This window comes from Shewanella sp. DNRA4 (assembly GCF_012843185.1).
GTDB lineage: Bacteria > Pseudomonadota > Gammaproteobacteria > Enterobacterales > Shewanellaceae > Shewanella > Shewanella xiamenensis.
This window is the reverse complement of record NZ_JABAIP010000002.1, coordinates 173,014-230,684: the sequence shown is the minus strand read 5'-3', so window position 1 is coordinate 230,684 and position 57,671 is coordinate 173,014. Positions and strand designations below refer to the sequence as shown.

Below are 57,671 nucleotides of genomic sequence, written 5' to 3'. Positions count from 1 at the left end.
CGTTATAATGAAGCCGATTTTAGCAGCGCTATCATGGGCATAGTGCATGAAACTGGTCACGCCCGTTATGAACAGGGCTTACCGAAACCATGGCGTGGTCAGCCCGCAGGACTGGCTCGTTCCATGGGCGTCCATGAGAGCCAAAGCTTATTTTGTGAAATGCAGCTCGGTGCCAATCCCGCGTTTTTACGGCAATTGCAGCCACTGATTAAACAGCACTTCGGCTGCGATTTCAGCGCCCAAGACTTGGCAAGACACTACACCCGCGTCAATCCAGGGCTTATCCGCGTCGATGCCGATGAAGTCACCTATCCTTGCCATATTTTATTACGCTTTGAAGCCGAAAAAGCCTTTATCGACGGTAGCTTGAGTGTGGATGACCTACCCGACTTTTGGTCAAGCCAGATGCAACAACTGCTCGGGATCAATACCGATGGTAACTATCGCGATGGGTGTATGCAGGATATCCATTGGGCAGTCGGTGAACTTGGCTATTTCCCTAGCTATACCCTAGGCGCCATGTATGCTGCTCAGTGCCGTTTTGCAATGGAGCGAAGTTTAGGCCCTATTGAAAACCTTATCGATAACGGTCAGTTATCCCAAGTATTTGACTGGCTTGGCAAGCATATTTGGTCCAAAGGCTCATTACTGACAACGGATGAACTCATCATTCAAGCCACGGGCGAGCCGTTAAACAGTCAATATCTGGCTAAGCATTTAACTCAACGCTATTTGGGCTAAATGCAATAGCGCTAGGTCATAAAGCGTTGGCAATAACACTCTAGCGCTTAGTTGGCGCAATCGCATCACTATCGGAGTTTCAAAGCTTTTGCTGCGATTTGGGTATATAATCCCGGACTTATTTATTCAAACTGCTTTTGGACGGAAAAAGGTCGACCATGTTACTGCGTGCAATCACCCCACAGGATTGGGATGCTATTTTACAGATCCAGGAGGAATGTTATTCTCAACTGGATCCTGAACCCCTGCATGTATTGCAAAGCAAGTGGCACGTATCACCTCAATCCTGTTTTGTATTTGAGGTAAATGACACAGTGGTGGGCTATTGTCTTGCTCATCCTTGGACCACCAATATGCCTCCCGCACTTTATGAGCCAATCACCCATTTACCTAAGGCCGATACTTTGTATCTGCACGATATTGCGATATCGGCAAAGGCTCAAGGTTTAGGCGCGGGGTCTAAAGCCTTAATGCGTCTAAAGCAGCTTGCCGATCGCTTTAACTTGAGCTCCCTCTCCTTAGTGGCAGTGCAAGGCGCTGATAGCTATTGGCGCAAAATGGGCTTTAAACCTAAAGCCATAGAGAAATGCCTTAGTAGCTACACTGATGATGCCATGTACATGATTTATAAACTTAATCATCGAGAAGAATGATGAATCCAACCCTGACGACTATCGGTTTACTCTGTCTTAGCAATATTTTTATGACCTTTGCTTGGTACGGACATTTAAAGTCCTTAGGCTCAAAGCCTTGGATTATCGCTGCCTTGGTCAGTTGGGGCATCGCCCTGTTTGAATACCTACTGCAAGTGCCGGCTAACCGTATCGGCTACACAGTGATGAATGTCGGACAATTAAAAATCCTACAGGAAGTCATTACCTTAAGCTTGTTTGTGCCCTTCGCCTACTTCTACATGAAGGAACCACTGAAACTCGATTATCTCTGGGCGGGTCTGTGCATCCTCGGTGCGGTGTATTTTATTTTTAGAAGCGAATTTAATTAATTTCAGAACCATTTCAGGACTTATTTCAGGAGATATCCATGGCGCGTCAAGTGACTTACACCTTCAAAGGTGAGACGAAAACCATTGCCTTTAGTTATGCTAAACACCACGATTTATACGAGGCCGTAGCGGAGGCCGAAGGTATAGACTTAACCAAGTTTCTGGCGATGGAGCAACAAATTGCCATGACCTCACGCAAAGGCGCCAAGGCTGAAAAAGATTATCGCAAAGTCGAATTTGCTCGCTTTGGGTTTAGCAATATCCACTTTGTACGTGATGAAGAACCCGAAGCCTAAACCTTATCGTCATTTATCCATTTAGAATTAGGATCGCCGATGTTAAATGCTGAACATGCCAACTTTCCCCGCGCCGGATTCTTTCGCCGCCTAGGGGCAATGATCTATGACCTACTGCTAGCGGTAGCCGTATATATGTTTTCGGGCGCTATTGGCTTTGGTATTTTTTTTGGACTCACAGCCTCTGGCCTCGTTAGCATGAATGGCTTTGAGCATGTGTCCGACGCCCTCAATGGCACACCGATTTACCATGGGATTTATCAACTTTGGTTAGCGCTCTGTGTAGGCACTTTCTATGCGCTATTTTGGAGTAAGGGCGGCCAAACCCTAGGGATGCGCGCCTGGCGCCTTAAGATCCAGCACCCAAACGGCCAAAATCTAAGCCTTATCACCGCTTACGCTCGCATTGTGTGGTCATTACTTGGTATTGGTAATCTGTGGGTGCTGATCAACGACGATAAACTCGCACTGCAGGATATGATGACCCGTTCTGAAGTAGTTGTGTTATCCAAAGAAGCTAACCAAATGCGTAATTGGCATGGCGCTTAAATTTAGCAGTTAAATCTCACTGTTAGTCGCTTATAAAATTGTCCCAATAAAAAACGACGCCATGGCGTCGTTTTTTTATTACCCGCGTTTATCACCGCCGGATAAAGTAAAAGGCAATACCCGTAAATAGTAGACTTGGCGCCATCGCCCCGACATACGCAGGTAGTTCATAAACAATACTCATGGGGCCAAATATCTCATTACTGATATAAAAACTAAATCCAGCAACCACACCGAGTAACACCCGCGCCCCCATAGTCACTGTCCGCAACGGTCCAAATACAAAGGATAACGCCACCAGCATCATCACCCCTACGGTAACAGGCTGCATCACCTTGCGCCAAAGGGCTAATTCGTAACGACTTGGGTCTTGGCTATTGCTATTAAGATACTCTAAGTATCCCATTAAGCCGCGTATCGATAAAGCCTCAGGCTTAACAGATACCACACTGAGCTTGTCAGGCGTTAAACTTGAGCGCCAAATATCTTCATCTAAATGCTCAAGTTTCACTTCGTCATAGCTTAAATCGGTACGCTTAACATCCGAGAGATGCCAGCTGTCTTTACTGAACAATGCACTTTTAGCATGCACGACATTGGTGAGCTTTAACTCACTGTTAAACTTATATAAAGTGATATTATTGAGCTTATCGATATCCGCAACTTCACCAATATTCACGAACAAATCACCATCCTTTGCCCAAATACCTCGGTGAGATTTAATCAAACTGCCACCGGAGAGCTTGATGGCCTGAAGTTCATTAGCCTTTTGCTCCGCAATTGGGGCGCCCCACTCACCCAATGCCATTACCATCAGCATCAGCGGCACGGCAGTTTTCATCGCTGAAAGGGTTATCTGCAAACGCGACATGCCCGATGCTTGCATGACGACAAGCTCCGAATTAGAGGCTAACATCCCCATACCGATCAAGGCACCTAACAGCACGGCCATCGGAAAAAACATTTCAATATCGCGGGGCACAAGGAATAGCACATAAATCCCCGCGTCCATCATAGTGTAAGTGCCGCGGCCCACTAAGCGCAGTTGGTCTACCCACTTAATAATGCCCGACAAACCTGTCAGCACCAGTAAACATAACGCCGAGGTGCTTAATAAAACTCGGGCGATATAAAGGTCTAAAATCTTCATGCAGCCACCTTTTTACGCGCCATTGCCGCTGATAAACGGGCAAATAGGGGCCTGTCTTTACCGAGCAGTAAAATCCCCATTATCAGTGCCGACAAATGGATCCACCACATGCCTAAATACTGAGGAATAACGCCATCTTGCAGCGCTTTACGACCCGCAACCATCAGACCAAAATAACCTAGGTACAAGAGAACAGCGGGGAGCATTTTGGCGAACTTGCCTTGTCGCACATTGACCCGAGCCAAAGGTACTGCAATTAAGGTCATAATAGGAATCGCCAACGGAATTGCTAGACGCCAATGAAACTCAGCAACGGCTTCAGAACCTTCTACTTTCATCAAGTCTGCCAGCGGTAAAGCTGAAAGTTTACGGCGACGTTCATCAACCTGTTGTTCTTTGATTTGCATCTTATAGCCACCAAATTCAATCATTTGGTAGTCTTTTTGTTGTGGGCTGCCCTGATAACGCACCCCATCATTGAGTTGTAACTGCTGTGAGCCATTTTGATCTTCATTAACGCGCCCCCCCTTGGCAACAACGACGTTAGTCAAGCCAATTTCGTCATTTGGATCGGGGAGTTGGGCCACAAATACTTTTTCAAGCTCATTATCCTTGCCAATGCGTTCGACAAACAGTACCGCACGGCCATTGGGGCTGGCCTGAAAACGCCCTTGCACGAGCGCGGCAAGGCCTGCTTCAGATTGTGCTTTCTCCAGCACTTGGTTTTGTTGCTCCTCCGCCCAAGGCGCAACATAAAGGGATAAATACCCAGTAAACAACATGTTAATAACGGCGAGAATCAAAGTAACTCGGGTAACATACCATTCACTCACACCAACACCGTGCAGAATGACCATTTCATTCTCGGCATACATGCGACCATGGGCCATTAATATCCCAAGGAATAAGCTTAAAGGTAAAACCAGAACAACCAGATAGGGTAAATTAAGGCCTATCAAGGTGGCAATGAGAGAAGCGGGAAATTCACCGTCTGAGGCGTCGGCTAATATGCGCACGAAATGCTGGCTAATAAAAATAGTTAACAGTACAAAAAGTACCGCAATTTGCGCCTTTAAAACTTCTCGAATAAGGTATCTAAATACAATCACAGGTAGGATCCGGTCTCTAAACTTATCTTTTTGCTGGTAACAGACTAACTTTCATGTAAACTGTTTACTTTTGGTAGTTTTCTGACCAACTTCAGGGGTTCCTGGCTTACATTAAATGTCACGGCTTTTTCACAAAAACGTGACTCAAGTGCCGAGAATAAATCACCTTTGGAGTAATAACTTAGGCCCTTTTCGGGACAAGCAGACATTATCCAATAAATATAAAAATTTGTCTTTAAGAATCTAGGAGTGCTCATGGAGTTTAGCGTAAAGAGCGGTAGCCCCGAAAAACAACGCTCAGCCTGCATCGTTGTCGGTGTTTATGAACCCCGCCGTCTATCCGGTATCGCCGAGCAATTAGACAAGATTAGCGAAGGTTATATCAGTAATCTACTGCGTCGCGGCGATTTAGAAGGTAAGCCTGGGCAGATGTTATTACTGCACCACGTTCCTAATGTATTGAGTGAACGAGTGCTGTTAGTCGGTTGCGGCAAAGAACGAGAACTAGACGAGCGCCAGTACAAGCAGATCATCACTAAAACCATCAACACCTTAAATGAAACCGGTTCAATGGAAGCGGTATGCTTCTTAACCGAGTTACACGTTAAAGGTCGCGATACCTATTGGAAAGTTCGCCAAGCGGTCGAAACCACCAATAGCAGTTTATACAGCTTTGATGCGCTCAAAACCCGTAAAGGTGAGACCCGTCGTCCGCTGCGTAAATTAGTATTTAATGTGCCAACACGTCGCGAATTAACCTTAGGTGAACGCGCGATTGAGCACGGCATGGCCGTTTCTGCTGGTATGCATTTATGCCGCGATGTGGCTAACATGCCGCCAAATATCTGTAATCCAGCCTATTTAGCCTCTCAAGCTCGCCAATTGGCCGAAGTCCACGAAAATCTACATGTATCAACTGTAGGTGAAGAGCAAATGGCGAAACTCGGCATGAACTCTTACCTTGCCGTAGGTCGCGCCAGCGCCAATGAATCCATTATGACAGTGATGGAATACAAAGGTGCCGTCGACAGCACGGAAAAACCTATCGTATTGATTGGTAAAGGCTTGACTTTCGATTCAGGCGGTATTTCATTAAAACCGGGCGAAGCCATGGATGAAATGAAATACGACATGGGTGGCGCAGCAGGTGTTATCGGCACCATGAAAGCCATTTGTGAAATGAAGCTGCCTATCAACGTCGTCGGTATTCTCGCTGGTTGTGAAAACATGCCATCGGGCAACGCTTACCGCCCAGGTGACATTTTAACCACCATGTCAGGGCAAACTGTTGAAGTTCTGAACACCGACGCCGAAGGCCGTCTGGTATTGTGTGACGTGTTAACCTATGTTGAACGTTTCGATCCTGAATTAGTGATTGACACAGCTACGCTCACTGGCGCCTGCGTGATTGCCTTAGGTAAACATGCATCGGGTCTGTTCTCATCACATAATCCACTTGCGCACGAGCTACTCAATGCAGGTGAGCAGAGTGGTGACCGCGCATGGCGTATGCCACTGTGGGATGAGTACCAAGATATGCTCGATAGCCCATTTGCCGATATGACCAACTTAGGTGGTCGTCCAGCGGGCGCGATTACTGCGGCTTGTTTCCTCTCGCGTTTCGCGAAAAAGTACAACTGGGCTCACCTAGATGTCGCAGGTACGGCGTGGAACAGCGGTGCCAATAAAGGTTCAACCGGCCGCCCAGTACCGATTTTGACTCAGTTCCTGATCAACCGTGCTGGCGTCGAATTAGGCGAATAATCCCTAACAAGACCAAAAGGCGAAGAAACATTTCTTCGCCTTTTTTATGCCGCAAAGAAAGCGAAATGCCACTGAGACTAATGCGATTAACTATCTGTTCATTCAATTTGATTGCGTGAGAAGAGTTAACAACAACCTCGATGTGAAAGAATACTGCTATTGAATATTTTTTGATTGACAGCCACGCCCTCGCCCTTTAGTTTTAGTCCCTATGAAAACAAATACCTTAGCGTTTTTTACTTTCTTTTTTACACCCCCACTCTAGGAGGCGGATTTACTGTGTAAAAACGAAAGTAAAAATCCAAAGCCTCCCACTGGGAGGCTTTTTCGTCTTAAACGCTTGAGAATCCGGCGGCAAATGAGGTCAGAATGCAAAAACCACAGCCTTTAAATCACACTCGAGAGCAAATAACCCAGCTCGACAATGAGCTTCTCTCGTTACTCGCCGAACGTCGCCGCTTAAGTCTTGAAGTGGCCCGCAGTAAAGAAGTGGATGTGAGACCCATTCGTGACACCCAAAGGGAAAAAGAACTGCTGGCAAGATTAGTGACGGCAGGGCGAGAAAAAGGCTTAGACGCGCATTATGTTATCTCGCTGTATCAAAGCATTATCGAAGACTCGGTACTGAATCAACAGGCTTATCTTCACGGCCGCGCTAACCCTGAAACGCAAAAACAACAATACTGTATCGCCTACCTTGGCGCCCGCGGCTCCTACTCTTACCTTGCCGCGTCTCGCTATTGCCAACGTCGTCAGGTTGAGATGCTCGACTTAGGCTGCCAAAGTTTCGATGAGATAGTCCAAGCCGTTGAGTCAGGTCACGCCGACTATGGCTTTTTGCCGATAGAAAACACTTCGTCCGGCTCAATCAACGAAGTGTATGACGTACTGCAACATACCAGTCTTTCCATCGTGGGCGAAACCACCATTGAAGTAAGCCATTGCCTATTGGGCAAACCGGGCAGCAAACTGAGCGATATCAAAACTGTTTATGCTCACCCACAGCCCATCAGTCAGTGCAGCCGCTATCTTAGCCAGCACAAAGGCTTAAGACTGGAATATTGCTCAAGTAGCGCCGAAGCCATGGAGAAGGTCAACCAGTCTACCGACAATAGCGCCGCTGCGATTGGTAGCACAGAAGGTGGCGCGCTGTACCAACTCGAGTCAATTGAGTCTGGACTTGCCAATCAAAAGATTAACCAAAGCCGCTTTATTGTTGTAGCACGAAAAGCCGTAGCCGTACCGGAGCAATTGCCCGCAAAAACCACCCTGATTATGGCCACAGGCCAAAAGGCGGGTGCGTTGGTTGAAGCCCTATTGGTGCTCAAGGCGCATCAACTGAATATGAGCAAACTCGAATCTCGCCCTATTCCTGGCACACCGTGGGAAGAAATGTTCTATCTGGATATCGATGCCAATATTTCCAGCGAAGCCATGCAGCAAGGGCTCAAACAGCTCGAGAGGATCACGCGGTTTATCAAAGTATTGGGGTGTTACCCCTGCGAAACCGTAAAACCGACACAACTCAGCAATAGCCAATTGTTGATTGAACCTAATACCTCTAAAGCCGAAGTATTCAGTGAAGTAAGCACTAAGTCATCTCCCTATCGTTACACTAAGGCTTATAAGGCGCAGGCGAGTGAAATTCACTGCGGCCCCTTTACCATTGGCGCAGGCCATCTTGGTACTATTGCCAAGATAACTCTGAGCAAAAGCCTGCTGTTAGAGTCGTCACCAGCCGTCTTATCCGCCTTTGAGCGCAGAGTGAAACAGCTAAAAGAAGCGGGTTTCCAAGCGGTGATTTTAGACGGATGCCACTCGCTCGCCTCAGCAGAAGCCATCATCCCTAAGCTGCGCCAAACCCTGCATCAGTATGATTTGCTTTGTGTTATTGCCATCGAACAGGCGACGAATATGCCGTTGGCGACAGGCCATGCTGATATGTTGTTCTTAACGGGCAAACAAATGTTTAATCAGGCCTTGCTGACTCAGGCAGGCACCTTGCCAATCCCGCTATTCCTCGAACGTAACGATATGGCAAGCTATGAGGAGTTTATGGCGGCAACGGAGACGATTTTAAGCCAAGGTAACCAACAGCTTATCCTATGTGACTCGGGCATTCGTACCTATAACAATGCCAACTTACCCACTTTGGATTTAGCAAGCCTCATCCAAATCAAGGCCAACAGTCATCTCCCTATAGTGATTAATCCTTGTTATGCCATCAGTGAAGATGCGCTGCTACTGCAAACCCAAGGGATTAAACAGCTCAAAGCCGATGGTCTTGTGCTGAATTGCTCCCTCGAAGAAGATAAAGCACATGACGCATTGGCGCTGATGGCCGAGGTCGTTAGGGAGTTATATCGCTAATTTGAGCGTATAAGGATACAAAGGAACATACAGCCACGAATATCGTGGCTGTCTTGTTTAGGGCTTTTAGGATTTTAGGCCTCAAGCTTAAACGCAGCAGGGCTAGGTTCGCTCAGGCGCAATCTGGCTATTGGTATCTGTTGCCACCGCATTACTGCGGCGAATTAACCCCGTCATACTCGAGCCCTGTACTAGGATTGAAAACACCACCACGGCATAGGTCATCACGAGCAGTAGCTCTCGCAGCTCGACACCGCTTTGTGAATCGATAATAACGCCCTCGGGTAAACTCATCGCCATGGCCAAGGCTAAACCGCCTCTGAGCCCACCCCAGATAAGTATCGACTCGGCATAGGGATTGTAAGACTTAACCAACCTAAATCCGATATACGGCAAATATACACTCACCGCCCGCGCCGTTAACACCAATGGAATAGCCACTAACATAAACCACCATAATGGCGCCTTAAAGGTGACGAGCAGGAGTAATAATCCCAGCAGAAGGAACAGCAACGCATTAAAGAAGGACTCTATCAGTGACCAAAAAGTATAGAGTTTTACCCGCTCATGGCGCACAAAATATTTAGGCACGCTGTAGTTGCCGATAATCATCCCCGCACTCACCATCGCCAGAGGCCCCGACACCCCTAATACTTCGGCGATAACATAACCCGCCGTCGGGATCAGTAAAGTCACCAGCATTAATTGGGTTTCTTCCTCACAGTAGCGAAAGAAATGGTGCAACAATACGCCCAGCACTGCGCCATAAACGATGCCCCCGAGCGCCTCTTGAACAAACAATAACGAGATTTGCGTGAAGGTCAGCGGCTCAGTTGAAAAGGCTAGATGGGAGATGGCCACAAAAATCACCAGCCCAATGCCATCGTTAAAGAGCGACTCCCCTTCCACCTGAATCGCAATATCTTCGGGCGCGCCCATCTTCTTCAAAATGGCTAATACAGCAATCGGATCTGTGGGTGAAATTAAGGCGCCAAAGAGCAAACAATGGCTTAAGGCCAAGGGCAATCCCAACATGGGAGCTATGTAGTAAAGCAAACCACCGACGATAAAAGTCGAGAGCAAGGTACTGACAAAGGCAAGGATGAGGATTTCCCATTTCTGATGCCTTAAGATTTTTAAGCGGATCTGTAATGCCCCAGCAAACAAGAGAAAACCTAACATGCCATTGAGCAATAAGGCTTGAAAGTCGAGTTTCTCCAGCCCTGCCACAAAGTAACCATAAACATTACCGCCAAGGGCTTTTCCGCCCAGTAATAGCAACAGACTCATGCCCAAGGCTAATGCGGTAATGGCGACGGTTTCTTGCAGCTTATGCAAACGCGAGGATGCCACTGAGGTGACTAAGGCTAACGCACAGAGAATACACAGAATTTGATAACTAGTCATAAGAGTCTCTAATCACCCTAAGATGAAGAGACTCTAGCACAAGTTTTAGACTTCTAAACCATCCAATAGACTTAACCAGCCTTTAATTATCCGATGACAAAACCAAATAATACCAAAGAGATAAATCGAAAGACTAAGCCAAGTAATCGGCAAGCAATAACCTAATATTAAGAGTCCTAAAAAAATCATATTGGAATGGCGTTGCCAACGCAGGTGCGAAGCTAGCACCGCATTGCCTTGAAAGTGTCGCTGAGACAAGTTAATAAACAAGCTCAGCAGCACAGGAAGCAGTAACAACGGAAAGCCGGACATTAAGGCGTAAAGTAAATGGCCTAAGCTGTGATCTTCAATTTTTGCGGCATAAGTGGTTGTCGTTGTCATTGAGAGACTCCAGCCGGACGATGGGACTGGGCGTGAACTCCGCCCTTGTCTTTAACCTTACGTTCTCAGCGATATAATCGCAACTACGCTACCAAAATATTTCCGTTAAGGATGGCTCAAACAACTCAATATTAGCCCAACGACAGCGTTACATCCGACTTAAGCTTAGTTGAACAGGCTAACACATATCCGGCTTCGATATCAGCTGGCGTCAATGTCATACTACTAGTTGACTCAGTCTCCCCTTCGAGCACTTGGCATTTACACGCGCCGCACACGCCCGATCGGCAAGCCGCAATAATCGGTAAACCTTCAGCTTCAATCCCCTCAAGTAACGTTTGCTCTGCCGTTAAGGCCCGCTTTTTATCCCCAATAGATAACATAAAGCTTGCGCTGGCATTAACTTGATTTGCTGATTGCATTTCAGCTTGCTTGACTCGGCTTTGCGCTTCTTTCACTGCAGTAGCAAAACTCTCGTGATACAGCTTACTCATATTAAAGTTAAGCTCAGTCAGAATCATTTTCACGGCCTGCATATAAGGCTCTGGCCCGCACAAAAATACGGTTCGCTCGGCAAAATCAGGCACTAAATCTCGTAGATTATTGGCAGTTAAACGGCCGATATCGTGTAATGTTTCCTCAGTATGCCAAACCGTATCAGTGGTGACATTCTCCACAATATAACGCAGTTTAAAATCTCGATGGCGCGTAGCCATGGTCTCTAATGAAGTTTTAAAAATAATATCGGCTTGAGTTCGTGCGCTATGTACAAAAGCGATGTCGGCATTCATTTGGGTATCGGTTAAATAGCGCGACATCGAATACATAGGTGTAATACCGCAACCTGCGCTCAAAAAGAGGTATTTTTGGGCTGAAATATCAAACAGATTGAACTGCCCTGTTGGCGGCAGGACTCGTACCATTTGTCCAGGCTGTAGATGATCAATCAGATAATTCGATACGAGTCCTCCCTCAACTCGCTTAATGGTCACCATTAACGAGTAAGGTCGGGACGGCGTCGAAGATAGGGTATAACTGCGGCAAGCCTGTTCACCGTTGATGTCTAGCACTAAGGTCATAAATTGACCCGGCTTATAATCAAACTTCATCGGCTCACCCGCTTGAAAGCGAAAACTCACCACATCAGCGGTTTCGTTCCAACGTTCCACACACACTAACTGACTGAAACTGTCTTGACGCGCAGGCGTGGAGGATAAAGTGATATCGGGTAGAGTATTGATATTCATAATCTTTGTATCCATAACACTGCGGCCTTATCGTCAAGCCGCAGTGATTCTATGCTATCAATCGACCTAGGCTACGTTTAGCATGGTCTTAAGATCGGCTTCCACTGTGGTGGTATTACGCAAGCCAAATTTCTCTTCCAAAATCTTGGCTAAGTTTGCAGTTAAAAATGCCGGTGGCGTTGGGCCAGTACGGATATTTTTCACCCCAAGCGACAATAGCGTCAGCAGCACGACAATAGCTTTTTGCTCAAACCATGAAAGCACGAGGTTCAATGGTAATTCATTGATATCGCATTCAAAGATTTGTGATAGCGCGATAGCCAACTGAATAGCCGAATAGGCATCGTTACATTGGCCAATGTCGAGTAAGCGCGGAATACCGTTGATATCGCCAAATTCCAACTTGTTGAATTTGTACTTACCACAACCTAAGGTTAGGATAACGGAATCCTTTGGCGCCGATTTCGCTAAATCGGTGAAATAACTCCGCTCCGACTTATCACCATCACAGCCACCAACTAAGAAGAAGTGTTTGATAGAACCGTTTTTCACATTTTCAACTACTGTTGGGGCGGCAGCCATTAAGGCATTACGGGCAAAACCGATAGTGATATTGTGTGGGATTTCATCGTAGTGGAAGCCATCGAGCGCTAGCGCCTTTTCAATCACTACTGAAAAATCATCGCCAGTCACATGGGTCACACCAGGCCAGCCTACGATGCTACGAGTAAAGATACGGTCGCTATATTGGCCCACATTCGGGTCAACAATACAGTTAGATGTCATCACCACAGCGCCAGGGAAGTTGGCAAATTCTTTTTGCTGGTTCTGCCATGCACTACCATAGTTACCCACTAAATGGGGGTATTTTTTAAAGGCTGGGTATGCAAGTGCGGGCAGCATTTCGCCATGGGTATAAACATGAATGCCTTTACCCGCCGTTTGCTCGAGGATAAGCTCTAAGTCCTTCATATCATGGCCAGAAACCAGAATTGCTTTGCCTTTTACCGGTTTAGTGTTGACGACCGTCGGTTCAGGATGACCGAAGGCTTCGGTCTCGCCCGCATCAAGCAAAGCCATAATGCGGTAGTTTAATTGGCCAATTTCCATCGCAGTGGAGAATAATTTATCTGCATCAACACTCGGTTCACCGAGAAACGCCATGATCTCATGGAAATCCGCAGCAATCTCAGCATCGGTTTTACCTAGTACACGCGCATGCTCCATATAAGCGGCCGCACCTTTAAGGCCGTATAAACAGAGTAATCTAAGTCCTAAAATATCTTCATGAATGTGATTTTTGTCTTTATTTAGCGACGCGATAGGTGCTTGAGACAGCATTTCAAGCTTGCTTGTGCCTAACACTAACTGCGCGACTGGCGGCATCTGCTCTGCCGTTTTCCCACTCTTTTCACAAGCGGCTTCATAGGCTGTTTTTAGATTTTCACGGTGTGTTGCAGCTTGCTGTACATAAGCAATGATCCGCTCATCATCGAAGTTGACGTTGGTTAAGGTTGAGAAAAAAGCTTTAGGAACAAAAGTATCGACTTCAGAATCTACAATGCCTAACTCGCGCGCTTTTACCGCAAAAACGGAAACACCCTGCAACATGTAGATTAATAAGTCTTGCAGATCGGAGGTTGCCGCTAATTTGCCACACATACCTTGGGAATAACTACAACCATTGCCAGCGGGTGTACGAATGGTTTGCTCACACTGAATACAGAACATGGATAGACTCCTAATTTAAATTCATGCTTTATTTATGCATGTTTAAAATTAGTCTACCTAAACCGAAAATAAGCGACAGTGTTTTCTTACCTTGAATGCCAAATCTTAGAGAGCGATCACCTTAAGCAGTTGCTAATTTACACAATAAAAGTGACTCAAAACCCATAAAAAATGCCCATCAAAGATGGGCATTTTTTATGGCTAACTCATTCATTATCAGTTCGTTTTCATATCACTTACCGATTGCAGCATCATGCGGCTTTCGCGCTGAAACTGCGGCGCAAAATCACCAAACCACTTAGCAACCGTTTGGAACTGGTTGATAAACGCTTCCCTATCGCCCCGCTTTAATAGCTCTAATGCCTCGCGATAGTTATCCAAATAATCGCCAATCGCATGCTGGCTGTCCTGTTGGGCAAAAATAATATCGGCATAAAGCTCTGGGCTTTGGGCAAACAAGCGCCCTACCATGGCGAGCTCTAAGCGATAGATGGGCGAGCTAAATTGCAGCAGAGTTTCGATATCTGCTTCTTCTTTGCAAAGGTTTAAGCCATACACAAAGGTTGAGAAGTGGCGCATCGCCTGTACCAACTGCATCGCATTATCGTGGCGTTCAGGCTCGGCTTCGACAATTCGCGCGCCCCAAATCGTAATTTGCTCGAGTAACCATTGGTATTTATCCGCTTCGCGTCCATGACACACCACCACAACCTGCTTAGCTAAACTGCCGACATCTGGGCCAAACATAGGATGAAAGCCAACAACGGGTCCCTTGTGGGCAGCTAACATGGCATTCATCGGTTCAGTCTTGATAGAGGTTAAGTCGGCTAAAATACAGTCCTGTGGTAATTGGGTTAGTTTTGCACGGATAAGGTCGCAGGTGATGGCGATAGGTACAGTTACCAGTACCAATCCGGCATCAGCAAATAAGGTTTCCGCTTGCTGCCAGTCGTCTTTATCAAGCACTTTGACCTGGTAACCCGAGAGCGACAGCATCTGTTGAAACAGTCCACCAAGCTGGCCTTTCCCGCCCACAATCACAACTGAACCTAGGTCATTTTTCACTTGCTTAAAGCCAACATCCTTCTCATTGAGATAGGACTCACGCATCAAGCGGCGCAAAATATCTTCAATCAGTTGCGGCGCAATACCCATGGTTTTGGCTTCTTCGCGGCGTTTTGCCAGCATTGCAGCTTCACGTTGCGGCGCATAAATCGGCAGGCCTGCGGCATGCTTAACTGTGCCCACCTGCGCGACTAAATCTAGCCGTTTACGCAGTAAATGCAGCAATTGCTGGTCGACGCCGTCGATAAGGCCGCGAAGGTGTTCTAATTCAGTTGTGGTTTTTTCGTTCATGTTATCGGTCCACTACCCACCTAAAAGGAAGGTGTTTAAACGTTAGGCACTTAAGATTTGCTCTCAAGCATTGGCCACTTTGAGCATATCAAAACGCGTTGGCAATACCGAAGATAACTTCGATGCGCCCGCACGTAAAACGCTTTCGGTTTTTTCCCAATTAATACAGGAGTCTGTCACAGAAACCCCGTAGGCCAATTCGCTTAATGGTTTATCACAACTTTGATTACCTTCGTTTAAATGACTTTCTAGCATTACGCCAATAATGGACTTATTGCCGTTGTAGATCTGGGCAAATACATCTTCACACACAGGGACTTGCCTGGTGTAATCCTTAGAGGAATTGCCATGACTGCAATCGATAATAAGGCGAGCATTGAGTTTGGCCTTATGTAGCTGCGCTTCACATTCAGCCACACTGGCCGCATCGTAGTTTGGTGTTACGCCGCCGCGCAGGATCACATGCCCATCGGGGTTTCCCGCCGTTTGCAACAGAGCGACTTGACCCTGTTGGTTAATCCCCATAAATCTGTGGCTGCTGGCCGCCGATTTAAGGGCATTAATTGCCACATCGAGCTTTCCATCTGTACCATTTTTAAAGCCAACGGGCATAGACAAACCCGACGCCATTTCCCTGTGGGTTTGCGATTCAGTCGTGCGAGCACCAATGGCCGACCAAGTCACTAGCTCCGAAATATATTGCGGACTGATAGGATCGAGCGCTTCGGTGGCGACGGGCAGCTCAAGCTCGGCGAGCCAAATCATCAGCTCACGCGCCATCTTTAAGCCTTTTTCGACATCGAAGGATTCATCCATATCGGGGTCGTTAATCATCCCCTTCCAACCCACTGTGGTACGTGGCTTCTCAAAGTAGACTCGCATTAAGATGTAGAACTCATCGCTGAGTTCATCGTGTAACTTTTTAAGCTTTAAAGCGTATTCCTTGGCGGCATCGATATCATGGATAGAACAAGGTCCTGTGACGATAAGCACGCGGTGATCGCGCTTATGGACAATATCCGCCACGGTTTTGCGTGCATTGAGGATATAACGATACGCGTGCTCAGAGAGTGGCAGAGTCGCTTTTAGCTCCTGCGGTGTAATAAGGACTTTCTCTGAACTGATGTGTACGTTATTGATCGTATCCTGTTGCATGCTTACCACCTAAAACTGAAGTCATATCCCCAGGTTATCAGGAGTCTGGATCTCAAACCGCTGCGGGGAAGAATTAAATAGCCGAGGCTATCATGTAATATTGTAATGATACGCCATTACAACAGGCGACCAATATGCCTATTAATTGGCAGAAGATCAAGGAAGAATTTAACAAATTCGGCATTTATACCAATCGCATTAGGGCGTGTTGACGTTTCGAGATTAGATTTTGTTCGTTCTGGCAAGCATGTGCTCGCGAAACGAGGAATAATGTGTAGTTATTCTACTCAAATGACGAGCGGCTCTTATAACAATGCAAAGGCTTGAAGGCACAGTGGTTCTCTGTCGAAAGCCTTAAACGTACGCGAAATCACTAAAATGGCAAACGTCAGCCAACAAAAAACCGCCACTAGGGCGGTTTTCTGTGCGAACACTACGTCTTGTTTTCTGTAGCGGGTACTATTACTTAGTAGCCAGCTTTTCACGGATACGTGCAGATTTACCTGAACGGTCACGTAAGTAGTACAGTTTGGCACGACGAACGCGGCCACGACGCTTAACTTCAATGCTAGCGATCAGAGGGCTGTGCGTTTGGAATGCACGCTCAACACCTTCGCCATTAGAGATTTTACGTACTGTGAATGCAGAGTGCAGGCCACGGTTACGTTTAGCAATTACAACGCCTTCGAAAGCCTGTAAACGCTCTTTATCACCTTCTTTAACACGAACCTGAACTACTACTGTATCACCAGCACCAAACGCAGGTACGTCTTGTTTCATTTGCTCATCGTTGAGCATTTTAATGATGTTGTTCATAACTTACTCCGTTCTAGAATTAACTGAGCTACGACTAAGCATGCTTGTCCATTGCTTCAACGAACTGCGCTAAAAGAGTCGATTGTTCGTCAGTCAGAGCTAGATTTTCAAATAATTCTGGCCGTCTTAGAAAAGTCCTACCAAGGCTTTGCTGCAAACGCCAGAGTCTAATTTGTTCGTGGTTGCCACTTAGCAGTACTGCAGGTACATCGAGTCCATCCAGACTTTCAGGGCGCGTGTAATGAGGACAGTCCAGTAAACCGTCGGAGAAAGAATCTTGCTCCGCCGAAGCTTGTTTTCCTAGCACGCCAGGAACCAATCTCGATACTGCATCTATCAAGGTCATTGCGGGTAATTCGCCGCCCGAAAGCACGTAATCCCCAACCGACCATTCTTCATCCACTTCCGTTTGAATGATGCGTTCATCAATACCTTCGTACCGACCACACACCAAAATCAACCGGGATGATTTAGCCAACTCAGTAACGCCTTGCTGATCCAGCTTGCGTCCTTGAGGTGACAAGTAAATCACCTTTGCCTCTTCGCCTGCTGCTGCTTTCGCAGCATGAATGGCATCGCGTAAGGGTTGCACCATCATCAACATACCAGGACCACCGCCGTAAGGCCTGTCATCCACAGTACTGTGTCTATCATGGGTGAAATCGCGAGGATTCCACGTGTGCAACTCAAGCAGACCGTTTTTCACGGCACGACCCGTAACCCCAAAGTCTGTTACGGCACGAAACATGTCTGGGAACAGGGTAATTACCCCTAACCACATATGTTGTACCTCGACTTAAAAGTCAGGATCCCAATCCACTAAAATCTGTTTACCTTGGACATCCACCTTCAAGATGAATTGCCCTGGGACAAAGGGAACCATACGTTCCACTTTGCCGAAACTATCTTTAGCGTTGGCCTTAACAAGTAGGACATCGTTCGAACCGGTTTCCACGATTTGATCGACAATCCCCATGTTATAGCCGGTAGTATTAATCACTTCACAACCGATAAGATCACGCCAATAGAACTCGTCTTCTGGCAATGATTGCATCTGCTGCGGCAGGATACCAATTTCGCAATTGGTGAGCATTTGTGCTCGCTCCCGCGTGGTGACACCTTCAAGTTCGGCCACAACGGCCTTGCCTTGGTAACGCCACTGAGTGACTTTTACTTCACGCCATTCGCCATTTTCTTTAATAAGCCAAGGCGAATAATCAAAGATACCTTCAACAGAATCGGTATAGGCGGTGATTTTCAGCCAACCCTTAATGCCATGACAGGAGCCTAATTTCCCCAGTACGACTGGCTGTTGGTTACTGCTCATCAATCTATACCTTAACGCTATTAAGCAGCAGCTTTAGCGTCTTTAATCAATTTTGCTACGCGATCAGTTGTCGCAGCGCCGTTCGCAACCCAGTGCTCAACGCGAGCTAGGTCTAAACGTAAAGTTTCTTCTTGGCCACGGGCCAATGGGTTGAAGAAACCAACACGCTCAATGAAACGACCGTCACGAGCGTTACGGCTGTCAGCAACAACGATGTTGTAAAATGGACGCTTTTTAGCGCCACCACGAGCTAAACGAATGGTAACCATGCGTTTTCAATCCTCTAATGATTTGCTTGAAGCAAAAATAAAAACTGGAACCCCGTGTTCGCGAAGAGTCCCAGATAGAAAGCCGGAAGATTTTACCTGACTTTTCAACGAATGCAACCCAATCTGGCGATTATTAAACCTGCCATAGAATTGCACACATCATTCCAAATACAATCAACCAACTGATAAGACATCAACTTTGATGAAAATCGTTGAGATTAGCGCCCAGGAAATTTCATTCCTCCAGGCATCATACCGCGCATTCCACGCATCATCTTCTGCATGCCGCCCTTAGCCGACATTTTTTTCATCATTTTTTGCATTTGGGTAAACTGTTTCAATAAACGGTTTACATCTTGAATCTCAGTTCCCGAACCCGCAGCAATACGACGCTTACGTGAGCCCTTGATTAAATCAGGGTTTTTACGTTCTTTGGCTGTCATCGAATTGATGATCGCCTCCATTTGGCGAGTCATCTTACCATCTTGAATTTGCGCTAAAGCATCCGGCGGCAACTGACCAACACCAGGCAGCTTTTCAATCATGCTCATCATGCCGCCCATGTTTTTCATTTGCTGCAGCTGTTCACGGAAGTCTTCGAGATCGAAACTACCGCCCTGCTTCACTTTGGAAGCCAGCTTCATCGCCTTTTCTTTATCGACGCCACGCTCCACTTCTTCAATAAGTGAGAGCACATCACCCATACCTAATATGCGTGAGGCGATACGGTCAGGATGGAAAGGTTCTAAGGCATCGGTCTTTTCACCCACACCCAAAAATTTAATTGGCTTGCCTGTGATGTGGCGAATCGATAATGCCGCACCGCCGCGCGCATCACCATCAACCTTAGTTAAAATCACACCGGTGAGCGGCAGCGCTTCGTTAAAGGCTTTTGCCGTGTTCGCCGCGTCTTGACCTGTCATGGCATCAACCACGAACAGTGTCTCAATCGGTTTAACCGCCGCGTGCAGCGCCTTGATTTCATCCATCATGGCTTCATCGACGTGCAGACGACCCGCGGTGTCGAGGATCACCACATCGATAAATTTAAGTTTAGCGTGGGCAATGGCCGCCTTAGCGATATCGATTGGCTTTTGGCTCACGTCCGATGGGAAAAACTCCACATCGACTTCAGTCGCTAAGGTCTCAAGCTGTTTAATCGCCGCTGGACGATAAACGTCAGCACTGACGACTAATACCGATTTTTTATGGCGCGTACGCAGCAGCTTACCCAGTTTGGCAACGCTGGTTGTTTTACCCGCACCTTGAAGACCCGCCATCATCACCACGGCTGGCGGCTGAGTGGCTAAATCCAGAGCTTGGTTTGCCTCGCCCATGGATTTTTCAAGTTCACTTTGAACAATCTTAATAAAGGCTTGGCCAGGGCTTAGGCTTTTCGCCACTTCTTGGCCAACGGCACGTTCTTTTACATTGTTAACGAATTCACGCACCACAGGCAGGGCAACATCGGCCTCCAGCAGCGCCATACGCACTTCGCGCAGGGTTTCCTTAACGTTTTCTTCGGTTAAGCGACCACGGCCACTGATATTTTTCAGCGTGCGTGACAGTCTGTCGGTTAGATTCTCAAACATCGTCCTGCTCTATACCTTTAAGGATCTCGATTAATGGGCAGTATTATAACCATGCGTGCGTATTATGCTACTGCTACGCCCCGGTTGCGTTAACTTAGGCATTTAATCTGCTACCACACTTATTTTGCGACTTGACGGCGACTATTTACACCTAACAATAAGAATCTGCTAAATTTTGCAACTTATGTCACTGCCCATTTGCCGATAGCTCATGCTATTCTAGGCAAAATATTGATCTGTATGCCCAGTTAAAACTCAAACAATCTGAAAATACGAGTTTCAAGTAGTTTGGGGATATAAGGCACCTTTAACAACACAAATAGGTTAATTACCCATGGTCATTTTTTCTGCCTCAGCCATGTTTTTTTATTGCATCGCATTGGTATTAGTGACAAGCCGGCTCTTCCATCCTGAAGGCCCTAATCGTAAAGCCGTTGCTGGTATCGCAGCGATTGCGGTGATTCTACACGCAGCCGCCCTCTCACAAGCGATATTTACCCCTGATGGACAAAACTTCAGCCTCACTAATGTGATCTCGTTAGTGAACTGGATCATCGCCTTCACCTTTACCGTGATGATGTTTAGGCTAAAAGTGATTGTGGTTGTGCCCGTGGTTTATGCCTGTTCCGTGCTCTCTGTAGCCCTGCTCTGGTTATTGCCGCCTAAGTTTATTACTCACTTTGAGCTGTATCCTGAAGTCTTAGCGCACGTTGTCCTCTCTCTCATGGCATACAGCGCCCTGATGATCGCCGCCCTGTACGCGATTCAACTGGCGATGATCCAAAACAAGCTCAAAAAGAAACAACTCATGTTAAGCCCTAGCATTCCACCACTGATGACGGTAGAAAAGCAGCTCTATCATCTTGTTATTATTGGGGTCATTTTACTGAGCTTATCCCTAGCCACAGGCTTTATCTTCCTCGATGACATGTTTGCCGATGGCAAAGGCCATAAGGCGATTTTGTCAATTATCGCTTGGTTCGTGTATATCGCTATGCTGTGGCAGCAGTATTGGGTTGGCTGTAAAATTCGCACCGCAGTCATTTACACTTTAACTGGTGCAACCTTGTTATCCTTAGCTTATTTTGGCGCTCGCATTGTCAAAGAATTAATTCTTAGTTAATAATTTCAAGTCAGCTTAGGTGCTTACTCGCTAAGCTGACTTGACACCCCGTTTATTTCTCGGTATCAACTTAACCCTATCGGCCTAATTGGAGCCTATTTTTGGACGCTATATCGACAAGCGCACTCCTCATTTTCTTATTGGTGCTTATCCTTTTCTCTGCCTATTTTTCAGGTTCTGAAACCGCCATGATGACTCTTAATCGCTATCGATTAAGGCATCTCGCCTCAAATGGTCACAAAGGTGCCATTCGTGCCCTCAAGTTACTTGAACGTCCAGACCGCTTAATTGGCTTGATTTTGATTGGTAACAACCTGGTTAATATTCTTGCTTCAGCCATCGCCACGATTATCGGAATGCGTCTGTGGGGCGATTTAGGGGTCGCGATTGCAACAGGGGTACTGACATTGGTCGTGCTCGTCTTTGGTGAAGTCACACCTAAAACCATTGCCGCACTCAATCCTGAACGTATCGCCTTTCCATCAAGCTATTTACTTATCGCCCTATCGAAAGTATTTTCCTATGTCGTCACTAGCGTCAATTTCATCACCACGGGCATACTGCGCTTAGTGGGGATAAAGTCTATCAACAGCAGCGATGCATTAAGCAAGGAAGAACTTCGCACAGTCGTTCATGAAGCTGGCGCATTGATCCCCCAACGCCACCAAGAAATGTTGTTATCGATCCTAGACTTAGAAAAAGTCACTGTTGAAGATATCATGGTGCCACGCTCGGATATCTATGCAATTAACGTCAATGATGACTTTAAGTATATCAATCGCCAAGTGATCCAAAGCCCACATACTCGCGTGTTGGTTTACCGCGATACCATTGACGATGCTGTCGGCTTTATTCATCTGCGTGATGCGCTGCGCTTGCAATCAAAAGAGCAGTTCAGTAAATCCTCATTGCTGCGCGCCGTCAAAGAGCTCTACTTTATTCCTGAAGGCACACCACTCAATGTGCAATTAGCCAATTTTCAGCACAACAAAGAACGTATTGGCCTCGTCGTGGATGAATACGGTGACATCCAAGGACTGGTAACACTCGAAGATATCCTCGAAGAAATTGTCGGTGACTTCACCACTTCAATGTTACCAACCGCGAGTGAAGAGATTAACCAACAACAGGATGGCAGTTATTTGATTGATGCCAGTATCACCATCCGAGACTTGAACAAAGAGATGAAATGGGATTTTCCAACCGATGGTCCTAAAACCCTCAATGGCCTGATTTTAGAGTATTTGGAGGACATCCCCTCCGAAAACACGAGCCTACGCCTTGCAGGCTACCCGCTAGAAGTCATTGAAGTCGCTGACAATATGGTCAAAACAGTGCGAATTATCCCACAGCATTATCAACCACCCCGCTAACTTTACTACAGATAAAAAAATAGGCCGAATCCAAATGGAATTCAGCCTATTTCCCTCTCCCCCAAGAGATTATTTAACGCTTTGCGTCTTCAGCCGCGCTTCGAGTGCACGGCGTTTCTCAATCGCAATAGGTGTAATTTGGGCATCTAAATCTTTTTCTAGCCCCAGGATAAAATACACTTCGGCCATTAAGAAAAACGGGCCAATTAACAGTTGGTTTAAATCATCAATAAAGGCAGGCTTTGCCTTCTCGTATTGATGGCCAATCAGCTGAAAAACCCAACCGACGATAAATACCGATATAGCCAACCAGAAGGCGTCGGGAGAGGAGGCCACTAACTCTGTTGAATACACGACGGGGGCGATAAACAGGGCCAGACCAATCGCTAACGTTGCATGCAAACGAAAATAATAAACCAGCACGCCAGCCCCTAAAATCACACCTAAACTCACATCGCCAGCACTACCAAGTGGAATACGGATTGTCGCTAATAATAGAAAAGCAGACCATATAATTAATGGGATACCAATAAAATGAGTTCGAATATTGCGCGGATTTAAATGCACACTTTTATAGGTTGATAACTGCTCTACGGCGGATTTCATCTTGGGCTCCTTTTGCTGTGTCCCTGCAAATTAGTTTATAGATAAAACTGTTGACCTAACCTAGCCCAAAAATGCCAGACTGAACAGTAAAAAGTAACAAAAATGTTGCCACGCATTTTACGCAATAAAAAAGGGAGCTAAGGCTCCCTTTGTGCTAATGGGTTAGAAACTAGCGAGATTCTAGGATAACCGTCGCAATAGCGTAGGATTTTTCATCTGCGATTGAAATGTGTCCAACCACACCATTGAGCAAAACTAAACGTTGCAGCGCACCTTCAGTAAAATCAATTGTCGGCGCACCATCAGTCGTATTGCCAATGTGGATATGCTGAAAAGATACGCCACGACCAATCCCCGTCCCCAAAGCTTTAGCGGCGGCTTCTTTGGCGGCAAAGCGTTTAGCTAAATAGCGGCTCGGTTGGCTATGCCGTTGATAGATATCGAACTCAGCCTCTGTCAGTACGCGTTTGGCCAGCTTATCGCCGGAACGTGCCACATGGGCCGTGATACGCTCGATTTCAACTATGTCAGTGCCAAGCCCAACGATTGCCATTATTCGCCTCGACGACCTTCTAACATCAGCGCTTTCATATCTTTAACCGCTGTCGCTAAGCCATCAATGGCCGCACGCGCAACAATGGCATGGCCGATGTTGAGCTCATACAGCTCAGGGATTGCCGCAATTGGCTTAACATTGTGATAATGCAGCCCGTGGCCAGCATTCACCACCAACCCTTTGCCGTGGGCGTATTTTGCCATTTCGCTGATACGCGCAAGCTCTTTGGCCTCATCATCAGCCGTTTTGGCATCGGCATAGCAACCGGTATGGATTTCGATAAGTGGCGCGCCAGAGGCGACTGCGGCATCGATTTGCGTCTTATCGGCATCGATAAACAGTGACACTTGAATACCATTGGCGGCTAAGCGGCTTACCGCAGCAGTGATTTTATCTAATTGACCAGCCACATCTAAACCGCCTTCAGTCGTCACTTCTTGGCGTTTTTCAGGGACTAAGCAAACGTAGGTTGGTTTGACTTCGCAGGCGATGTTGAGCATTTCTTCTGTCACGGCACACTCAAAGTTCATCCGCGTCTTTAAGGTTTTTGCCAGCAGATACACATCGCGGTCGATAATATGGCGTCTGTCTTCCCGTAAATGAATGGTGATACCGTCGGCACCCGCATGCTCGGCAACCGCCGCCGCATGGACAGGATCGGGATAACTGGTGCCGCGAGCCTGACGCAGGGTCGCAATATGGTCGATATTAACACCCAATAAGATACGGCTCATCGGGAACTCCTTTATGTTGTTAAGGCAAGAATTAACGCTGATTTGCGCCCTATTGTACTGGGACAGACTGTAAAAAACAGGAGCTAGGGCTAATTATTCCCATTCATCTTTGGTGCTGTCGCTTGCATAAACAACTGCCGACTCACCAGTGGCTTATCTCCGAGCAATGGTTGCAGCATAGACCGCATCAGTCGTTTAGCTGCTAAAAACTGCTCTTGCAACAGCTCATTATCGTTAAGCGCGGTTAACATCGCGCCTTGATAGGTGTGCTTTGCTCGGCTGTTTAGCACAAATTGAAACCCGAGTTCAGGCACAAGCTGATAGTAATGTTCAGGGATCAGAGGCTCGCCTTGTGTATCGCGGATAAGGGATGGCATAGCCCCGAGTTCCCGCAAAAGCGCCAGTTCAAGGTACCGCAGCTTCGACTCACAAAACTGCGCCGCAAGTCCTACTAAGGCTTGGTGGTAGATGAGGAATAACGCCTCGGCATTATGGTGAACCGACAGGGTTCGCATCAGCAACTCATTGATATACATGCCCGCATACAGGCTATAGCCTGATAAGGGCACGGCTGGCGCGGCCGCTTCAATTTGGCTGATGTTTTTGAGTTCTGATTTACCGCTAAATTCAAAAATCAGCGGCTGAAAGGGCTGGAGGATACTTTTGATGGAGCGTTTACCGCTCCCGACACGCGCGACGGCATCGACACGCCCAATCCCGTCGACCAAGAGATTCACCAGCGCGCTAGACTCCCGATAGGGGCGATGATGCAAAACATAACCCCGTTTCATCAATCTGCGCGCTCGTTCATGGTCAGGCTAGGCCTATCATCAGTAACAATTAATCGTCACCGTAACCTAAGCTTCGCAGGGCGCGTTCATCATCGGCCCAACCGGATTTAACCTTCACCCAGACTTCGAGGAACACTTTGTTATCAAACAAGGTTTCCATATCGAGGCGCGCTTGTGTGGCGATGGTACGGATGCGTTCACCTTTGCTACCAATCACCATCCGCTTTTGGCCTTCGCGCTCGACGAGGATCAGGGCGTTGATTTGATAAACCCCATTTTCCATCATCTTAAACTGCTCGATTTCAACCGTCGCATCGTAGGGCAATTCATCGCCAAGAAAGCGCATCAGTTTTTCGCGGACAATTTCAGAGGCCATAAAACGCTGCGAACGGTCGGTCACATAATCTTCGGGGAAGAAGAATGGATTCTCGGGCAGAGACTCTGCCGCCATCTCTAAAATACGTTTAACGTTGGTGCCCTTACTGGCAGAAATCGGCAGGATCTCATCGAAGGGATACTTCTTGGCCACTTCTTCCAAATAAGGGAAAAGGGCTTCTTTGTCTTTGATATTATCAACTTTGTTGATGGCTAAAACAGTTTTACGCTCTTCACCGCCGCGGCGAAGTTTGCTTAACACCATCTCATCATCGGCGGTCCATGTCATACCATCGACCACAAAAATCACCATAGACACATCGGCAAGCGAGCTCGCCGCAGCACGGTTCATTAAACGGTTAATCGCACGCTGCTCTTCAATATGCAGACCGGGTGTGTCGATAAACACGATTTGGCGCGGCCCATAGGTATGGATACCCATGATGCGATGACGCGTCGTTTGCGGCTTTTTCGAGGTAATACTGATCTTTTGCCCAAGCAAACGGTTCAGCAGGGTCGATTTCCCCACGTTAGGCCGGCCAATAATGGCCACCATGCCACAGTAGGTCACATCATAGTGAACAGACGGCGCTGCTGCGCTCGCTGCATTCATCCTTGCCAGTAATTCATCTAAGCTCGGCTCATTGCTCGCGTTAACGGCATCGACAGCTGGCAAGTCTGTTTTTTTGGTCATTTCTTCAGTAACTCCAATACTTGAGCCGCGGCAATCTGCTCGGCTTTGCGGCGTGAGCTCGCAACGCCAATCACGCTTTCGCTCAAGTCATCTATACGACATTCAACGGTGAATGTTTGATCGTGGGCATCGCCTTCTATATTGATTACTTGGTAATCGGGTAGCGGCTTCTTTAACCCTTGTAAATATTCTTGCAGTAAGGTTTTAGCGTCTTTTTGATTCACACCGGGTTGAATCTCAGATAAACGCTCGGCATACCATTTAAGCAACAGCTCACGGCACACTTCGAGGTCCGAATCTAAGTAAATCGCACCAATAATCGCCTCAACCGCATCGGCCAGAATCGACTCGCGTCGAAAACCGCCACTCTTTAATTCGCCAGGACCGAGGAATAAATAATCCCCAAGTTTAAAGGCTTGAGCAATCAAGGTCAGCGTATCGCCACGCACTAAAGTGGCGCGCATCCGGCTTAAATCGCCTTCAGTCGCCTTAGGAAACTGATGATATAAGGCATCCGAAATGACTATCGATAAAATCGAATCACCTAAAAACTCTAAACGCTCATTGTGCTTATTTGCCGCACTTCTATGGGTCAACGCTTGGGTTAGAAGGTCAATATTCTTGAACTCATAGCCCAATGTACGACACAAACGCGGCAAATTTTTAATCGGTTCCATACTAGTGAATTCCACCTACACGTTCAAAGCGCACACCGCTTGGTACCCAGGTTGGCAGGAAGTCGGCTTTTGAACGGTCAAACTCAAAACTGATCCAGATAGCCACCGCTTTGCCGACAAGATTTTCTTCAGGGACAAAGCCCCAGAAACGGCTGTCGGTACTGTTATCGCGGTTATCACCCATCGCAAAGTAATGGCCTTCGGGAACAAGAAATTCACCCGCGGGTAAATTGCCATCACGCTTGAAATAACCCAACATATCAGGACGGCTTGGATTAATTAAAATATCGTGTGCCACTTCACCGAGTTGCTCTTTATAACGCAGTAAAGGCACACCATCTTGGCTGTAATCACCACGGCTGATTTCGGTACGCGCCACCAGTTCTGGCTCAGGGCAATTGGTTTGCTCCGCGCCACAGGCCTTTTGGATCATCAACTGTTTGTTGCGGTAGATAATCCTATCGCCCGGTAAACCTACAACACGCTTAATGTAATCAACCTGAGGATTCTCTGGGTACTTAAAGACAATCACATCACCACGTTTGGGCTCGCCCGTTTCAATCAGTTTAGTGCGCCATAAGGGATCTTTTAGGCCATAACTAAACTTTTCAACCAGAATAAAATCGCCCACTAACAGCGTTGGCATCATAGAACCCGATGGAATTTGAAATGGCTCATAAATAAACGAGCGCAGGATCAGCACAAAGGCAATCACCGGGAAGATAGAGTGCGCAGTCTCAACCACAGTGGGTTCACGGATAATATTGTATTCGGCTTCCTCAGTTAAATTGGCCTGAGAAGCCTTGGCCAAGGCTAAGCTTTCACGGCGTTTAGGCGCAAATACCAGCACATCGACTAACCAGATCAACCCTGAAATCAGAGTGACTAGCACTAAAATAATGGAAAAATAGGCTGCCATTACGTATTGAACTCCTGCCTTGAAATGTAAAGATCTAAACTCAGCGACTATTGTATTTCGACTCGCGAACTTTAGTTAACTTACCGCATTTATAAAAAAACACCACAAAACATACGATAAGCTAAGTAAAGCGCCGCAAACTGCGGCGCAATAATAGCTAAATTGTGTTATCTCGAGTGTTACTCGTTTAGCTTAAGTACCGCTAAGAACGCCTCTTGTGGCACCTCAACGTTACCCACTTGTTTCATCCGTTTCTTACCCTCTTTTTGTTTATTTAAGAGTTTCTTCTTACGGGAAACGTCACCACCATAACACTTAGCTGTTACGTCTTTGCGTAACGCTTTTACGGTAGAACGGGCAATAATCTGGCTACCGACCGCGGCTTGAATCGCGATATCAAACATCTGCCGCGGGATAAGCTCTTTCATCTTCTCAACCAACGCCAAACCACGGTGACGAATATTCGAACGGTGAATAATCATCGCCAGCGCATCCACGCGGTCGCCGTTGATCAGAATATCTAAGCGCACCATGTCCGCCGGATCGAAGCGGATAAAGTTGTACTCTAATGACGCATAACCACGGCTAGTTGATTTTAAGCGGTCAAAGAAGTCCATCACCACTTCCGCCATTGGCAGATGGTAAGTCACGGCCACTTGATTACCGTGGTAAACCATATTCACTTGAGTACCGCGTTTTTCGATACACAGCGTAATTACGTTACCTAAGTATTCTTTTGGTACCAGAATATTGGCTTCAACAATCGGTTCACGCATCTCTTCGATGTTGTTAATTGCAGGCAAATCTGCTGGATTATCAACATAGATAGTCTCACCACTGGTCATCAGCACTTCATAGACTACCGTAGGTGCGGTCGTGATGAGGTCAAGATCGTATTCGCGCTCTAAACGTTCTTGAATGATTTCCATGTGGAGCAGGCCTAAATAGCCAATACGGAAACCAAAGCCTAACGCAGATGAACTTTCAGGCTCAAAGAACAATGAGGCATCGTTCAGGCTGAGTTTGTTCAGTGCATCACGGAAGTTTTCATATTCATCGGTAGAAATCGGGAACACACCAGCATAAACCTGAGGCTTCACTTTTTTAAAGCCGGGTAATGGCTTATCGGCACCATTTTTAGCCAGTGTTAAGGTATCACCCACTGGCGCACCGTGAATTTCTTTAATACCTGCGATAACGAAACCTACTTCACCGGTTTTTAGCTCGGTTTTATCGGTTTGTTTTGGCGTGAAAATACCGACACGATCTGCGGTATGGTTTTGCCCTGTAGACATCACCTTGAACTTATCACCCTTCTTGAGCACGCCATGTTTAATACGCACTAAAGAAACAACGCCTAAGTAGCTGTCAAACCACGAGTCAATAATGAGGGCTTGCAACGGCGCATCTGGATTGCCTTCTGGCGGTGGAATTTGCTCGACGATAACCTCTAATACATCATCAATACCCACACCGGTTTTTGCAGAACAACGCACCGCGTTCATCGCATCAATACCGACGATGTCTTCAATCTCGGCGGCAACACGCTCAGGATCAGCCTGAGGTAAGTCGATTTTGTTCAGGATAGGTACCACGTCCAGATTCATATCCAGCGCGGTGTAACAGTTTGCTAGCGTTTGAGCTTCAACGCCTTGGCCAGCATCCACCACGAGCAACGCGCCCTCACAGGCGGCTAATGAACGAGATACTTCATAGGAAAAGTCGACGTGACCTGGGGTGTCAATAAAGTTGAGTTGGTAGGTTTCGCCATTTTTGGCTGTATATTCCAACGTAACGCTCTGCGCCTTAATGGTGATACCGCGCTCACGTTCTAAATCCATAGAATCAAGAACTTGTGCATCCATTTCACGGTCGCTTAAACCGCCACAAACCTGAATAAGACGATCTGACAGCGTCGATTTACCATGGTCGATATGGGCAATAATTGAGAAGTTTCTAATGTGTTTCATTATGCTGCTATGACTAATACTGAAAAATGGATACGGTTCAAAGGTGGGAAATTGTACCTGATTGCGGATTCAATACCAATCAGATTCACTCATAGTTGTCTTTATGTCGAAAAATGCCGCCCTCAGCAAAAGTTTATTGTCTAATTGAAATCAATAACAACATGAAATCAAACAGATAATTTATCTAAACTGATCCCTGTGCCTAAATAAGCTAAAATCACAGGTTGCGAATCTACTTCAAGCTGTTTTGCCTTACGTTTTCCAAAGAACCAAGCGGCTAACGCGCCTAAAGCAGCAAAGCCTATCGCACAGAGATCCGAATTGATTACTAACAAACTAGCAAAAAACTGCCCTAATAATCCACCCGCAAATAAGCCGAAGAGTGGCGTCAAATAAACCAAGGCAGCCGCTTTCAAGATGACACTCTCAGGTAGCCCCAGCTTTAGTAGTTCACCAACCTCACAGGCACGTTCACTCTGAATAGAGAATTGCTGTGTCTTTGCAGAAAAAGCCTGTGCAACAGCAGACGTCCCGCAGGACTCACTGCTACTGCAACTCTTGCAGGTGCTTTTAAGCTCGACCTCAACGGTGAGCCAACCTTGATTATCACAGGCGACAACCCGCGCCACTTCTTCCATCATGATGAACCGCTCTATTTTAACATCAAACTTTTCGCGATACGGGCTAAGGTCTCAGTTGGCACTTTACCCACAGCCACCACTTCAGCATTACCGACTTTTTCTGACACTAAAGATAAGCCATTACGCGTAATTAACTCTTCAGGCAATGGCGTTGCTCCAGCCCGAGCAACATAAATAGAAATATTGGCTAAGCCATCAGTCAAGGCAATATATTCAACCGCCTCGTGGCTACCAATCAAACGGTGATGGTCACGCACTACTACGCTAAATCCAGCGGGGAGCCAAGAAAACTGCCAATTTTGTCCATCTTGACGTTCAGCCTGATCGATCACAGCAGGCCATTCTTGCTTGTAGGCTTCCTGTAGAATCGATGGTGGCTCGCTAAATTCAATTAATTCAATCACCATTAGTTGTTCAAGCAATTGCTTATCTTGAGTCAACATGTCATATCTGAGTGGCAAATAGGTGTCCATATCTAACCAGATTTGGAAACCATATCGGTATTCATCATTAGGCAACAAGCGGATCATTTGTCCTGGGCGCCCAGCAATGCGAGTGCGGCCACCTAATACAAATTGATAACCCACTTCTAAATCGCTCATTTTTGATGAGAAAGCCGCAGGCCACACGCCCTGAATATGATTAGAGATGATACTGTACGCGGGTTGATCATGTTCGATAAAGGTGACTCGATTTCCCACTCTTACCGCATTTTTGGGAGGACCGTTGAGGTACTCAAGAAAGGCAACTTCTTGATTATTCACCTTACCGTGAAGATAAACCAAAGGCCGAATATGGTCGGCCTGAAGTTGTATAATCGATGCTTTAAATTCTTTCTCTTTTAAAGCCTGGCTCATTTTCTCAAGCCAGACTTTGGCAGGCATATCTTCCTGCGCCACCGCAGGAAATACCAAGGCTAACAAAGCCAACAGGATTAGACGCAAGCTAACTCCTTACTACTGATTGACAGGAACGGGAATAACCTCGCTATTGTCTTCTACAACGGCACCCGTATTCAATCGTTGTTGTAACATATGATCTTGTATATACGTATTAATTCGGCGACGTTGCTCGTTCATTTGGTCATTAGTGTAGCTCTGATTTTGTTGCACAGGCCCCGTCTGTAAGCTCACTGGCGACGCACTACCCATCAGAGGACGAGTAACAAGCACAGGTGATGGCGACGCGGCATCATCAGCTGTTTGGTTAACGTTCTGTACGCCGACGATGGCAAACATGGCCACAGTAGCGGCAATTGCATACTGACCAAACTGCTTAAATAGTGGCACTACGCGGTTTTTATCCGTTGTTACTTGTTCAGTAATGGCTATCGGTGCCTTTGCTTGGGGCGAGACAATGGCAGGCTCAAGCTCAATTGCAGCAGCAATACTTGCACTAAGGTCTAACGCCATAGTCTGGGGTAATTCACCCCGCATAGCATCACCTATCAAATGATAGTTACGCCATTCATTATGTGAATGCGTATCGGCAGCAAGTTCTGCCATCGTCTGCACATCTGTCTCTCCATCGACAGCGGCAGATACCCATTCTTGACCTAATTTATCCATTGTTCACCTGTCTAAATTTAAGGGTTTCTTAAAATAAGAATTTAGGCTTCCAGCAAAGGCTGAAGCTTTTTATCGATTGCCTCACGGGCACGGAAGATTCGCGATCTTACCGTTCCAACAGGGCAATCCATGATGATGGCGATATCTTCGTAACTCATCCCATCGAGTTCACGCAATGAAATCGCCATACGTAATTCTTCAGGCAATGTTTCTAATGTTTCGAAAACCACTTTCTTGATTTCATCCGATAACATTAGTCGCTCTGGGGAGGCAAACTCCTTTAGCGCATCACTACCTTCATAATATTCGGCATCCTCGGCATCGACATCATTTGCAGGCGCTCTGCGCCCCTGTGAGACGAGGTAATTCTTAGCCGTATTAACGGCTATGCGGTACAACCAGGTATAAAACGCACTTTCACCACGAAAGTTTGGCAAAGCTCGATAAGCTTTAATAAACGCTTCCTGTGCTACATCAGCAACGTCTGCTTGATTACGCACGTAGCGCGAAATCAAGCTAATCACTTTACTCTGATATTTAAGCACTAACAGGTTAAAAGCGTTTTTATCTCCCCGTTGTACGCGCTCAACTAATTGTTGATCACTTATTTGTCCACTCATCCGAGCCGACTTCTCCCAAATCTAAAATGCTGATTTCTCAGTCGCTCGAATCATATTCACTTATGTAGACTCGCGTGCTTTGAAAAAGTTCTAAGAATTATACAAAAAAAGTAAGGTTAAAAGGAAAGTACCCATAATTCGTCAGTTGGTTTACCATAGATGGTACTCTCAGTCATAGCATGATACCCGATGAAACAAGTAGTTGAACACCAATCTGACATATTAGTCATAGGTAGCGGTGCCGCAGGTCTGACACTAGCTTTGCATCTTGCTGAAAAAGCAAACGTAATTCTGCTTTCAAAAGGCCCTCTCTCGGAAGGGTCGACATACTACGCGCAGGGCGGTATCGCCTCCGTCTTCGATGAAAGTGATACTATCGAATCCCATGTAGCCGATACATTAGTCGCTGGTGCTGGTTTGTGCGATAAAGAGGTGGTGACTTTTACCGCCGAAAACGCCAAAAGTGCAATGCAATGGCTAATCGAATGTGGCGTGGCTTTCGATAAAGAAGAAGCCACGGGGAACAATGCTAAAGATGCCCCTTATCACCTTACCCGCGAAGGCGGCCATAGCCATAGACGCATTCTACATGCTGCGGATGCAACGGGCAAAGAGGTGCAGACCACACTGCAAGAACGTGCCCTCGCCCATCCAAATATTCAAGTTTTAGAACGCTATAACGCCATCGACCTTATTACCACCCGCAAATTAAATCGCCCCGGTAATCGCGTGTTAGGTGCCTATGTGTGGAACCGAAATGCCGAGCAAGTTGAAACCATCAAGGCTAAGTTTGTCGCTTTAGCCACTGGCGGTAGTTCTAAGGTTTACCAATATACTTCAAATCCCGATGTGGCTAGTGGTGATGGTATTGCGATGGCATGGCGTGCAGGTTGCCGCGTTGCCAACATGGAATTCAATCAATTTCATCCAACCTGCTTATACCACGCTGATGCCCGTAACTTTTTACTGACCGAAGCCCTACGTGGTGAAGGTGCCTATTTGCGTCGCCCTGATGGCAGCCGCTTTATGCCAGACTTTGATGAACGTGCAGAGTTAGCTCCCCGTGACATCGTTGCCCGCGCCATTGACTATGAGATGAAACGTCTCGGTGCCGATTGCGTGTATCTGGATATCAGCCATAAAGATGCTGACTTTGTAATGAAGCATTTCCCGACGATTTACAGTCGCTGCTTAGAACTCGGTATTGATATTACAAAGGACGCTATTCCGGTCGTCCCGGCAGCCCACTATACCTGTGGTGGGGTGATGACAGACTTACATGGTCAAACCGATCTCAATGGTCTCTATGCCATTGGTGAAGTCGCTTATACAGGCTTGCATGGCGCCAACCGCTTGGCAAGTAACTCGCTGCTTGAGTGCTTGGTATTTGCGCGGGCAGCCTCCCAAGATATTGAGAGTCAACTGCATAAAATCCCCTTTCCAGGCCCAATTCCCGCATGGGATGAAAGTAAAGTTTCTAATTCTGATGAAGAAGTCGTTATCGCCCACAACTGGCACGAACTGCGCCTGTTTATGTGGGACTATGTGGGTATCGTACGCTCAGATAAACGCTTAGAGCGCGCACTGCGCCGCTGCTTGATGTTGCAGCAGGAAATCCAAGAGTATTACAGCAACTTCAGAGTCAGTAATAACCTGCTTGAACTGCGTAACTTAGTGCAAGTGGCAGAACTCATTATTCGCTGCGCGATGGAACGTAAAGAAAGTCGAGGGCTGCACTACAATATTGACCATCCTGAAAAGTCAGCTTCTCCGCTACCGACCATTTTGCAACCTGAAAAATAAGCGGATAGCTTAACTTAAACGCTTTTAACGGGCTAAATCTTAATAAGGATTTAGCCCGTTTGTTATTTAGACGGTGTGAAAGTCGCATCACTCATAGTTCAGATTCAGATTTAGATTAAAGTAGTTCGTGTTGGCTCACCGCCTGAGTTTTAACTTTAAGTAATAGCCGGCACAAGTGGCGATAATCTGTATCACTAAACATATCCGCCCATAGAGGTAAGAGATGCAACCTATCGGCAGATTGATAGTAAACCAAGCAGATAAACGGCGTTACCCAAGTTCTTTGCAATACGTGAAATGCCTCTCCCGTTGATAGCCAGCCTTCTCCTTGACCATTAAGCTCAAAACGGCAATGCCATTTCCTCAGTTGCCATAACTGAGAGCACAAGAATCCCAATATTAAGACGGCGAATATAGCCCTCAGTCCATGTAGTACTGCGGTATCCGTTTCTGGCCAGAGAAGTAAAGAAGTGCTACAGACACAAACAAATACGACCAACGAGAGACGTTGGTCAAAGGAGGCTTTTACACTAAAACTATGGCGCAGCTCGGCCACGGACTTGCACTACCATGCGGGCAAGCTCAGGATCAGGGCAAACTTCATGACCCATAAACCATGCAAATAATTCAGGATCTTCACACTCGAGCAAACGAATAAACAGGGCTTTATCTTCATCAGACAAATCCTGATAAACATTCTCAACGAAGGGCTGGAACAAAACGTCTAATTCGAGCATTCCGCGGCGACATGCCCAACGGACCCGTGCAATGTTCATTAACTCCAAGTTAATCTCTCCCAAAACAAAATTCGCCTTAGTCTATCAGTTCAGTCCATGGAGTGTCGATGCAAGCGTTGTTGAAACACAAGTTTAATACTGCTTAACTTGAGTATCTAATCCGGCAAATAAATCACTAAAATCCGTTTCTAGGAGGCGTTTAACCGCAGGATGCTGGATCATCCGTTCGGCAAACATCACATGGTACTCTTCTTTCACATCTAAGGTTTCACCGAGTAAATGCATGCCATGGGAAATCACTTCTTGGGGATAAATCGATGGCATGACAAAGATACCGCGCTTAAGGTAACCAAAAGCCTTCATCATGGCCGCATCATCAAACTCACCTAAAATACTCACCTTAAGATTTTGCTCATCAAACCAACGATATAGTTGCTGACCGAGCGAAGTTCTACGACCGGGGATCAATAGCGGCCCTTGCTCTAAACAGGCAGGGAAATCCGCACTGTAAACTTCGGCAGAAAAGAAACTCACACCACACTCACCCAGTTTTTTCGATAGAATTTCGGGGTATTTAAGTGACTCGCCCGCACAGTCTGAAAGGATCATATCGAGTTTATGCTCGCGTAAGCGAGACATTAAGCTTTCATGGGTCGCCTCATAACAGGCAAGGTGCATAGAGCCATCATTAGGAACAACCGAGAGCAATACTCTACTCGATAAGGCTTTCGATAAAGCATCAGCAATCCCAACCTCAAATAGAATAGCGTCATCTTTTTGATAGTTAAGTAAATCGAGCATCTCATAACTGAGAGAAAACATTCTATCGGCATAACGAAAGACGAGCTCTCCGAGCTCTGTCGCTTCTAGATTTCTGCCGACACGTTTAAATAAGCTACCGTTTAGCCTGTCTTCTAAGGCGCGGATTTGCCCAGTAATCGTTTGTGGAGCTAAATAAAGGGCTTCTGCAGCTTTTGCCACAGAGCCCTTTTTCTTAATCATCCAAAAATAGTAAAGATGGTTGTAATTGAGATGGAGCATCGCCAATGAGCTTCCTATTAGGGATGCCACAGCATCTATGCTGTGGCATATCGGGTAGCAATGACCCAGCTTAACAAATAATGAGTCAATATCGCTATTTTAAACGCTGGCAATCCAATAAGTTAACAACAATTCCTTGAAGTTGCTCTAAATCTGCGGCAGTACCAGTGCTAACCGCTTCAGTCACCCCAGAGACTAAACTGTCACGATCAGGAATTCGACTAGCACAATAAGTACGGTTTGCTTCTTGGAAACGTTTACCGCCACGGTATTTTAATGCTCTAGACTCGTAACCATTGGTTTCAAGCCTCGCGCCTAATGCCTCAGGTTTAAACATTAATGCCCCATCAACTATCCCCTCAAGATAGCTTTGGCAGGTTTGTGATGCGACATCTTTGTTGCAGGCATCAATTTGCGAAGCCATGGCACTTGAAGATAATGCTAACAATGCAGCAACTCCCACTAATTTCATATTTATCATAGTTATACTCCTTTTTTTGGTAACACTTTTGATAACCAGAAATACCCGATCAGGGCTGCGAGAATTGAGCCAATCAAGGTGCCAAGGCGTGCTAAATCGCCGAACATAGGGTCTGCCTGTTCAAATGCCAACGAAGCAATAAACATCGACATGGTAAAACCAATCCCGCACATCGCCGCCACGGGTGCGATCTGTTTCCAACCGATACCATCAGGCAACTGTGCTAACTTAAGCTTGACAGCAACAAAGCTAAACAGCATCACCCCTATCGGTTTACCTAACATTAATCCCAACGCAATCCCTACTGGCACAGGGGAAATAAGCGTATCTAAGCTCATGTTTCCTAAAGCGACTCCGGCATTAGCAAAGGCAAATACAGGCAGGATCAGGAAGGTGCTCCATGGGTGTAAACTATGCTCTAAATGCTCAGAAGGCGAACTACCATCTTTTGCCCGAAGAGGAATACAGAAGGCAATAATGACACCCGCTAATGTGGCATGAACACCTGACTTGAGCACTGCAACCCACAGGATAAGCCCTAATACGCCATAGGGTGCTAATGAGGTCACCCCTTTACGGTTTAAAGCAACTAAACCAACAATCGCAATACTGGCAATGATTAAACTAATGGTTGATAAATCGGTACTGTAGAAGAGGGCGATAATCACAATAACGCCTAAATCATCGATAATGGCTAATGCCAGCAGAAAGACCTTTAAAGCAACGGGTACGCGGCTACCTAGCAACGCCATGATCCCCAAAGCAAAAGCAATATCCGTCGCTGCAGGAATTGCCCAACCCGCTTGAGTGATAGGATCACCATAGTTAAATAAAAGATAAATTCCCGCAGGCACTAACATGCCACCAATGGCAGCAAAAGTTGGCAGAGAAGCCTGTGCCACACTCGATAATGCGCCTTCGAGTAGCTCGCGCTTAACTTCTAAACCAATCAGCAAGAAAAATAGCGCCATTAGACCGTCGTTAATCCACAGCAACAATGGCTTATGCAGATCGAGTGCACCGACACGCACCTGTACTTCAGTACCGAGAAAACCTTGATAGAGTCCCGCGAGAGGAGAATTGGCCATCAACATGGCAAAGGCAACGGCAATCAATAAAAGGATGCCGCCTGCAGACTCTTGGCTTAAAAAATTTCTAATCGCTTTTTCCATCTTGCACTCCCAAAAATCATAATAGATTGAGTGTAGACGAAGAAAATGAACAAGTATAATCGTTAGTTTCGACAAAACACCTCGGCTATTCCGAGGTGTTGATCGATTAATTCGCCATTAAACGGCAACAGGCGCTTTGATATGTGGATGTGGATCGTAGTGGGTCAGTTCGAAGTCTTCGAATTGATAATCGAAAATAGAGGCAGGTTTACGCAAAATTGTCATGGTGGGTAAAGGTCTTGGCTCACGGGTCAACTGCAACGCAGTTTGCTCCATATGGTTGGAGTATAAATGTGTATCGCCACCCGTCCAAACAAAGTCACCTAAGGCTAAATCACATTGTTGCGCAACCATCATCGTCAGCAACGCATAGCTGGCGATATTGAATGGTAAACCTAAAAATACATCACAACTGCGTTGGTACAACTGGCAGGATAATTTGCCGTCGGCGACATAAAACTGGAAAAACGCATGGCATGGCGCCAGTGCCATTTTATCCAGCTCGCCCACGTTCCATGCAGAGACAATCAAACGGCGCGAGTCGGGTTGCGATTTAATTTGCGCAATGACCTGCGAAATTTGATCGATAGCCTCACCACCTTGGGTCGGCCAACTGCGCCACTGTGCACCGTAAACAGGGCCTAAATCGCCGTTTTCATCGGCCCATTCGTCCCAAATACTGACCTTATTGTCACGCAGATAAGCAATATTGGTCTCCCCTTTCAGGAACCACAACAGCTCATGGATAATCGAGCGCATATGGCACTTCTTAGTGGTCACTAAGGGGAAGCCCTTACTCAAATCGAAACGCATTTGATAGCCAAACACCGAGCGAGTCCCCGTACCTGTACGGTCTGATTTATCCACACCTTCGGCTAAAATGTGTTTCATCAAGTCTAAATACTGCTGCATTACTGCTTACCCTCTGGACGAAGAATTAAATATAAACCGAAGAGGATCATCGGCACTGAGAGGATCTGCCCCATTGTCATAAAGCCCCAATAGAGGCCTAACTGTGCATCAGGTTGCCGTACCGTTTCGACAATCACGCGGAAAATACCGTAGCCAAGTAAGAACATACCCGATACTGCGCCGACTTTCTTAGTACGTTTACTGAACCAATAAAGGAGCAAGAATAATGCAACACCTTCAAGAGCAAATTGATAGAGCTGTGAGGGATGGCGTGGTTCTGGTCCACCGCTTGGGAACACCATAGCCCAAGGCACATCAGTCACGCGGCCCCATAGCTCACCATTTATAAAGTTACCAATACGGCCGGCCCCAAGCCCAATAGGCACCACGGGCGCCACCATATCCGCCACGGCAAAGAAGGTACGCTTTTGCTTCCAAGTGATATAAATCATGGCGGTAATCACCCCAATCAAACCACCGTGAAAGGACATGCCACCTTCTGAAATTTTAAATAAATACATTGGACTAGCGAGAAAATAATCAAAATGATAGAAGAGCACATAGCCAATACGACCGCCTAATATCACCCCTAGGAAGCCATAAAACAGTAAATCGGAAACCTGCTCTCTCGTCCATAAACCATTGGAACGATCAGCCTGGCGATTGAGTAACCACATCGCCGCCACAAAACCCACTAAGTAAGTAAATCCATACCAACGCAGCGCAGGTTCAAAGGTTTGTCCAAAAATATCAAAGGGACCAAACTTCACGATCACAGGATCGATATTGGGAAAATTCAATGCCATAACTTATCCATCAACAGCCTCAAATTGAGGGCTAAAAACTAAAAATCAGCTCAGAATTAATTTGAGACCGACACAAAGGAGTAAAAGTGCAAATATTTTTTTAAGGACTGGGGTGGGCCAAGTGCTTGCAGCCTTCACACCAACCGGAGCCATTAAAATTGAGGTTATGATTAAGCCAAATAACGCCGGTAAATAGATATAGCCTAAGGTACCATAGGGCAATTCAGGGGCATTCATGCCCGCAATAATATAGCCGAAACTGCCAGAAAGAGAGATTAAAAAGCCCATCGCAGCAGAAAAACCCACGGCTTGACGCATCTGTAAACCATAAAAAGTCAAAAATGGCACTATCAGTATACCGCCACCTATTCCTGTCAAACCGGCCAAAACCGCAATCAAAGCCGATACAACAAAAAGCACGACTGAATTAGGTAATTGGCGATTTGATTCGGCTTTTACGGGATAAGCCATTTGAATTGTCATTAAAATCACAAAGATGGCAAAACCTTTCTGTAAAGCATCAGCAGGAATACGCTCAGCAATAAAACCTGAAGCCAGCGCGCCTATAATCAGGCCCGGTAACATTGATTTGAACAATTCCCAAGGCACATTACCGCGCTTATGGTGGGCACGTGCCGATGAAATAGAGGTAAGAATAATGGCGGCTAGCGAAGTGGCAATCGCAATATGAGGTAGCTGCGTAGAGCTAATACCGACCGATGGCAAAATATAAAGCAATGCAGGCACGACAATCAAGCCGCCGCCGATACCTAATAATCCTGCCATAAAACCGACAAACGCACCTAACGCCAAGCAAATAAAGAACACCAACAACAAACTATCCACACGAATACCTACAGCGTGATTAAGTGAAGCCTTAGCTTAAAGCAAAAGGCACGATTAGTTAATTAAGAATTGTGGCTAATCCTTGCTGAGTAAAATATTCTTTAACCAGCTCACGCACTTGGAAACCGTTAGATAGGCTTAACGCCTGCGCGAGTAGCTGTGCTAAATCATCACCAGAGACTCGGCGCAGCAGATAGTTAATTCGCGCTAAACTGCCTTGGTTCATACTCAATTGGTTGTATCCCATCGCCACAAGCAAGATCGCGCCCATGGGCTCGCCAGCCAACTCACCACAGATACTGATATCAAGATGATGATATTCACAATCTATTCTTGCCTGATGTAAGGCCCGCAAAATCCCCGGATGATAACTGTCAAATAATGAACTAACCCTCGGGTTATTGCGATCGACTGCGAGTAAATATTGGGTTAAATCGTTACTCCCAACTGACACAAAATCCACTCTCTTTGCCACTTCATCTAACTGATATAGCATTGCAGGCACTTCGAGCATTATGCCAATACGCGGCATTTCGATATTGCTGTTGACATCATTTTTGAGTTCAATATAAGCCTGCTCTAAGTAGGCTAGAGCTTGATCGATTTCATCTAAATTACTGACCATGGGTAACAAAATGCTTAACTGCTTGCCTTCTGCGCCAGCCTGCAACATGGCCCTTAACTGCACAAGAAACAGCTCAGGGTGATCCAGTGATAGTCGAATACCACGCCAACCGAGGAAAGGATTGTCTTCTTTAATCGGGAAATACGGCAAAGGCTTATCGCCGCCAACGTCTAAGGTTCTCATCACTACAGGGCGACCAGAAGCCGCTGAGAGTACCTGTTGATAAACCTTTACCTGCTCGGATTCACTCGGAAAACGCTGCTGCAACATAAAGGGGATTTCAGTGCGATATAAGCCGATACCATCTGCCCCCTCGGCAATTTCCGAGGCGACACCACTGAGTAATCCCGCATTGAGATAGAGTCTAATTCGCGTGCCATCAAGCATCACAGAGGGCAGCGCTAACTCCTGTGCGTATTGGCGCTGCAACGCTTTTTGCGCTGAGATAAGGCTGCGATATTCGCTAACAATAGCAGGCGATGGCGACACCATAAGCTGCCCACGGCTGGCATTGACGACTAACAGCTTTTGATCAATATCGGCGGAAAGTAACTGTTCAACGCCTGTAATCGCAGGTACACCAAGCGCACGCGCTAAAATCGCCGCATGGGAGTTAACGCCACCGAGCTCGGTCACAATCCCGGCTAATTTTTGCCGAGGAAATTCAGCCAACATTGTAGCATCGGCTTCTTTCGTCACTAAAATCACAGGTTTATCAGGTTCATGCTCTAATCGCTCAGGCTCAATCAATTGCCTTAGCACCTTTTGCCCCAAATCGCGGATATCACTGGCCCGCTCCTTGAGATAAGGATCTTCCATCGCCAAAAACTGCTGAATATAACGCAACGAAACCCGGCTCACCGCCGATTCAGCCTCCCAGCCCTGCTGTACTTCACGGGTATATTCACCACCGAGGCTGGCATCATCGAGTAGTAACTGTAAGGCATTGAATATTGAGGCGACCTCCTCATCCTGTTCTCGGTCGAAACGCTGAGATAGCGCACCAATCGCCTCTTTACAACGCCCCATTGCCGCGACTAAACGGCTGGATTCAAGGGCAATGTCCTCGCAGCGCACATCGGGCTGTTCGAGAGAAATCTCTCCACCGAGCACTAACGCGTGTGCAATAGCGATCCCACTGGATGCAGATGTCCCTTGGAATAAAATCTGTTGATGGAGTGAACTGACCTGCGCCTTTTGTTTTAATCCTCGGATCGCCATCGCAAGCTGCGCAGCCAAGGTCATTAAAAAGGCTTCTTCGCCTTCGCTAAATTGCCGTGCACTAGCTTGCTGCACCACAATCACACCCACAACCGCTTTTTGATAAATAATAGGGACAGCTAAAAAGGCACGGTATTCTTCTTCTGCAACCTCGGGAAAGAGCTTAAAGCGCGGATGTAAACGTGCATCGGCTAAATTCACCGCCTCCTCACGCTCGGCAGCTAAGCCCACCAAGCCCTGAGTTAAAGGCATGCGCACTCGACCGACAGCGCTCTTTTCGAGACCATCGGTTGCGGATAAAACGAGTTCTTGCTGCTCTAGGATATAGACCGAGCAACATTGGGTTTCCATCGCAGCCTTGGTCGATGAAACTAGGACTTCTAATGCGGTTTCTAAGCTGTGGGCAGAAGCCACAGCTTGGGTAATATCCCTGAGCGTATTTAACACTGTTTTCAATCCTCTTTTGAAAATCAGCCCGTTGTCTTTTGTCTTACCCGCTTCCTCGGTATTTCCTGGGTTTGGAATGACAATGCCGTTACCGCAAATTCTTTCATGACCTTACGATAAACATCACGCTTAAATGAGACAACCTGCCGCACCGGATACCAATAACTTACCCAGCGCCAATCGTCAAACTCAGGGTGGCCTGAAGAACTTAAATTAATCGCACTATCTTGGCTTTTTAGTTGTAACAGAAACCACTTTTGCTTTTGGCCAATACACACAGGCTTACTGTCCTGTCTCACTAAGCGTTTAGGTAAACGGTATCTTAGCCAAGAGCGCGTCGAGGTTAATATAGTGACATGCTCGGGTTTTAAGCCAACTTCCTCATACAATTCACGGTACATTGCCTCTTCGGCCGATTCACCATCATCTACACCGCCTTGGGGAAACTGCCATGAGTGTTGTCCAAACCGTCTGGCCCACATGACTTGGCCATATCTGTTACAAATTATTATGCCCACATTTGCGCGAAAGCCGTCGCTATCAATCACATGGACTCCAAATAAGGATAAATTTTAATAAAGCGATTGTTTCACAAAGCCCGTCTCTCAGCAAACCTCTATTTTCAGCTTATCTTTGGATAAATAGTTTCAACTTACTACTTTATCAACAACTCATCGACTTAATCTAAGGGGATATCCACATTTTCTGTGGATATCTCTGTTTGAAACTAGGGTAAACTAGGTATATCGTTCAAAAAACAACAAATAGAATATACATCACAATGCATACCACATCAAAAAAATAACCTATAAATCATTAAGATAAACCTTAACAATTTACAAAATATCTATCCAAACACACAAATGCTCACTTTTTAACCTAAAATAAATTCTATTATTTAATTAGAGTAATCCTTAAATGTTATACACAGAGCACACCCAAAATTACCCACATTCCTATTTAAAAATGCCACTTACTACCATTGACTCAAAGATTTTATTCAGTTAAAGGCACACGCATTGTGAGTTATCCATAATATCTGTGGATAAATATGTGAGAAACGCAAGGGAAAGCCGAGAGTAACTTTGAACACTTTAACTGAACTCTGCCGAAAACCAGATAAAAACAATATAAATCATACACTTAAATACAAAAACCTAGCAGTGCACTTATTCTTTTTTTAATGCTCATTTTTTGACCTTGGTTGCTAAGCAGTTATTTTCCAGTAAAATTCGCCTATGAAACCTATTATTCCCCCTCAAAATCTGAGCGAATTGCTCGAACGCGCTAATATGATGGCCGGCGTATCTTTGGCGCAAATTGCTGCCCATCGCGGCATTCATGTCCCCGACAATCTGAAACGCGATAAAGGTTGGGTGGGACAACTCATTGAAATGGAATTAGGTGCGATAGCAGGTTCGAAACCAGAACAAGATTTTCTTCACCTCGGAGTAGAGCTAAAAACTATCCCCATTGATCATCAGGGCAAACCACTAGAAACCACCTATGTGTGTGTTGCACCGCTGACCAATATCGAAGGATTAACTTGGCAAGACAGCTTAGTGTGTCACAAGTTACAACGAGTACTGTGGGTACCAGTAGAGGGGGAGCGACATATCCCTGTGGGTGAACGCAGAGTTGGCACACCAATACTGTGGCAGCCCGATCCACAAGAGCAAGCATTACTGCAACAGGATTGGGAAGAAATCATGGAGCTGATTGCTCTTGGTAAAGTCGAAAATCTCACCGCTAGGCACGGTGAAGTTCTCCAATTACGCCCTAAAGCCGCCAATAGTAAGGCATTGACTCAAAGTATTGCCGAGGATGGCAGCCTCAAAATGACCAATCCTCGCGGTTTTTATCTCAAGACCGCCTTTACAGCAATGATATTAAATAAAGTGTTTGGTTAAATTTTCGTAGCTATATAGCGTTGTATTGATCCAGATCACAAATATCACTGGCACTCTAGTGATGATTTTCTATAAACTACGGCATCCTGAAATATATGGCCGTATTCGGATACAAAACCCGTTGTGAGAACTCGTAGACAAGCGAAAAAACTTCTTTTTGCGATATTAGCTTGGGCGATAGCCATGGCTGCATTCGTGTTTTTTCGATATGCCCAATCACCAGAACTGCCGCAATGGGCTGTAGGTTCGGCTGATCTCGCGACACTCGCCGTCTATATGGGGATTATTTTTGGCAGCTTACACTGGATGTCCAATCTGATAGCTGATTTTAGCGCTATCAATCGCCTACCTTATATCTTCTCAGTCATTTTTAAAGGATTGTTCCTGTTATTGGGTGCAACAACCTTAGCTTATATGACCCAATTTCTAAATATGTGGGCCATTGAAAATCACATGTCGACCCTTAGACAAATGCTTACGGCGCATATTCTCTATAGTCCCTCATTCCAAGCCTTAATTGTTTATTTAGTCGTAGTACGAGTGAGCTTAGCCTTTGTTGAGCAGATGGGGCTTTTAGTTGGGCCACGTATTTTACTCAATATTGGTTTAGGTAAATACCATAAGCCAAGATACGAACAGCGTTTATTTCTTTACTTAGATATGGTCGCCTCAACAACTCACGCTGAATCCCTTGGCGATTATCGCTTTAGTCGCCTAATCCAAGATAGTTTTAGCTTACTTTCAGATACTGTGAGTAATAACGAAGCTGAAATCTACCGCTATATGGGTGATGCTGTATTAATCCATTGGCCCTTAGAGGAAGGTGTTGTGCACGACCGCTGCATGAATATCTATTTTGAATTTAGCCAGCAATTAAATTGGCAGAGACGTTACTTTGAAGAACACTATGGTTTTGTGCCTAAATTTAAAGCGGCAGCTCACTGTGGGCAAGTCGTTGCAGCAGTTGTTGGTGTTCAAAAACAAGAAATTAGCTTCTTTAGTGATGTGCTAAATACGTTAGCGAGACTGCAGGATCAATGTAATCCCTTAGGACAGCGTATGTTGATCTCTGGCGCCTTAGCGGGACGACTCGATAATCCTAACAGTGAGTATCGTTTGACTAATCTGGGCCCAATTAAATTAAAAGGGAAACAACACTCGATTGAAGTGTTTGGTGTTTCCCCTTTATAAACCTCACCAAAAGCAAAAATACTCAGTGATTATGCGGTTTCGTTAGCTAACAATTTTTGGATCAATAAACCTAGCGTACGGAAAGTTAAAATTCGGCTGGTTGTTTGTCGCCATACTAAACCGATATCGCGATATGGCGCTTCACCTGGTGGAGTCATGACCACCAGATCGGTATCATTCAAGATCCCTGCATCAATCGCCATTTGCGGTAAGAACGTTGTGCCCAGTTTGCTATTTACCATTTGTACTAAGGTATGCAGACTCGTGGCAGCAAAAGGATTGACTTTAGCACTGTCGCCCAACTGACAAGCAGTAATGGCATGGCCAGTAATACAATGCTCGCTCTGCAACAGAAAAATACTCTCATCAGGTAATGTCTGATAATCGATCGGCTGATGAATTCCACCCACTAAATCTTTGTGGATCACCATCTTAAAGGGATCAATACCAACCTTCATGCTGTGGTAGCCACTGGTATCAACGGGTAGAGCAAGAATGAGTATATCTAACTCCCCTTTACCCAACGCATCGAGTAAGCGCTCTGTTGTATCCTCTTTGAGTAATAGGCTCATCGCGGGATAAGCGTGTTGGCACTGTTTGACAACGCGGCTGAGTAAAAATGGAGCAATGGTAGGAATACAACCTAAGCGGATATCCCCCGTCATAGGCTCACCTTGGTTTTTAACCAATTCAACTAAATCATCTACATCCGTGAGAATTTTGCGAGAACGTTGCACCACTTCCTCACCAATAGCGGTGAACATAAAAGACTTGTGATCCCGTTCAATTAACTGGTGGCCAAGCTGTTCTTCAAGATTCTGAATGCCGCTTGACAGAGTCGATTGGCTGACAAAACACACCTTAGCGGCGCGATTAAAATTCTGCTCTTGATGAAGATTCACCAAGTAATATAGATTCTTAAGGCTAGGTAAATTTTTCATTTTATCGATTGCCACTACGGTTATGAATTAATAAATTTAATCAACTCTAGCATAAGTTATCAACTAAAACGCGGCTAAATTACTCAATAGTGTGAGCAAAATCGATTTTCAATCAAGGTAAAACGCTTGAGGCGACTCAGAATACCGGAGGGAAAAGCAAAAGAGGGGATAAAACGAGAAGGAAGAAGTTATCGAGGTGCAACCTTTACGCCGCACCTCGCAAACCAAACTAGGCTTTAGCCTGTAAGAATTGCTTTAATTGCTGCAGATCGGCACTCGCAAATTCAACAATTTGCGCGACCCAAGTTGCATGTTCAACTTCCCAACGCGCTTCTTCGCCATGCTGCAGTAATTGGGCAATTTGCTGAATACGTTTTAAACCAACTGAACCCGCTGCACCTTTAAATTTGTGGGCCTCAGAACATAAAGTGTCCTTGTCAGCAGCTTCGTTAGCCTTTACTAGATTCCCAACATATTCAGGCATTAATTGCTCAAATAATACCACGCTCTTTAGCAAAGTACCGGCACCAATCGCGCTGCAATACTGTTCTAACGTATTGAGATCTAGAATTGTCTCTAATTCAACTGTGGCCATCTAGGCCTCCCTTAAGTAGTCCAATGCTTAAAACAAATTTATGACATGATACCCACTAAAATTGTCAGTGCAACTTATAGCAGCATTTGTGGTCAAAAGATGTTTTTATTAACAAAAAATCAACTATATCAAATACTATTAGCGATAAAAAATTACCAAATGAATCCATTCAGCAAATATGGACATTATGGTCGCGCTAATGCCGCCCCTTGTCCACCCTTACTCGCAAGATCCTCAACAATCGCCACTAAGCCATTCCAACGATAACCACACCAATCGGGTGCCAGCAGTATCGGTTTTTTCGCATAGGCGGTCACCCGATGAAAGATCACCTCTTTCGGTGTATGTCGAACCAGTTCGCCGACACAAGCCGCATACTCCTCAATACTGAGCAAAGGTAAGCGCCCTGCACGCCAAGCTTTTGCCATAGTACTGCCCTCAACCACATGTAATGGATGAAGCTTTAAACCATCTACGCCCTGCGTCAGCACGGCCTGAAGGGTCGCCATGTAATCGAGACGAGTCTCACCGGGTAAACCTAAGATAAGGTGAGTACACACCTTTAATCCTCGACTTCTCGCCCGCAAAACGGTATCGCAATAACAGGCAAAATCGTGCCCACGGTTAATCTTATGCAAAGTCCTATCATTGGCGGTTTGCAATCCAAGCTCCAACCAGACATCGACGCCCTTTTGCTGATAACTCACTAATAAATCTAATACATTATCTGGCACACAGTCGGGACGAGTACCAACACACAGGCCCACAATCTCACTGTCTTTGACCGCCTCATCGTATTTAGCCATCAGCACTTGATACTCATCATAAGTGCTCGTATAAGCCTGAAAATAAGCAATAAACTTATCCGCATTCAGCTTGGGTTTCGCCTCTTTATAACGGGCTTTCCCTTGTTCTAGCTGCTCACTGATGCTGAGCGTTTCCGTTTGCTGATAACTAAAGGACGCCACATTGCAAAAGGTACAACCACCACGTCCAAGCGTGCCGTCACGGTTAGGACAAGTGAATTTGGCATCTATGGTGAGCTTGCGTAATCGCTCACCGTATTTAGCCTTACAAACAGCACCAAATGTGTTTACGTATGCATCGAGTCCCATTAGCTCGCCTGCCATATTTCATGTCGTTTCATTAAAAATAACCAAGATAAAATCACAAGAAAGAAGAAATAATGATGTGTAGATAGACGAAAAAACTCATGATAAACAAAGCGAGCACACTTTTCTTGGCGGTAAATCAAACTCTCATAATATTCACCATATCCAAGCTAAAAACCTGAGCCGCCCCTCACAGTGCCTTTACATTCTGTGATAGCATTCACAACCAAACAGAATAACAATTCACTTATTTCATATTTTTATACAAGCACTGTATTTGCAATAAAAATCACTATTTCTAAATCAAAAACAATCCGCGCCAATGTTACATTTTAGTAACCCTATCGTTTTTCATTTTTTAAAATTCTTTTTATTCATAATGTTATACAACACTTTAATCAGTTAACGTTAACGTCAAGCAATTGTGTTTTGTGTATGAAACATGAATTAATACCCATATTTTATGCAAATTTTTGGTTTGACCTTTAGTTAATCTCAGGATAATTTGGGTGGTTCGGGTGCATATCTATAGAAAGTCTTTACATTTCTCCCGAGTAGTAATTTCGTTGAGGTCAAGGGAGGTTTTTGTATGAGCTTATATCATCCCAGTTTTGAGCGGGACAATTGTGGTTTTGGCTTGATTGCACAAATGGATGGCGAAGCCAGTCATCGTATCGTGCGCACAGCCATCCATGGCCTTGATCGCATGAAACACCGTGGCGGTATCGCCTCTGATGGTCGAACTGGGGACGGCTGTGGTTTATTGATGCAGCTACCATTGCAATTCTTTGAGGCCGTAGCCGCAGAAAATGACTGGCACTTGAGCCGCAAATTCGCTGTAGGCATGTTGTTTTTAAGCCAAGATGAGGAATTAGCCGACCAAGCTAAATTCATCCTCGAACGCGAACTGGAGCGTGAAACATTAAGTATCGCTGGTTGGCGTAAAGTCCCTATCAATCCTGAGGTATTGGGTGAGATTGGTAAATCGAGCCTGCCGCAAATCTATCAAGTGCTGATTAACGCCCCGATTGGCTGGCGTGAGAAAGATCTTGAGCGCCGTCTCTACATGGCTCGCCGCCGTTTAGAGCAGCAAATTACTGACGATAAAGACTTTTATGTCGCAAGCCTTTCTGGCCAAGTCATCGTCTACAAAGGCTTGATGATGCCAGCCGACCTGCCCGCATTCTATCCCGACCTTGCCGACATCCGTTTGAAGAGCTCTATTTGTTTATTCCATCAACGCTTTTCAACCAATACGTCACCTAAATGGCCACTCGCTCAGCCCTTTAGGTATCTTGCCCATAACGGCGAGATCAATACGATTACCGGTAACCGCCAATGGGCCCGTGCCCGTGCCTATAAATTTAATTCGCCGCTGCTGCCTGACTTACAGCAGGCGGCGCCGTTTGTGAATGAAACGGGTTCTGACTCCTCCTCCCTCGACAATATGCTCGAGATGCTGCTCTCTGGCGGGATGGACTTATACCGCGCCATGCGTTTGCTGATCCCGCCAGCATGGCAAAGTAATCCTGAGATGGATGACGAGCTAAAAGCCTTCTATGACTTTAACTCCATGCATATGGAGCCATGGGATGGTCCTGCGGGTATCGTAATGACCAACGGCCGCCACGCCGCTTGCGCGGTCGATCGTAACGGTCTGCGCCCATCTCGTTATGTGATCACCAAAGATCGTATCTTAACCCTTGCCTCAGAAGTCGGCATTTGGGACTACGCCGCCGATGAAGTGATTGAAAAAGGCCGTGTCGGCCCTGGCGAGCTGTTAGTGTTAGATACATTAAATGGCCGGTTATATCAGTCATTCGAAATCGATAACGATCTTAAGCGTCGCCACCCCTACAAAGAATGGATGGCGAAAAACAGTCGTACTTTAATTCCTGCCGAGCAGCTAACGACAGAGCAACATGGCGCCAGTGAATTAAGTCCTGAGCAACTACTGCAATACCAAAAGCAGTTTGGTTACACCCGCGAAGAGCTTGAACAAGTGATTTGGGTACTGGCAAAACAAGGCGAAGAAGCGACAGGCTCCATGGGCGATGATACGCCAATGGCCGTATTGTCGAAAAAGTCACGCTCGCTCTATGACTATTTCAGGCAAAAATTCGCTCAAGTCACTAACCCGCCTATCGATCCATTGCGTGAAAAGCACGTGATGTCTCTGGCGACCTGTATTGGCCGCGAACAAAACCTCTTCAACGAAACGACTGGCCATGCCTATCGAGTGATGTTCAACTCACCGATATTATTATTCAGTGATTTCAATCAACTACTCGGATTAGATAGCACTTACTATCGCGCCAATATCGTCGATTTAAACTACGATCCGAAGGAAGGCTTAGAACAGGCGATTCGCCGCATCACCTCGGAAGCCGAGCGTTTAGCCCGCAGTGGCACTACGCTGCTGATTTTATCCGACCGTGCGATTGATAAATCGGCGCAGGTGATTCCAGCAGCCATGGCGGTGGGCGCGGTGCAACAAATGCTGGTGAGTAAGAGCCTGCGCTGCGATACCAACATCATTGTTGAGACCGCCTCGGCGCGAGATCCGCACCACTTTGCAGTGCTACTCGGCTTTGGCGCCACGGCGATTTATCCCTATTTAGTGTATGAATCAATCTCAGATCTGGCTAAACGTCATGGACTGACCGATACCACAGCCTTGATGCTCAACTTCCGTTACGGCATCGAGAAGGGTCTACGTAAGATCATGTCGAAGATGGGGATCAGCACCGTCGGCTCCTACCGTTGTAGCCAGCAGTTTGAAGCCATTGGTATCGCCAGTGATGTGATTGAACTGTGCTTTAAAGGTGTGGTGAGCCGTATAGAAGGCGCAAGCTTTGAGGATATCGCCAACGATCAAGCACTACTGCACAAGGCCGCTTACCGCGCCCATGTGCCGCTGCCACAAGGCGGTTTACTCAAATACGTGGATGGCGGTGAGTACCACTGCTTCAACCCTGATGTGGTCAACACATTGCAGGCATCCTTAATCGACAAAAATTTTGCGACCTATAAGAAGTTTGCCGAATTAGTCGATAACCGTCCAGTTGCCACCCTAAGGGATTTGATTGGCATTAAGGCTGACCAAGCTGCAATTGAACTGGATAAGGTCGAAGCTGCTAGCCACTTGTTCCCACGTTTTGACAGTGCGGCCATGAGTATCGGTGCCTTAAGCCCCGAGGCTCATGAAGCATTAGCCATTGCAATGAACCGTTTAGGTGGCCGCTCTAACTCGGGTGAAGGTGGTGAGGATGCTCGCCGCTTTAACACCGAGCGTAACTCGGCAATAAAACAAATTGCCTCGGCACGTTTTGGCGTAACCGCCCATTACCTAGTCAATGCCGATGTGTTGCAGATTAAAGTGGCCCAGGGTGCAAAACCCGGTGAAGGCGGCCAATTGCCAGGCCATAAGGTGAGTGTGGAAATTGCAGGGCTGCGCCACGCGCGTCCCGGTGTAACACTAATTTCACCACCACCACACCATGATATTTACTCTATCGAAGACTTAGCCCAGCTGATTTTCGATTTAAAACAAATCAATACCAAAGCACTGATCTCCGTGAAGTTAGTGTCTGAGCCCGGTGTCGGCACTATCGCCACTGGAGTGGCAAAAGCCTATGCCGATATGATCACTATTTCTGGCTACGATGGTGGCACGGGCGCGAGCCCTATCACCTCGGTGAAATACGCCGGCAGCCCATGGGAACTCGGCCTTGCCGAAGTGCATCAATCTCTGGTGGAAAATGGCCTGCGCCATAAGATCCGCTTGCAAGTCGATGGCGGCCTAAAAACCGGAACCGACGTCATCAAGGCAGCCTTACTCGGCGCCGAGAGCTTTGGCTTCGGGACTGTGCCTATGATTGCCCTAGGTTGTAAGTACCTGCGTATTTGCCACCTGAACAACTGCGCTACTGGTGTCGCAACTCAGGACAAGAAACTGCGCGATAACCACTACCACGGCTTACCAGAGCGAGTGATAACTTACTTTGAGTTTGTCGCCGAGGAAGTGCGCGAATGGATGGCAACCCTAGGGGTCAGCAAGTTCGAAGACTTAGTGGGCCGCAGTGAGTGGCTACATACCTTAGAAGGCCAGACCGATAAACAACGCGGACTCGATTTAGCGCCGATCCTGTATCAGCCGAAGGTCAGAGCCAGCACCTCGCGCACCTGGAAGGAAACCAATCCACCAGCAGATTTAGGCTTACTCAACCAACATTTGCTCAACGAGTGCCAGAGTGCGGTCGATAAGGGCGAGAGTTTCGATGCCGCTTACAGTATCAACAACACTGACCGCTCAGTGGGCGCACGCCTATCGGGCTATATCGCGACCACCCTTGGTGTTAAAGGCACTAAGGCACCGATAAAACTCAGCTTTAACGGCAGTGCCGGCCAAAGCTTTGGGGTATGGAATAGCCCAGGCCTTGAACTCAAGCTCTGCGGTGATGCCAACGACTACGTCGGTAAAGGCATGTCGGGCGGCAAGATTGTGATTTATCCACCGCTGGGTAGCCCATTCCAGAGCGAGCGCAGCGCGATTGTCGGTAACACTTGTCTGTATGGTGCGACTGGCGGACGCTTCTTCGCCGCGGGTCAAGCGGGTGAACGCTTTGCGGTACGTAACTCGGGCGCCATTGCCGTAGTTGAAGGCTTAGGCGATAACGGCTGCGAATACATGACCAGCGGTATTGTAGTTGTGCTCGGCAAAACCGGGGTCAACTTCGGCGCAGGGATGACGGGCGGCTTTGCCTATGTTTTCGACCAATTTGGCCGCTTTAATCGCCGCGTCAATAGCGAACTGGTAGACACCCAAAAGCTCGAATCGGCTATTCATCAGCAACATTTAAAAGGCTTGATTGAGGAGCATGTGGCCGAGACTGGCAGTGAGCACGCGAAGATGATCTTAAGCGACTTTGCCAACTGGTTAGATTGCTTTGTATTAGTGAAACCGAAAAATATCGCCGTTGCAGATCTGCTCAAATTAGAGCAATCGAGCCCGGAACTGGCAGTAAAAGCGGGGGTAATAGCAGATGAGTAACGATTTTCAATTTATTGAAGTGGGTCGTAAAGATCCAACTAAACACCCTGCGGCAAAGCGTTCGACTCAGTTTATTGAGATTTATCAGCCCTTTGCACAAGCACAGGTGAGTGAACAAGCGGACCGTTGTCTCGATTGCGGTAACCCTTATTGTGAGTGGAAATGCCCGCTGCACAACTATATTCCCAACTGGCTGAAACTGGCGCAACAGGGCCGGATCATGGAGGCGGCGGACTTAGTCCATGAGACCAATACCCTGCCCGAGATCTGCGGCCGCGTCTGTCCACAGGACAGACTCTGTGAAGGGGCTTGTACCCTAAACGCCGACTTTGGCGCCGTGACTATTGGTAATGTGGAGAAATACATTACCGATACCGCCATCGCCCAAGGCTGGCGTCCGGATATGAGCAAGGTCACGCCCCGTAAAGAAAAAGTGGCGATTGTGGGCGCAGGTCCAGCTGGCTTAGGCTGCGCCGATATTCTTGCCCGTAATGGGGTTAAGGCTGTGGTGTTTGATAAATATCCCCAGATTGGTGGCCTGCTGACCTACGGTATTCCCGCTTTTAAACTGGATAAAGCCGTGATGGCAACTCGCCGCACTGTGTTAGAAGGCATGGGCATCGAGTTCAAACTGGGCGTAACTGTGGGCAAAGATGTCGCCTTTAACCAACTGCTTGAGGAATACGATGCGGTATTCCTAGGCATGGGAACCTACACCGCCATGAAAGCGGGCCTTGAAGGCGAAGATGCGCAAGGCGTGTACCAAGCCCTGCCCTACTTGATTGGCAATACCCAACACCTGATGGGCAGCACAAGCCCTGATACGCCTTACCTTAACCTTGCCGGTAAGCGCGTGGTGGTCTTAGGTGGTGGAGATACCGCCATGGACTGTGTTCGCACCGCCGTGCGCCAAGGGGCTAGCAGCGTGATTTGTGCCTATCGCCGTGACGAAGCCAACATGCCGGGTTCTCGCCGCGAAGTGCAAAACGCCCGTGAAGAGGGAGTGAACTTCCTGTTTAACCGTCAACCCGTGGCGATTAAAACCCAGGATGGCAAAGTGGTGGGTGTCGAATGCGTTGAAACTCAAATGGGTAAAGCCGATGCGAGTGGCCGTCAACGTGCCGAAGCGATTGAAGGCAGTGAACAGCTACTCGACGCCGATGCGGTAATTATCGCCTTCGGTTTCCAACCTAGCCCAGCGCCTTGGTTTGCCGATTACGGCATTGAACTCGACCAATGGGGCCGAGTAAAAGCCAGTAAACAGGCCGACAACCCATTCCAAACCACCAATCCAAAGGTATTTGCTGGCGGCGATATGGTCCGTGGCTCGGATCTAGTTGTGACCGCAATTGCCGAAGGACGTGATGCCGCGCAAGGCATTCTTAACTACTTAGATTAATGGTTTTTTATTGTACCGCTGTAGCTGTGAGTCTAGGACTCGTACCCACGAGTCCACCATTTGCTTGTGAATTTTGGCGCACCTTAGGGTGCGCATTTTTTTACCCATTCGCCGTTTAACATTATCCCTATCAAGCAATCGCAATCCCACAATAACGCCAAAGCATAACTGTGGTATATTAGCCGCCATTCTGTTATCCCACTCTTTTAGTGGCATCACACATTCAGTTGAATCAAAAGGGTCTCCCATGAAAATTGGTATTATTGGCGCAATGGAGCCAGAAGTTGCCCATCTTATTGCGGCTATGACAAACGCCTCTTCGCAAACGATTGCAGGTGTTGAATTTATCGCTGGCACCTTAGCGGGCAAAGACGTTGTAGTCACCCGCTCTGGTATTGGTAAAGTTGCCGCCAGTATCGCCACCACACTGCTGATTGAAAAATACGCCCCCGATGCGGTGATCAACACAGGTTCTGCGGGTGGTTTTGTCGATTCACTGTCGATTGGCGATATCGTGATTTCATCCGAAGTGCGCCACCACGACGTGGATGTCACCGCATTTGGTTACGAAATTGGCCAAATGGCGCAGCAACCTGCGGCATTTATTCCGGCGCCATACTTAGTAGAAGCGGCTAATAAGGCCATCGCACAATTAGGCGAAGTGAAAGCGATTGAAGGCTTAATCTGTACTGGCGATAGCTTTATTTGCGACCCAGTACGTACCAAGACCATGTTGGAGCATTTCCCAACCATGGCGGCCTGTGAGATGGAAGGCGCGGCAATTGCTCAAGTGTGCCACCAGTTTGGCGTGCCATTTGTGGTGATTCGCTCGCTCTCTGACAACGCCAACAACGACTCCCCCGTCGACTTTGACTCTTACATTGTGAAGGCAGGCTACCATTCAGCATTGATGGTGATGTTACTGCTTGAGCAATTAGATCCAAACTCAGTAAAGTAATTGGCTAAAGCATGATTGCGGAAAGTACCTGATGCACAGTTCTTTTTATCAACAACTTGTCGAAATTGATGGCGCTTTGTTTGAGGGCTTCTTGGTACTTTTCTTTGCTTTACTACTGGCACGTTTAGCGCCATTGCCAAGGGAAATGCAGCCGCTGATTTGGTTTAGTCACTTAGCTAAACAACTCGCCGCTAAAGTAAACCGCTCTGAGCGCTCACCAAGCCAGCAAGCAACGGCTGGCTTTTTGGCCATGCTGCTCTTAGTGTTTCCTTTTTGGGCGATTATTACCTTTTTGCTCGAGCTCGCGGCCTTCCCTTGGTTTTTTGAGTTTTTAGTTCTGTATCTGTGTTTGAGTGATGCAGGCTTTAGCCAAGTCGCCGACGAAATCGCTAAGGCATTAAAACGCGAGGATAATGCCAGCGCAAAAAAGCTATTACAGCCGTGGGTTGTCCGTGATACGGATAACCTATCGGAAGTGGGCTTAACCAAAGCGACGATTGAAAAATTGGCTACAGCGCCAATTTACGGCACGGCTTCGACTATCTTCTTCTTTGCGATCGCGGGCGCGCCTATGGTGCTGGCGGTCAGAATGATTAAACAACTCGAGCTCAGCTGGCCACCTATACAACCTAAATATCAGCATTTTTGCAGCACTGTGAATATTATCTCAACTGTATTACTAACTATTCCTGCCTGGTTATGGAGCCTGTCGATTGCGATTCAAGGCGGCCCCAAGGCCTTAGCATTGCTGTTTCGCACCTCTAAAAATCATCCAGCCCTGCGGGGTTATGTGATGAGCGTGTCCTTAGTGGCGAATATTTTACGCATTGAATTGGGTGGACCGCAGAAGTTTTCGGGGCAACGCATTGATGTGGCTAAGATAGTCTATGGCCCGCAGCCGCACCAAGAGATGATAGCCCCCGCGGTAAAACTCGCCTCACGGGCCTGCGCTATCTGGTTTAGCTTTATCACCTTTCTTCCCATCATTTGGGCGGGTTTACGCTGGCTACAAACCCTGTGATATGATGCCTTTAATCTTAACATTAGGTTAAAGGCTGACTATCTTGTTCGAAAACATGCATGTTTCATTAACAACTCCCGCCTTGCTATTTCCGGCAATCTCACTGCTATTACTCGCCTATACCAACCGCTTCTTTGCGCTGGCCGCGCTGATCCGTCAGCTCAGTAACGGCGACAAACCCGTGCATAAGGATCAGATTAAAAACTTAAGCCAGCGGATCCGGATTATTCGCCGCATGCAGGAGGCGGGCGTATCCAGCTTTGCCCTGTGTGTGCTCTGTATGATTTTCATCTATATCGGTTTTAATAAGACGGGCTCGGTGATCTTCGGTGCCAGTTTGTTACTCTTACTTTATTCACTGATTTTATCTGTCATTGAAATTCGTATTTCTGTGGATGCGCTGAATATCCATATCAAAGAGATGAGTAAATGAACTATTGGATTTACTTCTTCGATTTATGTGGCACAGCAGTATTTGCCCTTTCCGGCG

General features: G+C 46.6%; 56 protein-coding genes and 1 other annotated feature (2 of these 57 only partly in view). Of the genes, 18 read left to right on the top strand and 38 right to left on the bottom strand.

Annotated features, from left to right (window positions below):
• The 5 genes from HG547_RS02990 to HG547_RS02970 all read left to right on the top strand — a co-directional run.
• Positions 1–741, top strand: partial view of a carboxypeptidase M32 gene (locus HG547_RS02990; protein ID WP_169546968.1) — the 3' end only. The gene continues 765 nt to the left of window position 1, outside the view; only the last 741 of its 1,506 coding nucleotides appear in the window; its start codon lies beyond the left edge, outside the window; it ends in the stop codon at positions 739–741.
• Between the two features lie 158 nt (positions 742–899).
• Entirely contained in the window at positions 900–1,394 is a 495-nt protein-coding gene (locus tag HG547_RS02985) for a GNAT family N-acetyltransferase (protein WP_088585887.1), read from the top strand.
• A complete protein-coding gene (locus HG547_RS02980) occupies positions 1,394–1,744 on the top strand; it encodes a DMT family protein (RefSeq protein WP_037415674.1) in 351 nt (116 codons plus the stop codon). Before HG547_RS02985 ends, HG547_RS02980 begins: the two co-directional genes overlap by 1 nt.
• A 38-nt stretch (positions 1,745–1,782) precedes the next feature.
• Complete coding sequence (locus tag HG547_RS02975; RefSeq protein ID WP_011071581.1) at positions 1,783–2,040, top strand: DUF2960 domain-containing protein; 258 nt, start codon at positions 1,783–1,785, stop codon at positions 2,038–2,040.
• A 39-nt stretch (positions 2,041–2,079) separates the two neighbouring features.
• Positions 2,080–2,589 carry an RDD family protein gene (locus HG547_RS02970; protein ID WP_069454493.1) on the top strand — a complete coding sequence of 170 codons (510 nt, stop codon included), beginning with the start codon at positions 2,080–2,082 and terminating at the stop codon, positions 2,587–2,589.
• Between the two features lie 91 nt (positions 2,590–2,680).
• On the opposite strand, the gene lptG is transcribed toward HG547_RS02970, so the two are convergent.
• Positions 2,681–3,739, bottom strand: a complete 1,059-nt coding sequence (lptG, locus tag HG547_RS02965; RefSeq protein ID WP_037425424.1) for an LPS export ABC transporter permease LptG — start codon at positions 3,737–3,739, stop codon at positions 2,681–2,683.
• Positions 3,736–4,848, bottom strand: coding sequence for an LPS export ABC transporter permease LptF (gene lptF / locus HG547_RS02960; RefSeq protein WP_037415652.1), 1,113 nt, complete (start codon positions 4,846–4,848; stop codon positions 3,736–3,738). The genes lptG and lptF overlap by 4 nt, the downstream gene beginning before the upstream one ends.
• A 255-nt stretch (positions 4,849–5,103) precedes the next feature.
• On the opposite strand from lptF, the gene pepA reads away from it, so the two are divergent.
• Positions 5,104–6,612 carry a leucyl aminopeptidase gene (gene pepA / locus HG547_RS02955; protein ID WP_047538030.1) on the top strand — a complete coding sequence of 503 codons (1,509 nt, stop codon included), beginning with the start codon at positions 5,104–5,106 and terminating at the stop codon, positions 6,610–6,612.
• Between the two features lie 213 nt (positions 6,613–6,825).
• Positions 6,826–6,944 (top strand) — a sequence feature (Phe leader region).
• 37 nt (positions 6,945–6,981) lie between these two features.
• Complete coding sequence (locus HG547_RS02950) at positions 6,982–8,982, top strand: chorismate mutase (protein WP_169546967.1); 2,001 nt, start codon at positions 6,982–6,984, stop codon at positions 8,980–8,982.
• A gap of 102 nt (positions 8,983–9,084) precedes the next feature.
• On the opposite strand, the gene HG547_RS02945 is transcribed toward HG547_RS02950, so the two are convergent.
• The 11 genes from HG547_RS02945 to ffh form a co-directional block, all read right to left on the bottom strand.
• Positions 9,085–10,389, bottom strand: a complete 1,305-nt coding sequence (locus HG547_RS02945) for a sodium:proton antiporter (RefSeq protein ID WP_169546966.1) — start codon at positions 10,387–10,389, stop codon at positions 9,085–9,087.
• Positions 10,390–10,434: 45 nt separating this feature from the next.
• The gene (locus tag HG547_RS02940) at positions 10,435–10,770 is read right to left on the bottom strand and encodes a hypothetical protein (RefSeq protein ID WP_169546965.1); all 336 of its coding nucleotides are present in this window, start codon (positions 10,768–10,770) and stop codon (positions 10,435–10,437) included.
• A gap of 131 nt (positions 10,771–10,901) precedes the next feature.
• Positions 10,902–12,017 carry a hybrid-cluster NAD(P)-dependent oxidoreductase gene (locus tag HG547_RS02935; protein WP_224020866.1) on the bottom strand — a complete coding sequence of 372 codons (1,116 nt, stop codon included), beginning with the start codon at positions 12,015–12,017 and terminating at the stop codon, positions 10,902–10,904.
• A gap of 66 nt (positions 12,018–12,083) precedes the next feature.
• Positions 12,084–13,748: a hydroxylamine reductase gene (gene hcp, locus HG547_RS02930; RefSeq protein ID WP_169546963.1), complete on the bottom strand. Its 1,665-nt coding sequence runs from the start codon at positions 13,746–13,748 to the stop codon at positions 12,084–12,086.
• A gap of 216 nt (positions 13,749–13,964) precedes the next feature.
• A complete protein-coding gene (gene tyrA, locus HG547_RS02925; protein ID WP_037431256.1) occupies positions 13,965–15,104 on the bottom strand; it encodes a bifunctional chorismate mutase/prephenate dehydrogenase in 1,140 nt (379 codons plus the stop codon).
• Between the two features lie 63 nt (positions 15,105–15,167).
• A complete protein-coding gene (locus HG547_RS02920) occupies positions 15,168–16,259 on the bottom strand; it encodes a 3-deoxy-7-phosphoheptulonate synthase (RefSeq protein WP_037415636.1) in 1,092 nt (363 codons plus the stop codon).
• Positions 16,260–16,721: 462 nt separating this feature from the next.
• Positions 16,722–17,075, bottom strand: a complete 354-nt coding sequence (rplS, locus tag HG547_RS02915) for a 50S ribosomal protein L19 (protein WP_006080791.1) — start codon at positions 17,073–17,075, stop codon at positions 16,722–16,724.
• Positions 17,076–17,109: 34 nt separating this feature from the next.
• Positions 17,110–17,856: a tRNA (guanosine(37)-N1)-methyltransferase TrmD gene (gene trmD, locus HG547_RS02910; RefSeq protein WP_037415633.1), complete on the bottom strand. Its 747-nt coding sequence runs from the start codon at positions 17,854–17,856 to the stop codon at positions 17,110–17,112.
• A 15-nt stretch (positions 17,857–17,871) separates the two neighbouring features.
• A complete protein-coding gene (gene rimM, locus HG547_RS02905; protein WP_037415631.1) occupies positions 17,872–18,402 on the bottom strand; it encodes a ribosome maturation factor RimM in 531 nt (176 codons plus the stop codon).
• Positions 18,403–18,422: 20 nt separating this feature from the next.
• Positions 18,423–18,671 (bottom strand): 30S ribosomal protein S16, encoded by a 249-nt coding sequence (rpsP, locus tag HG547_RS02900; RefSeq protein ID WP_011071566.1) that lies wholly within the window; start codon positions 18,669–18,671, stop codon positions 18,423–18,425.
• Between the two features lie 218 nt (positions 18,672–18,889).
• Positions 18,890–20,263 carry a signal recognition particle protein gene (ffh, locus tag HG547_RS02895; protein ID WP_037415628.1) on the bottom strand — a complete coding sequence of 458 codons (1,374 nt, stop codon included), beginning with the start codon at positions 20,261–20,263 and terminating at the stop codon, positions 18,890–18,892.
• A 334-nt stretch (positions 20,264–20,597) separates the two neighbouring features.
• Here ffh and ccsA point away from each other — a divergent pair, with 334 nt between their 5' ends.
• Entirely contained in the window at positions 20,598–21,386 is a 789-nt protein-coding gene (gene ccsA / locus HG547_RS02890) for a cytochrome c biogenesis protein CcsA (protein ID WP_037415626.1), read from the top strand.
• A gap of 101 nt (positions 21,387–21,487) precedes the next feature.
• A complete protein-coding gene (locus HG547_RS02885; RefSeq protein ID WP_037415623.1) occupies positions 21,488–22,759 on the top strand; it encodes a CNNM domain-containing protein in 1,272 nt (423 codons plus the stop codon).
• A 69-nt stretch (positions 22,760–22,828) separates the two neighbouring features.
• On the opposite strand, the gene HG547_RS02880 is transcribed toward HG547_RS02885, so the two are convergent.
• The 12 genes from HG547_RS02880 to rpoE all read right to left on the bottom strand — a co-directional run bounded on the left by HG547_RS02880 (position 22,829) and on the right by rpoE (position 32,910).
• A complete protein-coding gene (locus HG547_RS02880) occupies positions 22,829–23,365 on the bottom strand; it encodes an Mpo1-like protein (RefSeq protein ID WP_169546961.1) in 537 nt (178 codons plus the stop codon).
• Between the two features lie 169 nt (positions 23,366–23,534).
• Complete coding sequence (gene acpS / locus HG547_RS02875; RefSeq protein ID WP_169546959.1) at positions 23,535–23,918, bottom strand: holo-ACP synthase; 384 nt, start codon at positions 23,916–23,918, stop codon at positions 23,535–23,537.
• Positions 23,918–24,655 (bottom strand): pyridoxine 5'-phosphate synthase, encoded by a 738-nt coding sequence (gene pdxJ, locus HG547_RS02870; RefSeq protein ID WP_088585901.1) that lies wholly within the window; start codon positions 24,653–24,655, stop codon positions 23,918–23,920. Before pdxJ ends, acpS begins: the two co-directional genes overlap by 1 nt.
• Positions 24,656–24,744: 89 nt before the next feature.
• Positions 24,745–25,446 (bottom strand): DNA repair protein RecO, encoded by a 702-nt coding sequence (gene recO / locus HG547_RS02865; RefSeq protein WP_037415604.1) that lies wholly within the window; start codon positions 25,444–25,446, stop codon positions 24,745–24,747.
• Between the two features lie 49 nt (positions 25,447–25,495).
• Positions 25,496–26,515 carry a GTPase Era gene (gene era, locus HG547_RS02860; protein ID WP_169546957.1) on the bottom strand — a complete coding sequence of 340 codons (1,020 nt, stop codon included), beginning with the start codon at positions 26,513–26,515 and terminating at the stop codon, positions 25,496–25,498.
• Positions 26,512–27,192 (bottom strand): ribonuclease III, encoded by a 681-nt coding sequence (gene rnc, locus HG547_RS02855; RefSeq protein ID WP_037427576.1) that lies wholly within the window; start codon positions 27,190–27,192, stop codon positions 26,512–26,514. The genes era and rnc overlap by 4 nt, the downstream gene beginning before the upstream one ends.
• Before the next feature lies 1 nt (position 27,193).
• Positions 27,194–28,111, bottom strand: coding sequence for a signal peptidase I (gene lepB / locus HG547_RS02850; RefSeq protein WP_169546956.1), 918 nt, complete (start codon positions 28,109–28,111; stop codon positions 27,194–27,196).
• A gap of 179 nt (positions 28,112–28,290) precedes the next feature.
• Positions 28,291–30,081, bottom strand: coding sequence for a translation elongation factor 4 (gene lepA, locus HG547_RS02845; protein WP_037415595.1), 1,791 nt, complete (start codon positions 30,079–30,081; stop codon positions 28,291–28,293).
• Positions 30,082–30,248: 167 nt separating this feature from the next.
• Positions 30,249–30,722: a SoxR reducing system RseC family protein gene (locus HG547_RS02840; protein WP_037427577.1), complete on the bottom strand. Its 474-nt coding sequence runs from the start codon at positions 30,720–30,722 to the stop codon at positions 30,249–30,251.
• Between the two features lie 11 nt (positions 30,723–30,733).
• Positions 30,734–31,666, bottom strand: a complete 933-nt coding sequence (locus tag HG547_RS02835; RefSeq protein WP_037427579.1) for a MucB/RseB C-terminal domain-containing protein — start codon at positions 31,664–31,666, stop codon at positions 30,734–30,736.
• Between the two features lie 12 nt (positions 31,667–31,678).
• On the bottom strand, positions 31,679–32,290 hold the full coding sequence (locus HG547_RS02830) for an RseA family anti-sigma factor (RefSeq protein WP_169546955.1): 612 nt from the start codon (positions 32,288–32,290) through the stop codon (positions 31,679–31,681).
• Between the two features lie 41 nt (positions 32,291–32,331).
• The gene (rpoE, locus tag HG547_RS02825) at positions 32,332–32,910 is read right to left on the bottom strand and encodes an RNA polymerase sigma factor RpoE (protein ID WP_037415584.1); all 579 of its coding nucleotides are present in this window, start codon (positions 32,908–32,910) and stop codon (positions 32,332–32,334) included.
• 189 nt (positions 32,911–33,099) lie between these two features.
• Between rpoE and nadB the strand changes: the two genes are divergently transcribed.
• On the top strand, positions 33,100–34,713 hold the full coding sequence (gene nadB, locus HG547_RS02820; RefSeq protein WP_169546954.1) for an L-aspartate oxidase: 1,614 nt from the start codon (positions 33,100–33,102) through the stop codon (positions 34,711–34,713).
• Positions 34,714–34,828: 115 nt separating this feature from the next.
• On the opposite strand, the gene HG547_RS20785 is transcribed toward nadB, so the two are convergent.
• The 10 genes from HG547_RS20785 to rppH form a co-directional block, all read right to left on the bottom strand.
• Positions 34,829–35,269: a protein YgfX gene (locus HG547_RS20785; RefSeq protein WP_224020869.1), complete on the bottom strand. Its 441-nt coding sequence runs from the start codon at positions 35,267–35,269 to the stop codon at positions 34,829–34,831.
• Positions 35,250–35,498, bottom strand: coding sequence for a succinate dehydrogenase assembly factor 2 (locus HG547_RS02815; RefSeq protein ID WP_139122633.1), 249 nt, complete (start codon positions 35,496–35,498; stop codon positions 35,250–35,252). Before HG547_RS02815 ends, HG547_RS20785 begins: the two co-directional genes overlap by 20 nt.
• Positions 35,499–35,582: 84 nt before the next feature.
• Positions 35,583–36,491, bottom strand: a complete 909-nt coding sequence (gene nhaR / locus HG547_RS02810) for a transcriptional activator NhaR (RefSeq protein WP_169547039.1) — start codon at positions 36,489–36,491, stop codon at positions 35,583–35,585.
• A 94-nt stretch (positions 36,492–36,585) separates the two neighbouring features.
• Positions 36,586–36,972 (bottom strand): hypothetical protein, encoded by a 387-nt coding sequence (locus tag HG547_RS02805; RefSeq protein WP_037415577.1) that lies wholly within the window; start codon positions 36,970–36,972, stop codon positions 36,586–36,588.
• Between the two features lie 2 nt (positions 36,973–36,974).
• Entirely contained in the window at positions 36,975–38,144 is a 1,170-nt protein-coding gene (gene nhaA / locus HG547_RS02800; RefSeq protein WP_037415576.1) for a Na+/H+ antiporter NhaA, read from the bottom strand.
• Between the two features lie 117 nt (positions 38,145–38,261).
• Complete coding sequence (gene thyA, locus HG547_RS02795) at positions 38,262–39,056, bottom strand: thymidylate synthase (protein WP_037415574.1); 795 nt, start codon at positions 39,054–39,056, stop codon at positions 38,262–38,264.
• Positions 39,056–39,862: a prolipoprotein diacylglyceryl transferase gene (gene lgt / locus HG547_RS02790; protein ID WP_037415571.1), complete on the bottom strand. Its 807-nt coding sequence runs from the start codon at positions 39,860–39,862 to the stop codon at positions 39,056–39,058. Before lgt ends, thyA begins: the two co-directional genes overlap by 1 nt.
• A gap of 45 nt (positions 39,863–39,907) precedes the next feature.
• Positions 39,908–40,708 carry a sulfite exporter TauE/SafE family protein gene (locus HG547_RS02785; RefSeq protein ID WP_037415568.1) on the bottom strand — a complete coding sequence of 267 codons (801 nt, stop codon included), beginning with the start codon at positions 40,706–40,708 and terminating at the stop codon, positions 39,908–39,910.
• Positions 40,709–40,766: 58 nt separating this feature from the next.
• On the bottom strand, positions 40,767–43,001 hold the full coding sequence (gene ptsP, locus HG547_RS02780) for a phosphoenolpyruvate--protein phosphotransferase (protein ID WP_144375347.1): 2,235 nt from the start codon (positions 42,999–43,001) through the stop codon (positions 40,767–40,769).
• Positions 43,002–43,024: 23 nt separating this feature from the next.
• Positions 43,025–43,549, bottom strand: a complete 525-nt coding sequence (gene rppH / locus HG547_RS02775; RefSeq protein WP_037415562.1) for an RNA pyrophosphohydrolase — start codon at positions 43,547–43,549, stop codon at positions 43,025–43,027.
• A 690-nt stretch (positions 43,550–44,239) separates the two neighbouring features.
• Here rppH and mutH point away from each other — a divergent pair.
• Together mutH and HG547_RS02765 are read left to right on the top strand one after the other, a co-directional pair.
• Positions 44,240–44,911 carry a DNA mismatch repair endonuclease MutH gene (gene mutH, locus HG547_RS02770; RefSeq protein WP_037415559.1) on the top strand — a complete coding sequence of 224 codons (672 nt, stop codon included), beginning with the start codon at positions 44,240–44,242 and terminating at the stop codon, positions 44,909–44,911.
• Between the two features lie 123 nt (positions 44,912–45,034).
• Positions 45,035–46,102, top strand: a complete 1,068-nt coding sequence (locus HG547_RS02765; RefSeq protein WP_037415556.1) for an adenylate/guanylate cyclase domain-containing protein — start codon at positions 45,035–45,037, stop codon at positions 46,100–46,102.
• Positions 46,103–46,131: 29 nt separating this feature from the next.
• Here the strand turns inward: HG547_RS02765 and oxyR are convergent, their stop codons facing one another.
• The 3 genes from oxyR to HG547_RS02750 all read right to left on the bottom strand — a co-directional run bounded on the left by oxyR (position 46,132) and on the right by HG547_RS02750 (position 48,753).
• Positions 46,132–47,043, bottom strand: a complete 912-nt coding sequence (oxyR, locus tag HG547_RS02760) for a hydrogen peroxide-inducible genes transcriptional activator OxyR (protein ID WP_050991326.1) — start codon at positions 47,041–47,043, stop codon at positions 46,132–46,134.
• Between the two features lie 229 nt (positions 47,044–47,272).
• The gene (locus HG547_RS02755) at positions 47,273–47,638 is read right to left on the bottom strand and encodes an Hpt domain-containing protein (protein WP_037415552.1); all 366 of its coding nucleotides are present in this window, start codon (positions 47,636–47,638) and stop codon (positions 47,273–47,275) included.
• Positions 47,639–47,823: 185 nt separating this feature from the next.
• Entirely contained in the window at positions 47,824–48,753 is a 930-nt protein-coding gene (locus HG547_RS02750) for a TIGR01212 family radical SAM protein (protein ID WP_169546953.1), read from the bottom strand.
• Between the two features lie 586 nt (positions 48,754–49,339).
• Between HG547_RS02750 and gltB the strand changes: the two genes are divergently transcribed.
• From gltB to HG547_RS02720, 6 genes are all read left to right on the top strand, one after another.
• Complete coding sequence (gene gltB / locus HG547_RS02745; RefSeq protein WP_169546952.1) at positions 49,340–53,803, top strand: glutamate synthase large subunit; 4,464 nt, start codon at positions 49,340–49,342, stop codon at positions 53,801–53,803.
• Complete coding sequence (locus HG547_RS02740; protein ID WP_144375341.1) at positions 53,796–55,202, top strand: FAD-dependent oxidoreductase; 1,407 nt, start codon at positions 53,796–53,798, stop codon at positions 55,200–55,202. The genes gltB and HG547_RS02740 overlap by 8 nt, the downstream gene beginning before the upstream one ends.
• Positions 55,203–55,449: 247 nt before the next feature.
• Complete coding sequence (locus HG547_RS02735; RefSeq protein WP_144375339.1) at positions 55,450–56,160, top strand: 5'-methylthioadenosine/adenosylhomocysteine nucleosidase; 711 nt, start codon at positions 55,450–55,452, stop codon at positions 56,158–56,160.
• A 31-nt stretch (positions 56,161–56,191) separates the two neighbouring features.
• The gene (locus HG547_RS02730; protein ID WP_169546951.1) at positions 56,192–57,181 is read left to right on the top strand and encodes a cobalamin biosynthesis protein; all 990 of its coding nucleotides are present in this window, start codon (positions 56,192–56,194) and stop codon (positions 57,179–57,181) included.
• Positions 57,182–57,236: 55 nt separating this feature from the next.
• Positions 57,237–57,614, top strand: coding sequence for a DUF2721 domain-containing protein (locus tag HG547_RS02725; RefSeq protein ID WP_011623626.1), 378 nt, complete (start codon positions 57,237–57,239; stop codon positions 57,612–57,614).
• Positions 57,611–57,671, top strand: the 5' portion of a protein-coding gene (locus HG547_RS02720) for a trimeric intracellular cation channel family protein (RefSeq protein WP_169546950.1). The gene runs 566 nt beyond the window's last position; only the first 61 of its 627 coding nucleotides appear in the window; it begins with the start codon at positions 57,611–57,613; its stop codon lies off the right edge, out of view. The genes HG547_RS02725 and HG547_RS02720 overlap by 4 nt, the downstream gene beginning before the upstream one ends.

Bases quoted from the DNA above. Each gene is read 5' to 3' on its own strand.
- HG547_RS02985 (WP_088585887.1), top strand. From the start codon at position 900: ATGTTACTGCGTGCAATCACCCCACAGGATTGGGATGCTATTTTACAG.
- HG547_RS02980 (WP_037415674.1), top strand. From the start codon at position 1,394: ATGAATCCAACCCTGACGACTATCGGTTTACTCTGTCTTAGCAATATT.
- HG547_RS02975 (WP_011071581.1), top strand. From the start codon at position 1,783: ATGGCGCGTCAAGTGACTTACACCTTCAAAGGTGAGACGAAAACCATT.
- HG547_RS02970 (WP_069454493.1), top strand. From the start codon at position 2,080: ATGTTAAATGCTGAACATGCCAACTTTCCCCGCGCCGGATTCTTTCGC.
- lptG (WP_037425424.1), bottom strand. From the start codon at position 3,739: ATGAAGATTTTAGACCTTTATATCGCCCGAGTTTTATTAAGCACCTCG.
- pepA (WP_047538030.1), top strand. From the start codon at position 5,104: ATGGAGTTTAGCGTAAAGAGCGGTAGCCCCGAAAAACAACGCTCAGCC.
- HG547_RS02950 (WP_169546967.1), top strand. From the start codon at position 6,982: ATGCAAAAACCACAGCCTTTAAATCACACTCGAGAGCAAATAACCCAG.
- HG547_RS02945 (WP_169546966.1), bottom strand. From the start codon at position 10,389: ATGACTAGTTATCAAATTCTGTGTATTCTCTGTGCGTTAGCCTTAGTC.
- HG547_RS02940 (WP_169546965.1), bottom strand. From the start codon at position 10,770: ATGACAACGACAACCACTTATGCCGCAAAAATTGAAGATCACAGCTTA.
- HG547_RS02935 (WP_224020866.1), bottom strand. From the start codon at position 12,017: ATGAATATCAATACTCTACCCGATATCACTTTATCCTCCACGCCTGCG.
- hcp (WP_169546963.1), bottom strand. From the start codon at position 13,748: ATGTTCTGTATTCAGTGTGAGCAAACCATTCGTACACCCGCTGGCAAT.
- tyrA (WP_037431256.1), bottom strand. From the start codon at position 15,104: ATGAACGAAAAAACCACAACTGAATTAGAACACCTTCGCGGCCTTATC.
- HG547_RS02920 (WP_037415636.1), bottom strand. From the start codon at position 16,259: ATGCAACAGGATACGATCAATAACGTACACATCAGTTCAGAGAAAGTC.
- rplS (WP_006080791.1), bottom strand. From the start codon at position 17,075: ATGAACAACATCATTAAAATGCTCAACGATGAGCAAATGAAACAAGAC.
- trmD (WP_037415633.1), bottom strand. From the start codon at position 17,856: ATGTGGTTAGGGGTAATTACCCTGTTCCCAGACATGTTTCGTGCCGTA.
- rimM (WP_037415631.1), bottom strand. From the start codon at position 18,402: ATGAGCAGTAACCAACAGCCAGTCGTACTGGGGAAATTAGGCTCCTGT.
- rpsP (WP_011071566.1), bottom strand. From the start codon at position 18,671: ATGGTTACCATTCGTTTAGCTCGTGGTGGCGCTAAAAAGCGTCCATTT.
- ffh (WP_037415628.1), bottom strand. From the start codon at position 20,263: ATGTTTGAGAATCTAACCGACAGACTGTCACGCACGCTGAAAAATATC.
- ccsA (WP_037415626.1), top strand. From the start codon at position 20,598: ATGGTCATTTTTTCTGCCTCAGCCATGTTTTTTTATTGCATCGCATTG.
- HG547_RS02880 (WP_169546961.1), bottom strand. From the start codon at position 23,365: ATGAAATCCGCCGTAGAGCAGTTATCAACCTATAAAAGTGTGCATTTA.
- acpS (WP_169546959.1), bottom strand. From the start codon at position 23,918: ATGGCAATCGTTGGGCTTGGCACTGACATAGTTGAAATCGAGCGTATC.
- pdxJ (WP_088585901.1), bottom strand. From the start codon at position 24,655: ATGAGCCGTATCTTATTGGGTGTTAATATCGACCATATTGCGACCCTG.
- recO (WP_037415604.1), bottom strand. From the start codon at position 25,446: ATGAAACGGGGTTATGTTTTGCATCATCGCCCCTATCGGGAGTCTAGC.
- era (WP_169546957.1), bottom strand. From the start codon at position 26,515: ATGACCAAAAAAACAGACTTGCCAGCTGTCGATGCCGTTAACGCGAGC.
- rnc (WP_037427576.1), bottom strand. From the start codon at position 27,192: ATGGAACCGATTAAAAATTTGCCGCGTTTGTGTCGTACATTGGGCTAT.
- lepB (WP_169546956.1), bottom strand. From the start codon at position 28,111: ATGGCAGCCTATTTTTCCATTATTTTAGTGCTAGTCACTCTGATTTCA.
- lepA (WP_037415595.1), bottom strand. From the start codon at position 30,081: ATGAAACACATTAGAAACTTCTCAATTATTGCCCATATCGACCATGGT.
- HG547_RS02840 (WP_037427577.1), bottom strand. From the start codon at position 30,722: ATGATGGAAGAAGTGGCGCGGGTTGTCGCCTGTGATAATCAAGGTTGG.
- HG547_RS02830 (WP_169546955.1), bottom strand. From the start codon at position 32,290: ATGGATAAATTAGGTCAAGAATGGGTATCTGCCGCTGTCGATGGAGAG.
- rpoE (WP_037415584.1), bottom strand. From the start codon at position 32,910: ATGAGTGGACAAATAAGTGATCAACAATTAGTTGAGCGCGTACAACGG.
- nadB (WP_169546954.1), top strand. From the start codon at position 33,100: ATGAAACAAGTAGTTGAACACCAATCTGACATATTAGTCATAGGTAGC.
- nhaR (WP_169547039.1), bottom strand. From the start codon at position 36,491: ATGCTCCATCTCAATTACAACCATCTTTACTATTTTTGGATGATTAAG.
- HG547_RS02805 (WP_037415577.1), bottom strand. From the start codon at position 36,972: ATGATAAATATGAAATTAGTGGGAGTTGCTGCATTGTTAGCATTATCT.
- nhaA (WP_037415576.1), bottom strand. From the start codon at position 38,144: ATGGAAAAAGCGATTAGAAATTTTTTAAGCCAAGAGTCTGCAGGCGGC.
- thyA (WP_037415574.1), bottom strand. From the start codon at position 39,056: ATGCAGCAGTATTTAGACTTGATGAAACACATTTTAGCCGAAGGTGTG.
- lgt (WP_037415571.1), bottom strand. From the start codon at position 39,862: ATGGCATTGAATTTTCCCAATATCGATCCTGTGATCGTGAAGTTTGGT.
- mutH (WP_037415559.1), top strand. From the start codon at position 44,240: ATGAAACCTATTATTCCCCCTCAAAATCTGAGCGAATTGCTCGAACGC.
- oxyR (WP_050991326.1), bottom strand. From the start codon at position 47,043: ATGAAAAATTTACCTAGCCTTAAGAATCTATATTACTTGGTGAATCTT.
- HG547_RS02755 (WP_037415552.1), bottom strand. From the start codon at position 47,638: ATGGCCACAGTTGAATTAGAGACAATTCTAGATCTCAATACGTTAGAA.
- HG547_RS02750 (WP_169546953.1), bottom strand. From the start codon at position 48,753: ATGGGACTCGATGCATACGTAAACACATTTGGTGCTGTTTGTAAGGCT.
- gltB (WP_169546952.1), top strand. From the start codon at position 49,340: ATGAGCTTATATCATCCCAGTTTTGAGCGGGACAATTGTGGTTTTGGC.
- HG547_RS02740 (WP_144375341.1), top strand. From the start codon at position 53,796: ATGAGTAACGATTTTCAATTTATTGAAGTGGGTCGTAAAGATCCAACT.
- HG547_RS02735 (WP_144375339.1), top strand. From the start codon at position 55,450: ATGAAAATTGGTATTATTGGCGCAATGGAGCCAGAAGTTGCCCATCTT.
- HG547_RS02730 (WP_169546951.1), top strand. From the start codon at position 56,192: ATGCACAGTTCTTTTTATCAACAACTTGTCGAAATTGATGGCGCTTTG.
- HG547_RS02725 (WP_011623626.1), top strand. From the start codon at position 57,237: ATGCATGTTTCATTAACAACTCCCGCCTTGCTATTTCCGGCAATCTCA.